58 protein-coding genes are annotated in these 54,063 nt (G+C 70.6%); 36 read left to right on the forward strand and 22 right to left on the reverse strand.

Annotation, left to right across the window (positions count from 1 at the left end; genetic code table 11):
• Together ACFWYW_RS10070 and ACFWYW_RS10075 are read right to left on the reverse strand one after the other, a co-directional pair.
• A partial coding sequence (locus ACFWYW_RS10070; protein ID WP_379640955.1) for an SLC13 family permease occupies nt 1–815 on the reverse strand: 815 nt, incomplete at its 3' end.
• Nucleotides 816–1,041: 226 nt separating this feature from the next.
• Nucleotides 1,042–1,584 carry a hypothetical protein gene (locus tag ACFWYW_RS10075; protein ID WP_379610817.1) on the reverse strand — a complete coding sequence of 181 codons (543 nt, stop codon included), beginning with the start codon at nt 1,582–1,584 and terminating at the stop codon, nt 1,042–1,044.
• A 174-nt stretch (nt 1,585–1,758) separates the two neighbouring features.
• On the opposite strand from ACFWYW_RS10075, the gene ACFWYW_RS10080 reads away from it, so the two are divergent.
• The 12 genes from ACFWYW_RS10080 (at nt 1,759) to ACFWYW_RS10135 (ending at nt 12,104) form a co-directional block, all read left to right on the forward strand.
• Complete coding sequence (locus tag ACFWYW_RS10080; RefSeq protein WP_379610816.1) at nt 1,759–3,276, forward strand: phage tail sheath family protein; 1,518 nt, start codon at nt 1,759–1,761, stop codon at nt 3,274–3,276.
• 15 nt (nt 3,277–3,291) lie between these two features.
• A complete protein-coding gene (locus ACFWYW_RS10085) occupies nt 3,292–3,735 on the forward strand; it encodes a phage tail protein (RefSeq protein ID WP_379610815.1) in 444 nt (147 codons plus the stop codon).
• Nucleotides 3,732–4,160 carry a hypothetical protein gene (locus ACFWYW_RS10090; RefSeq protein ID WP_379610814.1) on the forward strand — a complete coding sequence of 143 codons (429 nt, stop codon included), beginning with the start codon at nt 3,732–3,734 and terminating at the stop codon, nt 4,158–4,160. The genes ACFWYW_RS10085 and ACFWYW_RS10090 overlap by 4 nt, the downstream gene beginning before the upstream one ends.
• The gene (locus ACFWYW_RS10095; protein ID WP_379610812.1) at nt 4,157–4,303 is read left to right on the forward strand and encodes a DUF6760 family protein; all 147 of its coding nucleotides are present in this window, start codon (nt 4,157–4,159) and stop codon (nt 4,301–4,303) included. Before ACFWYW_RS10090 ends, ACFWYW_RS10095 begins: the two co-directional genes overlap by 4 nt.
• A gap of 1,436 nt (nt 4,304–5,739) precedes the next feature.
• On the forward strand, nt 5,740–6,105 hold the full coding sequence (locus ACFWYW_RS10100) for a hypothetical protein (RefSeq protein ID WP_379610811.1): 366 nt from the start codon (nt 5,740–5,742) through the stop codon (nt 6,103–6,105).
• A gap of 10 nt (nt 6,106–6,115) precedes the next feature.
• Nucleotides 6,116–6,553 (forward strand): phage tail protein, encoded by a 438-nt coding sequence (locus ACFWYW_RS10105; protein WP_379610810.1) that lies wholly within the window; start codon nt 6,116–6,118, stop codon nt 6,551–6,553.
• Nucleotides 6,554–6,555: 2 nt separating this feature from the next.
• On the forward strand, nt 6,556–7,311 hold the full coding sequence (locus ACFWYW_RS10110; RefSeq protein ID WP_379610809.1) for a hypothetical protein: 756 nt from the start codon (nt 6,556–6,558) through the stop codon (nt 7,309–7,311).
• Entirely contained in the window at nt 7,301–8,941 is a 1,641-nt protein-coding gene (locus ACFWYW_RS10115) for a VgrG-related protein (RefSeq protein ID WP_379610808.1), read from the forward strand. Before ACFWYW_RS10110 ends, ACFWYW_RS10115 begins: the two co-directional genes overlap by 11 nt.
• On the forward strand, nt 8,941–9,225 hold the full coding sequence (locus ACFWYW_RS10120) for a PAAR domain-containing protein (protein ID WP_379610807.1): 285 nt from the start codon (nt 8,941–8,943) through the stop codon (nt 9,223–9,225). The genes ACFWYW_RS10115 and ACFWYW_RS10120 overlap by 1 nt, the downstream gene beginning before the upstream one ends.
• Nucleotides 9,222–9,635, forward strand: a complete 414-nt coding sequence (locus ACFWYW_RS10125) for a GPW/gp25 family protein (RefSeq protein WP_379610806.1) — start codon at nt 9,222–9,224, stop codon at nt 9,633–9,635. Before ACFWYW_RS10120 ends, ACFWYW_RS10125 begins: the two co-directional genes overlap by 4 nt.
• The gene (locus ACFWYW_RS10130) at nt 9,632–11,578 is read left to right on the forward strand and encodes a putative baseplate assembly protein (RefSeq protein ID WP_379610805.1); all 1,947 of its coding nucleotides are present in this window, start codon (nt 9,632–9,634) and stop codon (nt 11,576–11,578) included. Before ACFWYW_RS10125 ends, ACFWYW_RS10130 begins: the two co-directional genes overlap by 4 nt.
• Nucleotides 11,571–12,104, forward strand: a complete 534-nt coding sequence (locus ACFWYW_RS10135; protein ID WP_379610804.1) for a phage tail protein I — start codon at nt 11,571–11,573, stop codon at nt 12,102–12,104. The genes ACFWYW_RS10130 and ACFWYW_RS10135 overlap by 8 nt, the downstream gene beginning before the upstream one ends.
• 9 nt (nt 12,105–12,113) lie before the next feature.
• On the opposite strand, the gene ACFWYW_RS10140 is transcribed toward ACFWYW_RS10135, so the two are convergent.
• Together ACFWYW_RS10140 and ACFWYW_RS10145 are read right to left on the reverse strand one after the other, a co-directional pair.
• A complete protein-coding gene (locus ACFWYW_RS10140; RefSeq protein WP_379610803.1) occupies nt 12,114–12,380 on the reverse strand; it encodes a hypothetical protein in 267 nt (88 codons plus the stop codon).
• Nucleotides 12,381–12,396: 16 nt separating this feature from the next.
• A complete protein-coding gene (locus tag ACFWYW_RS10145; RefSeq protein ID WP_379610802.1) occupies nt 12,397–12,786 on the reverse strand; it encodes a hypothetical protein in 390 nt (129 codons plus the stop codon).
• Between the two features lie 238 nt (nt 12,787–13,024).
• Here ACFWYW_RS10145 and ACFWYW_RS10150 point away from each other — a divergent pair, with 238 nt between their 5' ends.
• The 16 genes from ACFWYW_RS10150 (at nt 13,025) to ACFWYW_RS10225 (ending at nt 28,710) form a co-directional block, all read left to right on the forward strand.
• Nucleotides 13,025–13,648, forward strand: coding sequence for a LuxR C-terminal-related transcriptional regulator (locus ACFWYW_RS10150; RefSeq protein ID WP_379610801.1), 624 nt, complete (start codon nt 13,025–13,027; stop codon nt 13,646–13,648).
• Nucleotides 13,645–14,247 (forward strand): DUF4255 domain-containing protein, encoded by a 603-nt coding sequence (locus ACFWYW_RS10155; protein ID WP_379610800.1) that lies wholly within the window; start codon nt 13,645–13,647, stop codon nt 14,245–14,247. Before ACFWYW_RS10150 ends, ACFWYW_RS10155 begins: the two co-directional genes overlap by 4 nt.
• Complete coding sequence (locus ACFWYW_RS10160) at nt 14,244–15,965, forward strand: hypothetical protein (RefSeq protein WP_379610799.1); 1,722 nt, start codon at nt 14,244–14,246, stop codon at nt 15,963–15,965. The genes ACFWYW_RS10155 and ACFWYW_RS10160 overlap by 4 nt, the downstream gene beginning before the upstream one ends.
• Nucleotides 15,966–16,443: 478 nt before the next feature.
• On the forward strand, nt 16,444–16,857 hold the full coding sequence (locus ACFWYW_RS10165) for a fasciclin domain-containing protein (protein WP_379610798.1): 414 nt from the start codon (nt 16,444–16,446) through the stop codon (nt 16,855–16,857).
• Between the two features lie 432 nt (nt 16,858–17,289).
• Nucleotides 17,290–18,831 carry an MFS transporter gene (locus ACFWYW_RS10170; RefSeq protein WP_379610796.1) on the forward strand — a complete coding sequence of 514 codons (1,542 nt, stop codon included), beginning with the start codon at nt 17,290–17,292 and terminating at the stop codon, nt 18,829–18,831.
• 166 nt (nt 18,832–18,997) lie between these two features.
• Entirely contained in the window at nt 18,998–19,906 is a 909-nt protein-coding gene (locus ACFWYW_RS10175; protein WP_379610795.1) for an alpha/beta hydrolase, read from the forward strand.
• Between the two features lie 81 nt (nt 19,907–19,987).
• Entirely contained in the window at nt 19,988–20,290 is a 303-nt protein-coding gene (locus ACFWYW_RS10180) for a putative quinol monooxygenase (protein ID WP_379610794.1), read from the forward strand.
• Between the two features lie 81 nt (nt 20,291–20,371).
• Nucleotides 20,372–20,734 (forward strand): nuclear transport factor 2 family protein, encoded by a 363-nt coding sequence (locus ACFWYW_RS10185; protein ID WP_379610793.1) that lies wholly within the window; start codon nt 20,372–20,374, stop codon nt 20,732–20,734.
• 355 nt (nt 20,735–21,089) lie between these two features.
• The gene (locus tag ACFWYW_RS10190; protein WP_379610792.1) at nt 21,090–22,166 is read left to right on the forward strand and encodes an N-acetylneuraminate synthase family protein; all 1,077 of its coding nucleotides are present in this window, start codon (nt 21,090–21,092) and stop codon (nt 22,164–22,166) included.
• A 9-nt stretch (nt 22,167–22,175) separates the two neighbouring features.
• Nucleotides 22,176–23,447 carry an MFS transporter gene (locus ACFWYW_RS10195; protein ID WP_379610791.1) on the forward strand — a complete coding sequence of 424 codons (1,272 nt, stop codon included), beginning with the start codon at nt 22,176–22,178 and terminating at the stop codon, nt 23,445–23,447.
• Nucleotides 23,440–24,783: a hypothetical protein gene (locus ACFWYW_RS10200; protein ID WP_379610790.1), complete on the forward strand. Its 1,344-nt coding sequence runs from the start codon at nt 23,440–23,442 to the stop codon at nt 24,781–24,783. Before ACFWYW_RS10195 ends, ACFWYW_RS10200 begins: the two co-directional genes overlap by 8 nt.
• Nucleotides 24,780–26,096: a hypothetical protein gene (locus ACFWYW_RS10205; protein WP_379610789.1), complete on the forward strand. Its 1,317-nt coding sequence runs from the start codon at nt 24,780–24,782 to the stop codon at nt 26,094–26,096. Before ACFWYW_RS10200 ends, ACFWYW_RS10205 begins: the two co-directional genes overlap by 4 nt.
• Before the next feature lie 67 nt (nt 26,097–26,163).
• Nucleotides 26,164–26,637: a carboxymuconolactone decarboxylase family protein gene (locus ACFWYW_RS10210; RefSeq protein WP_379632870.1), complete on the forward strand. Its 474-nt coding sequence runs from the start codon at nt 26,164–26,166 to the stop codon at nt 26,635–26,637.
• Between the two features lie 87 nt (nt 26,638–26,724).
• On the forward strand, nt 26,725–27,021 hold the full coding sequence (locus ACFWYW_RS10215; protein WP_379619405.1) for a hypothetical protein: 297 nt from the start codon (nt 26,725–26,727) through the stop codon (nt 27,019–27,021).
• A 47-nt stretch (nt 27,022–27,068) separates the two neighbouring features.
• A complete protein-coding gene (locus ACFWYW_RS10220; protein WP_379619407.1) occupies nt 27,069–27,506 on the forward strand; it encodes an iron chaperone in 438 nt (145 codons plus the stop codon).
• A gap of 37 nt (nt 27,507–27,543) precedes the next feature.
• Nucleotides 27,544–28,710 carry an MFS transporter gene (locus tag ACFWYW_RS10225; RefSeq protein ID WP_379619409.1) on the forward strand — a complete coding sequence of 389 codons (1,167 nt, stop codon included), beginning with the start codon at nt 27,544–27,546 and terminating at the stop codon, nt 28,708–28,710.
• On the opposite strand, the gene ACFWYW_RS10230 is transcribed toward ACFWYW_RS10225, so the two are convergent.
• A complete protein-coding gene (locus tag ACFWYW_RS10230) occupies nt 28,707–29,111 on the reverse strand; it encodes a winged helix-turn-helix transcriptional regulator (RefSeq protein ID WP_379619411.1) in 405 nt (134 codons plus the stop codon). The genes ACFWYW_RS10225 and ACFWYW_RS10230 overlap by 4 nt on opposite strands.
• A 99-nt stretch (nt 29,112–29,210) precedes the next feature.
• Between ACFWYW_RS10230 and ACFWYW_RS10235 the strand changes: the two genes are divergently transcribed.
• On the forward strand, nt 29,211–29,900 hold the full coding sequence (locus tag ACFWYW_RS10235; protein WP_379619413.1) for an SDR family NAD(P)-dependent oxidoreductase: 690 nt from the start codon (nt 29,211–29,213) through the stop codon (nt 29,898–29,900).
• Between the two features lie 83 nt (nt 29,901–29,983).
• Here ACFWYW_RS10235 and ACFWYW_RS10240 read toward each other — a convergent pair whose 3' ends face one another.
• From ACFWYW_RS10240 to ACFWYW_RS10255, 4 genes are all read right to left on the reverse strand, one after another.
• A complete protein-coding gene (locus ACFWYW_RS10240; protein WP_379619415.1) occupies nt 29,984–30,568 on the reverse strand; it encodes a GNAT family N-acetyltransferase in 585 nt (194 codons plus the stop codon).
• 25 nt (nt 30,569–30,593) lie between these two features.
• Entirely contained in the window at nt 30,594–32,063 is a 1,470-nt protein-coding gene (locus ACFWYW_RS10245) for an APC family permease (protein ID WP_379619417.1), read from the reverse strand.
• A 20-nt stretch (nt 32,064–32,083) separates the two neighbouring features.
• The gene (locus tag ACFWYW_RS10250) at nt 32,084–32,755 is read right to left on the reverse strand and encodes a GPP34 family phosphoprotein (protein WP_379619419.1); all 672 of its coding nucleotides are present in this window, start codon (nt 32,753–32,755) and stop codon (nt 32,084–32,086) included.
• A 347-nt stretch (nt 32,756–33,102) separates the two neighbouring features.
• Nucleotides 33,103–33,819: a TetR/AcrR family transcriptional regulator gene (locus ACFWYW_RS10255; protein ID WP_379619421.1), complete on the reverse strand. Its 717-nt coding sequence runs from the start codon at nt 33,817–33,819 to the stop codon at nt 33,103–33,105.
• A gap of 105 nt (nt 33,820–33,924) precedes the next feature.
• Here ACFWYW_RS10255 and ACFWYW_RS10260 point away from each other — a divergent pair, with 105 nt between their 5' ends.
• A complete protein-coding gene (locus tag ACFWYW_RS10260) occupies nt 33,925–35,316 on the forward strand; it encodes a serine hydrolase domain-containing protein (protein ID WP_379619423.1) in 1,392 nt (463 codons plus the stop codon).
• Here ACFWYW_RS10260 and ACFWYW_RS10265 read toward each other — a convergent pair.
• From ACFWYW_RS10265 to ACFWYW_RS10300, 8 genes are all read right to left on the reverse strand, one after another.
• On the reverse strand, nt 35,313–36,389 hold the full coding sequence (locus ACFWYW_RS10265; protein WP_379619425.1) for an agmatine deiminase family protein: 1,077 nt from the start codon (nt 36,387–36,389) through the stop codon (nt 35,313–35,315). The two genes, ACFWYW_RS10260 and ACFWYW_RS10265, sit on opposite strands and share 4 nt — an antisense overlap.
• An 85-nt stretch (nt 36,390–36,474) precedes the next feature.
• Complete coding sequence (locus ACFWYW_RS10270) at nt 36,475–37,224, reverse strand: ABC transporter ATP-binding protein (RefSeq protein ID WP_379619427.1); 750 nt, start codon at nt 37,222–37,224, stop codon at nt 36,475–36,477.
• Complete coding sequence (locus tag ACFWYW_RS10275; RefSeq protein WP_379619429.1) at nt 37,217–38,140, reverse strand: ABC transporter ATP-binding protein; 924 nt, start codon at nt 38,138–38,140, stop codon at nt 37,217–37,219. The genes ACFWYW_RS10270 and ACFWYW_RS10275 overlap by 8 nt, the downstream gene beginning before the upstream one ends.
• Nucleotides 38,137–38,898, reverse strand: a complete 762-nt coding sequence (locus ACFWYW_RS10280) for an ABC transporter permease (protein ID WP_379640957.1) — start codon at nt 38,896–38,898, stop codon at nt 38,137–38,139. The genes ACFWYW_RS10275 and ACFWYW_RS10280 overlap by 4 nt, the downstream gene beginning before the upstream one ends.
• A 96-nt stretch (nt 38,899–38,994) precedes the next feature.
• Nucleotides 38,995–39,978, reverse strand: a complete 984-nt coding sequence (locus tag ACFWYW_RS10285; protein ID WP_379619436.1) for an ABC transporter permease — start codon at nt 39,976–39,978, stop codon at nt 38,995–38,997.
• Nucleotides 39,948–41,531, reverse strand: a complete 1,584-nt coding sequence (locus ACFWYW_RS10290; RefSeq protein ID WP_379619438.1) for an ABC transporter substrate-binding protein — start codon at nt 41,529–41,531, stop codon at nt 39,948–39,950. The genes ACFWYW_RS10285 and ACFWYW_RS10290 overlap by 31 nt, the downstream gene beginning before the upstream one ends.
• 15 nt (nt 41,532–41,546) lie before the next feature.
• A complete protein-coding gene (locus tag ACFWYW_RS10295) occupies nt 41,547–42,473 on the reverse strand; it encodes a nitrilase-related carbon-nitrogen hydrolase (RefSeq protein ID WP_379619440.1) in 927 nt (308 codons plus the stop codon).
• Nucleotides 42,470–43,474, reverse strand: coding sequence for an agmatine/peptidylarginine deiminase (locus ACFWYW_RS10300; RefSeq protein ID WP_379619443.1), 1,005 nt, complete (start codon nt 43,472–43,474; stop codon nt 42,470–42,472). The genes ACFWYW_RS10295 and ACFWYW_RS10300 overlap by 4 nt, the downstream gene beginning before the upstream one ends.
• Nucleotides 43,475–43,576: 102 nt before the next feature.
• Between ACFWYW_RS10300 and ACFWYW_RS10305 the strand changes: the two genes are divergently transcribed.
• Together ACFWYW_RS10305 and ACFWYW_RS10310 are read left to right on the forward strand one after the other, a co-directional pair.
• The gene (locus tag ACFWYW_RS10305; RefSeq protein WP_379619445.1) at nt 43,577–44,194 is read left to right on the forward strand and encodes a TetR/AcrR family transcriptional regulator; all 618 of its coding nucleotides are present in this window, start codon (nt 43,577–43,579) and stop codon (nt 44,192–44,194) included.
• A 277-nt stretch (nt 44,195–44,471) separates the two neighbouring features.
• Nucleotides 44,472–45,278 carry an SAM-dependent methyltransferase gene (locus ACFWYW_RS10310; protein WP_379619447.1) on the forward strand — a complete coding sequence of 269 codons (807 nt, stop codon included), beginning with the start codon at nt 44,472–44,474 and terminating at the stop codon, nt 45,276–45,278.
• A gap of 9 nt (nt 45,279–45,287) precedes the next feature.
• On the opposite strand, the gene ACFWYW_RS10315 is transcribed toward ACFWYW_RS10310, so the two are convergent.
• From ACFWYW_RS10315 to ACFWYW_RS10325, 3 genes are all read right to left on the reverse strand, one after another.
• Nucleotides 45,288–45,683, reverse strand: coding sequence for a RidA family protein (locus ACFWYW_RS10315; RefSeq protein WP_379619449.1), 396 nt, complete (start codon nt 45,681–45,683; stop codon nt 45,288–45,290).
• Nucleotides 45,684–45,717: 34 nt separating this feature from the next.
• Nucleotides 45,718–45,897, reverse strand: coding sequence for a hypothetical protein (locus ACFWYW_RS10320; protein WP_379619452.1), 180 nt, complete (start codon nt 45,895–45,897; stop codon nt 45,718–45,720).
• A gap of 82 nt (nt 45,898–45,979) precedes the next feature.
• Nucleotides 45,980–46,504 (reverse strand): TetR/AcrR family transcriptional regulator, encoded by a 525-nt coding sequence (locus ACFWYW_RS10325; protein WP_379619454.1) that lies wholly within the window; start codon nt 46,502–46,504, stop codon nt 45,980–45,982.
• Between the two features lie 113 nt (nt 46,505–46,617).
• On the opposite strand from ACFWYW_RS10325, the gene ACFWYW_RS10330 reads away from it, so the two are divergent.
• Entirely contained in the window at nt 46,618–47,259 is a 642-nt protein-coding gene (locus ACFWYW_RS10330; protein WP_379619456.1) for a class I SAM-dependent methyltransferase, read from the forward strand.
• 94 nt (nt 47,260–47,353) lie between these two features.
• Here the strand turns inward: ACFWYW_RS10330 and ACFWYW_RS10335 are convergent, their stop codons facing one another.
• Nucleotides 47,354–48,022, reverse strand: a complete 669-nt coding sequence (locus tag ACFWYW_RS10335; protein WP_379619458.1) for an HAD family hydrolase — start codon at nt 48,020–48,022, stop codon at nt 47,354–47,356.
• A gap of 106 nt (nt 48,023–48,128) precedes the next feature.
• Between ACFWYW_RS10335 and ACFWYW_RS10340 the strand changes: the two genes are divergently transcribed.
• Complete coding sequence (locus ACFWYW_RS10340) at nt 48,129–48,299, forward strand: hypothetical protein (protein WP_379619460.1); 171 nt, start codon at nt 48,129–48,131, stop codon at nt 48,297–48,299.
• A 145-nt stretch (nt 48,300–48,444) separates the two neighbouring features.
• Entirely contained in the window at nt 48,445–50,316 is a 1,872-nt protein-coding gene (locus ACFWYW_RS10345) for a glycosyl hydrolase family 18 protein (RefSeq protein ID WP_379619462.1), read from the forward strand.
• Nucleotides 50,317–50,378: 62 nt separating this feature from the next.
• Here the strand turns inward: ACFWYW_RS10345 and ACFWYW_RS10350 are convergent, their stop codons facing one another.
• Nucleotides 50,379–51,509, reverse strand: coding sequence for a serine hydrolase domain-containing protein (locus ACFWYW_RS10350; protein WP_379619464.1), 1,131 nt, complete (start codon nt 51,507–51,509; stop codon nt 50,379–50,381).
• 154 nt (nt 51,510–51,663) lie between these two features.
• Here ACFWYW_RS10350 and ACFWYW_RS10355 point away from each other — a divergent pair, with 154 nt between their 5' ends.
• The gene (locus ACFWYW_RS10355; RefSeq protein WP_379619466.1) at nt 51,664–53,931 is read left to right on the forward strand and encodes a hypothetical protein; all 2,268 of its coding nucleotides are present in this window, start codon (nt 51,664–51,666) and stop codon (nt 53,929–53,931) included.
• Nucleotides 53,932–54,063: the final 132 nt, after the last annotated feature.

Raw genomic sequence — 54,063 nt, forward strand, 5'->3', positions numbered from 1 at the left:
ACCAGGGAGAGCACGACGGCGACGGTGATGGCGGTGAACCCGACGTCGAGGCCGAAGAACAGGGCTCCTCCGGCCAGGACGACCAGGCCGGTGAGCGTCAGCAGGCGCTCCTTGTTCAGCACGACCACGCCGGCGGCCGGAGGGGCCATGACGGCGGTGCCGCCCGAGCCGCCTTCCGGCTCGTTCTCGACGACCGGCTCCCCGTTGCGCCGCAGCAGCTCACGGCCGCCGAACAGGAGGAAGACGACGGCGGACAGGGCGAGGTTGAAGGTGAAGGAGCTGATGAACAACATCCCGGGATCGCCGGGCAGGTTGTTGCGGGTGACGACGCCGTTGACGATGCTGCCGAAGATGCTGATGGGCGAGAAGCCGCCCGCGCTGGCCCCGTTGATGACCAGCAGGCCCATGAGCATGGGGTTGATGCGATAGCGCAGGGCGAAGCCCATGGCGACCGGGGCGATGATGGCGACGGCCGCGGGCACGACCGCGCCCACGGCCGTGAGCAACGCCGTGACCAGGAACATCATCCAGGGAATGAGCGCGATCTTGCCACGTACGAGGCGGACGGCGGCCTGCACCAGCCAGTCGACCGTCCCGTTGGCCTTGGCCATCGCGAACAGGTAGGTGACCCCGACGAGGATGACGAACAGGTCGCCGGGGAAGCCCGCGACGATGTCGTCCTTGCCTTCGCCGAGCACGAAGGCCCCGACCATGAAGGCGGCGACGAAGGCCAGGGCGCCCATGTGAACGGGCAGGACGGTGGCGACGAGGAACACTGCGGCGAGCACGATGATCGTGATGACTTGCACCGACATGCGGGGACTCCGGTTTTCCATGATGTGGAAACTTGTTTCCGCTTTGCGAGAGTATGACCCGGCTCACCATCCACGTCAAGACTTTTGCGTTCCTGGAAACCCGCATAGATTCCGCACAGCGGTAGAAATTTTCCGTATTGCGGATTTCTGGAGAAAGACGACGGCGGCACCGGTGAGCCAGACACCGATGCCGCCGTCGTCCCTGAGGCGTGGGAACTTCGCAGGCTCAGGAGATGCGCGTCGCCTTCTCCGCCGTTCTGCGGAACTTCGTGCCGTCCCATCTGTAGGTCTGGCTGACGACCAGATCGGGACAGCACCTGGGGGCCCGGTCGCTGATCACCTTGCCGCGCAGGTGTACGAGCCCGCCGCGGATCGAGACCTTCATGGACTTGAAGTAGCGGTTCTTGCCGAGCTGCCCGAGCAGGTGGGGCTTGGAGACTCCGTCGTACACGAAGGCGACCAAGGGGTTGCTCGACGTCGGGCTCGGGCACGACGAGACGACGACGGTCTCACGGCGTCGGTCACGGGTGAGGTCGCCCACGGCCGCGACGCGGGCGCGCACGACGTACCAGGCGGGTTTCGGCTTCGGCTTGGGACAGTTCAGCATCGGCTCCACCACGGACGCCCAGTCGACCCGGGTGGCGGCCGGTGCCGTCACGCCATCCGTGGTGGCCGCGTTGGCGACGCCTCCGCCCAGGACCATCGTCAGGGCGGCGGCGCCCGCCCATGCTCCGAAGCGACGGCCGATGTGCTCGGTAGATGAGGTCATAGTCACTCAGACGCGCGGAATCTTGAAGAGGTTGTTGATTTGCGCCGTCCATGAGGCCCGCGCACGCATGCCCGAAAGGCCGGTGCTCTCCGCCTCCATGGACGCCCGATGATGCTGCCACCGCGGCGGCGCAGTGGGGAGAACTCGACGTAGCCCTATCGCCGAGGAGGAGCGATGCCTGACTACAGGACGCCTGGCGTCTACATCGAAGCAGTCGACTCCGGTTCCAGGCCGATCGAGGGCGTGGGTACGGCTGTCGCCGCGTTCGTCGGCTTCGCGAGCGATGGACCGAGCGAGCCGACCCTGGTGACGAGCTGGACCCAGTACACGGGCCTGTTCGGTGAGTCCTTCGCGGGCGGCCTGCTCGCGCACGCCGTCTACGGGTTCTTCCTCAACGGCGGCAGCGCCTGCTATGTGGTCCGCATCGGCGGAGACGGCGCCGCCCCGACCCCCGCGCCACAGGCGATGCTCGGCTCCTTCCGCATCGTGGCCAAGGAACTGCCCGAGGGGGAGAGCGGGGACATCAGCGTCGAGGTGTCCGAGCTGCCCCAGGCCGAGGGTGAACAGTCGACGGAGGAAAGGTTCGCGATCAGGGTCAAGCGTGACGGCAAGGTCGAGGAGACCTTCGAGTTCCCGGCGAAGTCCGGTAAGGGCACGCTGGCGACGGCCGTCCGGCAGTCGAAGCTGATCAAGGTCGAGGAGGCCGACGCGGAGCTGGTCAAGCTGGAGCCGCAGGCGATCACGTTGAGGACGCCGCCCGCGCCTCCGGTGCTGCCCGCCGAGGTGGGCCCGGACATGTACATCGGGAACGAGGAGCAGCGCAGCGGCCTCAGCGGTCTCGCGGCGGTCGACGCGGTGACGATGATCGCGATACCCGACCTGATGGGCGCGTTCGAGCGGGGTGCCATCGATGCCGACGGCGTGAAGGTCGTGCAGGGCCAGCTCCACTCCCACTGCGACGCGATGAAGGACAGGATGGCGATCCTCGACGCGCCGCCGGGGCTGTCCGCGCAAAAGCTGCAGGAATGGCAGCTCGACCTCGGCCTGGACAGCATGTGGGCCACCCTCTATCACCCGTGGATCAAGGTCTTCGATCCGGAGACCAAGGGGGTGAGACTCATCCCGCCCAGTGGCCACATCGCGGGGGTCTGGGCGCGTAGCGACGCGACCCGCGGGGTGCACAAGGCGCCGGCCAACGAGGTGATCCATGGTGCCATCGCGCTGGAGTCGCAGCTCACCCTGGCGGAGCAGAACCAGATCGACCCGCCCCGCGTCAATTGCATCCGGGTCATGCCCGGCCGGGGGATCCGGGTGTGGGGAGCACGCACCCTCGCCCCCGCCGACTCGCCATGGAGGTACCTGAACGTCCGGCGCCTGTTCAACTACCTGCAGGAGTCGATTCTGGAAGGCACCCAGTGGGTGGTCTTCGAACCCAACGACGACGCCCTGTGGGCCAGGATCCGGCGTACCATCGCCGCCTTCCTCGTCATGGAGTGGCGCAGGGGCGCGCTGTTCGGGCTCACCCCGGACGAGGCCTTCTACGTCAAGTGCGATCGTGAGACCAACCCGGCGGAGAGCATCGACAAGGGCCTGGTCGTCTGCGAGATCGGTGTCGCACCGGTGAAACCGGCCGAGTTCGTCGTCTTCAGGCTGGCCCAGATGGCGAGCGGCACCAGCCTCGTCAGCGAATAACACAGGAGATCGCAGATGGCACTTCCCGACCTCGACACCGCGGTCGCCCACTCCTTCGGCCTGGAGGTGGACGGCATCGTCATCAAACAGATCAGCGAGGTGGCCGGGCTCAAGATGGAGCAGGACGTCATCGAGCTGCGCCAGAACACCGCCGACGGCAAGTACGTCGTCAAGAAGCTGCCCGGCCGCGTCAGAGCGGGCGAGGTGACGCTGGTACGCGGCCTGACCGCCGACAACAGCTTCGAGAAGTGGGCCAAAGAGGCGCAGTTCGGCCGGATGTCCAACGCCAGAAAAGGCGGCGCGATCATCGTCTACGACTACGAGAACAACCCCATCAAGCGCTACAAGCTGGTCAACGCCTGGCCGAAGAGCCTGGAGATCAGCGCCATGAAGGCGGGCGACACCAACGTGCTCACCGAGACCCTGGTCGTCACGTACGAGCAGATGGAGGTCGAGTGAGCATGTGGCGATCGACGGCCGTCGCCGACCCCGCGCCGCCCGCCGGAGAGGCGCCCCTGCGCACCGAGTTCCCCTTCCGGCTGCCCCGCGGATACCTCGACGCCTCCGGCACCCTCCACCGCGACGGGGTCATGCGCCTGGCCACCGCCCGCGACGAGCTCATCCCCCTGCGCGACGACCGGGTACGGGAGAACGCCGCCTACCTCACGGTCGTGCTCCTCGGGCGGGTGGTCACCCGCCTGGGCGGCATCGCCGACGTACACCCCGGGATCATCGAGAACCTCTTCGCCGCCGACCTCGCCTTCCTGCAGGACCTCTACCGCAGGGTCAACAGCGAGGGGCACGCGCGCGCGGACGTGGGCTGCCCGGCCTGCGGGCACGGGTTCACCGTCGACCTCTCGGGCAGCCGCCTGGGGGAATCGTGACCCACGCGCCGGACCGTCTCTACGGGGAGATCGCCTACGTCGCGTACCACTTCCACTGGCCGCTCGACGACATCCTGGACCTGGAGCACGCCGACCGCGAACGATTCGTCGCCCAGATCGCCGCCCTGGGCGCCCCCCGATGAGATGGCCCTGGCGCCGCACCCGCCGCCCGCAGCCATCAGCGCCCCCTTCCTGCGCCGACTGGCAGACCCTGCCCCCCATCCCCCTCTCCATCCCCCGGCACCCCGTGTTGCTCGACCCCGCACGCTTCGCGGCGGCGCTGGCATCCTGGCGCAACCCGTCCTTCCTGACCTTCCTCACCCACGAGCAGTCCACCGAAGCCCCCTCCGGCCTCGTCCACAACCTGGCCACCCCGATCCCGTTCCAAGGCCCCCGCACCACGCTGCCCACCGTGCCCGCCCCCAGCACACACCCCACCCCAACACCGACCACCCCCACCCCCACGCCCAGTTCACACCCCACCCCGACACCCACCACCCCCACGCCCAGCCCACACCCCACCCCGACACCCACCGAGCCCACGCCAGGCTCACACTCCACCCCGCCGCCCGACGAGCCCGCGCGCACCTCCATGCCTGGCACCCACTCCCCCGTGACAGGGCCCGCTCCATCGCCCGAGCTCGATCCGCGGCCCGCCGCACTCCCCGGCAGTCCGGCGCCCGTCGCCGAATCGCCCGCGAATGTGCCGCCTGCGCCGACCTCCCCGCTGACACCTTCCGTGGAGCCGACGCCCACGGCCTCGCACACGGCACCGGCCGTGAGCCCGCGTCCCGAACCCACGCCGCTCGCGCCACACCCACCGCTCGCACCACACCCACCGCTCGCACCACAGCCGCCGCTCGCACCGCAGCCCGAGCGGGCCACGTCACAACCCGCTGATCCCGTACGGCCGACGCCGCCTGTCACCCCCGAAGGTGAGCCACCTCCCCCGGGCCACATCCCCAAGCCCACCACCCACGAGCCCAGCACCGCCGAGCCCACCACCCACGAGGCCACCACCCACGAGGCCACACCCAGCGCGCCCGCGGTACCCACCGCATGGGCTGACCCCGCCGTGAGCACGCCCGATGGCGGCCTCCGCCCCCCGGTCATGCCGCGACCAGCGGGCCATGCCCCTCCGTCTCGCCCGCTGGGTCTGGGCGAACCACTCCCAGCCCATCCCCTCCCACCTGCCCCGGAGCAGGCCACGACGACCAGCGAGCCACGAACACCGGACCAAGGGACCACCCCCGAGCCCCCCGGCGAGCACGCCCCCGCGCGCCAAGACTTCGCCATGCACCAGCGTTCCGCCACACCCCGGGACTCGGCCACGCTCGGCTCTCCATCGGCGCCGCACGCACGGGGTTCCTTCCCGCCGGGCCTCTCCGCCGATCCCAGGATCTTGCGTGGCGGCGGCACAGAGAGGGACAGCGACGTGCGGCGGGCACCAGGAGACCTCCCGCCCCCTCCGGCCAGAGCCCAGCTCCCCGCGCACGAGCCGACACACAGGGAACCGGCCGCCACGACACCGCCCGGCGTATCAACGGGAGTGCGGCCACCGGGCCCGGAGGGTGCACGGGTGCGGGGGAACGAGGCGCCTGCCGGGCACGCGCACGGCGCGGAGGCGCGGGCCGTTCAAACGTCGCGGGCCGTTCAAACGGCGCGAGCCGAGTGGGAGCCCTGGGGCGGGGCGCGGGCCGTACCGGAAGAAGTCCAGACGCGGGCCGTACCAGAAGAAGTGCAGGGGACGCGGGACGGGGAGGAGCGGTCGGCGGTGCGGGAAGCGGGGAAGGCGGGCGCGCGGCGGGCGGAGAGCGGCGAGGAGGGGCCGATGAAGGTGGAAGAGCTGGTGGAGACGGTCTATGAGCTGCTGGTACGCAGGTTGAGGGCCGACTCGCGGCTGGATCGGGAGCGGCGGGGGCTGTCCATGGGCTCGCGGTTCTGAGGGGGCGGAGATGGCGGAGGAGGAGATCGCGGTCGCGGTGTGCTACGTGCTCAAGATCGACGGCCATGATCTGGGAACGTTCGACAGCTGCGACGGGCTCGGCTGCGAGGTGGAGATGGAGGAGCGCGAGGAGGGCGGCAACAACGGATATGTCTGGCAGCTACCGACCCGGGTGCGGTTCTCCAATGTGCGGCTGTCCAGGCCGGTCACCGCGGCCAGCAAGGACGTCACCCGATGGTTCGCGGGGACGGTGCACGGCGTGGCGCGCAGGACGGCGACGATCGAGGCGCGCACGCTCGCGGGCGAGCTGATCACGAGCTGGGGGCTGCGGGACGTCGTTCCGGTCAGGTGGACGGGGCCGCGGTTCGACGCCGGGACGCCCAGGGCCGCCATGGAGACGGTCGAGCTGGCCCATCACGGGTTTTTCGGACCGGGCTGGGGAGGCTGACGGTGTCCACGCCTGTCGCGTTCGAGGCTTCCGCGCCGTCCGGGATCGCCGCCCAGGGCCCGCCGCCCAGCCTGGAACGGGCCTATCTGGAGCTCCTTCATCCGCCGAGCGGCGGCTTCGGCAAGCCGGGCACCCGCTACGACACCATCGGCTTCCAGTTCAATCCGAACGAGCTGTCGTTCACCAAGGCCGCGCGGTGGCGGCGCAGCCCCCAGCGCAACACCAGGAAGAGCGGCGTGCCGCAGTTCCAGGGCCCGGAGCCGTGCAAGCTGACGCTGGAGATGTTCTTCGACGCGAGCGACACCATGGACGACAAGGTCGTCAAGGCGGTGGAGAAGCTGTTCACCTGCGTGGTTCCCACGGACAGGACGCTGGCCAACGCCCAGTCGTGCCCGCCGTGGGTGGTGCTGCGGTGGGGGTTGCTGAACGGTTTCACCGCGTTCGTGAGCGACGTGGCGGCGAGGTTCACCCTGTTCACCCCAGGTGGCCTGCCGATCAGGGCGGTCTGCTCGGTGACGATGGAGGAGGTCGCCGGGGTCCCGTCGAAGCAGAATCCGACCTCGGGCGCGCTGGGCGCGGTCGAGGTGCACGTGGTGGTGGCCGGGGAGACCCTGGCGGCGGTGGCCTACCGCGCGTACGGCGACCCCGCCCTCTGGCGGGCCGTCGCCGAGGCCAACGACGTCGACGACCCGTTGCGGCTGCGGCCCGGCACGCGGCTGCTGCTCCCGACGATCGAGGAGCTGACCAGTGGCCGCTGAGCTGTTCACCGGCGGCCTCGTGGTGGACGTCGAGGGCGCTCCCCTGCCGGAGGACGTCGCGGAGCGCCTCGTGTCGGGATATGTCGAGGACAGCGGGCATCTTCCCGACGTGTTCGTGCTGCGCTTCCGTGACGACGCCAACGTGGTGCTGAGCAAGGGCGGCTTCGCCATCGGCGCCAAGGTACGGCTGCGCGTCCAGACCTCCGATCCCGGCGGCCCCCGCCTCCTGATGAGCGGTGAGATCACCTCGGTGGCCCTCGACCTGGCCGCGGACGGGGCCTTCGCCGAGGTCCGGGGGATGGACGAGGCGCACCGGCTCATGCGCGGACGGCGAGTCGCCGTATATCCGGACATGACGGTGGCGGACATCGTGCGCAAGGTGGCCCGGCGAGCGGGCCTGCGGCCGGGCGAGATCGACCCGCTGCCGGGTGTCGGCGGCCGCCCCGACACGCAGATCAACCAGGACGGGATCAGCGACTGGGAGTTCCTGTGCCGGTTGGCCCGCCGTACCGGGGCCAGAGTGCGCGTCACCGACGGGAAGCTGTCGTTCCTGCGGCCCAGACCGCCCGCCGGGGCGGCGGCGGTCACCGTGGCGGCGGGCGGCGCCCTGCTGTCGCTCCGCGCCACCGTCACGGCGGGCGGGCAGGTGCCGGAGGTCGAAGTGCGGGGCTGGGACGCCGAGAACAAGCAGGAGGTCGCCGCCGTGGCCGCCCCCCGCGCGACCGAGGCGGAGGTGCCCGGCGCCGACCCGGTCGCGCTGGGCAGGCGGTTCGGGGCGCCGTCGTTGATGGCCGGCGACAGCACGTACCGCACGCAGGCCGAAGTGAGCGCGGCGGCCGACGCGCTGGCCGCGGAGCTGGGCGGCGGCGCGGCCGAGCTGGAGGGCGTGGTCAGGGGGGATCCGGCGCTGCGGGCTGGCGCCCTGGTGGCGCTGGCCAACGTCGGCGCGCCCTTCGAGGGAAAGTACACGCTGTCGACGACCCGGCACACGTTCTCCGAGGTCACCGGCTACACCACCGCCTTCGCCGTGTCGGCCGGACCCTCTCCGGGCCCCGCGCCGTCCGGCGGCACGGGACTGGTGCCCGCGATCGTGAGCGACGTACACGACCCGGCGGGCCGGGGCAGGCTGCGGCTGAGCATGCCGTGGCTGGCCGACGGATACACCAGTGGCTGGGCCAGGGTGATCACGGCCGGTGCGGGGAGCGAGCGCGGAGCGGTGCTGCCCGCGGAGGTCGGCGACGAGGTGCTGGTCGGCTTCGAGAACGGCGACTTCGACCACCCGTACGTGCTCGGCGGGCTCTACAACGGCCAGGACGCGCCCCCCGGCCTGTCCACCTCGGTGATCGACGGCGTCAGCGGGGAGGTGAACGTCCGCGCCCTGGTCTCCCGGGCCGGCCACCGGCTGGAGCTCGTCGACTCGGTCACCGACGGCAGCGGAGTCCTGCTCGCCTCCGGTGACGAGCGGCTGACCGTACGGCTGGACGCGCTCACCGGCATGGTCGCGATCAAGGGGGCCAACGGCGTCGCCATCGACGCGGGCAACGGGCCGCTGGAGCTCAAGGGCGCCCGCGTCACCATGAGCGGCCTGGCCGACGTGGAGATCAGAGGCACCCAGGTGAGGATCAACTGATGGGGTTCGCGGCACGGGTGGGCGACCCGACGGATCATCCCGGCGTCATCACCGGGCCCGGTGTGCCGACCGTGCTCATCGGCGGGATGCCGGCGGCGACGGTCACCGCGATGCACGCCTGCTCCTTCCCCTCCCCCACCACGCCGCACCCGCCGACGCCCATCGTGGGGCCCGGCAGCGTGAGCGTGCTCATCGGCGGGCTGCCCGCCGTACGCGTGGGCGACCGTGCCGGATGCGGCGCCATGATCCTCGTCGGCTGCCCGACGGTGACGATCGGCGGATGACCATGAGCAGAGACTTCATCGGGTCGGGCTGGGCCTTCCCCATCGCGGTGGACCGCACCGGATCGATCGCGCTCGTCGCGGCGGAGCGGGAGGTCGCGGAGAGCATCCGCCTCATCCTCGGCACCTCTCCCGGCGAGCGGCCGATGCGCCCAGAATTCGGCTGCGCGATCCACGACCTGGTGTTCGCGCCCGCCAACGCGGGCACGGCGGGACTCATCTCCTATGAGGTACGGCGGGCGATCGAACGCTGGGAACCCCGAGTCGCCCTCCACGACGTCCAGGTGGGCTTCGGCCGCGTGGACGAAGGGATCCTGCTCATCGACATCCGCTACACGATTCGCGGCGACAACGACCCGCGCAACCTCGTCTTTCCCTTTTACGTCATCCCGCCGCACGAAGGAGCACGATGACGCTGCCCGCTCCCAACCTCGACGACCGGAGCTTCCAGGACCTCGTGGACGAGGCCAAACGCCTCGTCCAGGAGCGCTGCCCGGACTGGACGGACCACAACGTCTCCGATCCGGGCATCACGCTCATCGAGGCGTTCGCGTTCATGGTCGACCAGCTGCTCTACCGCCTGAATCGGGTCACCGACCTGCACTACCTCCGTTATCTGGACCTCATCGGCGTACAGCGGTTTCCACCGGCACCGGCGCGGTGCGACCTCACGTTCACGCTGTCGGCGTCCAGGGAGCACACAGTCACGGTTCCCAAGAGCACGCAGGTGGCGAGCAAGACCCATGGGGCGCAGGCGGAGGAGCCCATCGTCTTCACGACGGCGGACGACCTGCTGATCCTCCCGTGCTCGCTCACCCGCCTCTCCACCGGAACCGTCGGATCGGCTCCGGTGAACCAGAGCGACACGCTCGCTGAGGGGACGGGTGTGGACTGCTTCTCCCGCTCACCCCGCCAGGGCGACGCGGTGTACTTCGGGCTCTCGAACGCCGTGCCCGGATGCGTGGTCGGCCTCACGTTCTCCTGCGCGCTCGCGGGGCCGGGAATCGATCCCCGCGATCCGCCTCTCGAATGGCAGTACTGGGACGGGGAGGCCAAGGACTGGGTGTCCTGCGAAGTGGGCCGGGACACCACGGGCGGGCTCACCCAGGACGGCGAGGTGGAGGTGCACGTGCCGGGCGGCCACGCGGCTTCGGTGGTGGGCGAGCAGCGGGCGGGCTGGCTCCGGTGCCGCGTGGTCGAGGCGAGGGACGGCCGGCCGTCGTACACCGCCTCGCCGCGCATCACGGCGGTGCGCGCGCGGACCGTCGGCGGGACGGTCGCGGCGTTTCACGCCGACATCGTGGCGGACGAGATCGTCGGCGTGGCGGAGGGAGTTCCCGGGCAGCGGCTCACCGTGCAGCGCCCGCCCATCCTCGCCGACGAGCCGATGGTGGTGCGGGTGCACGCGCGTGACGGCACTCAGGAGTGGAACGAGGTGAGTTCCTTCGCCCCGTCGGGACCCGCCGACCGGCACATCATGGTGGACCGGGCGGCGGGCCAGATCGTCTTCGGGCCCGCGGTGCGGCAGAAGGACGGCTCGCTGCTCCGGTACGGCGACGTGCCGGAGAAGGGCGCCTTCATCCAGGTGCCGTACTACCTGACCGGCGGCGGCTCTCGCGGCAACGTGGCGCGCGGCATGCTGGACGTCCAGCGCGAGCCGGTGCCGTTCGTGACGTCGGTCGTCAACCGCAAGCCCGCCATCGGCGGTGTGGACGGCGAGTCGGTGGCCAACGCCGCCGCTCGAGGCCCGCTGCAACTGCGCATCAGGGACCGCGCCGTCACCGCCGAGGACTACGAGGAACTCGCGCGGGAGGCGGCACCGGAAGCGGCGCGGATCAGGTGCGTGCCCGGGCAGGATCAAGGGGTCCGGGTGCTGGTGGTACCCCGGGTGGAGCCGACGAACATGAGCTTCGAGCACCTCCAGCCCTCCAAGGAACTGGTCGGGAAGATCGGGCGGCATCTGGACCGACGGCGCTGCCTGGGTGCCCGCGTGCTCGTCGAGCCGCCCTTCTACCAGGGCGTCACCGTCGTGGCCAGGCTGAAGGGCAGGTCGGGCTCGAACATCGAGGCGGTGCGCGCCCAGGCCGTGTCCGCCCTCGACGCCTACCTCAATCCGATCATCGGCGGTCAGTTCGGCGCCGGCTGGCCGTTCGGCCGTATGGTGCAGTCGGGGGACGTGCACGCCGTCCTCCAGCGGGTCTCGGGCGTCGAACTCGTCGAGGACATCCAGCTGTTCGAGGCCGACCCGGTCACCGGGGACCGCGGCGAGCCCACCCAGCGCATCGTCCTGGAACCGGACGCCCTCGTCTTCTCCTACCGCCACCAGATCAGAGTGAGGAAACCGAGCGATGCGTAAAGCGGTCGGCCACCTGGCGAGTGCCCACCCCATGGGCGAGCAGCTACCGGCCATCTTCGCCGAAGGCATGGCCCAGGACCTGACGCAGGCGCTGGACGAGGTGCTCGCCCCCATCCTCACGACGCTCGACTGCCTGGACAGCTACCTCGACCCCGCCCTCACGCCCACGGACATGCTCCCGTGGCTGGCGGGCTGGGTCGCGATCGGCTTCGGCGAGCAGATGACCGAGGAACAGCGGCGCGCGCTCGTGGCCGACGCCGTGTCACTGCACCGGGGCCGCGGCACCCTGGACGCGCTGACCAGGCTGGTGAAGACCCTCACCGGCATCGACGCGCGGGTCACCGACTCGGGCGGCGTCGGCTGGTCCACCCGGCCGGGCGGCTACCTGCCCGGCACGGACGAGGCGGTGGTCACCATCCACCTGCCCGACGAGACGGTGGTCGACCGTCAATGGCTCCAGGACGTGCTCGAACTGGGCGTACCCGCGCACATCAGCGTCCGCATCACCATACTCAACCCGCCATGACGGGAAACTTCACGGGCAGGCGTTATGCGTCCAGGTGCACATCCCCGGTGGATAGCGCCGCTGAACCAATATGGCGTTGATGTTGGCCACGAAGTTGTCCATGATCGTCGCGACGTCTTCCGGCGAAGGCGCGGCGACCTTGAGAGAGCGCCAGGAACGCCCGTTGAACCGCACGCAGACGTCGAATACCGGAAGTTCGGTGACGTCCGCCCCCGCTTCCGGGAGTTGCTGAGGAAGTTCCAGATCGGGGAGGGTCTCCAGGTCCGGTTCTGTCATGTTCTTTTCCTTACCGTCAGAGGGTGAAGACGCGGATGCCGACTCGCGTGCCGCTCGAGTCGGTGTTGTGAACCAGGGAAATGGCGTAGTCGCAGTCACCCGTGGGTGAGACTCCGTCGGCCCGCACCGGGAAGCCGCTGAACTCCACCCAGCCGACGCTGCTGTCGCCTTCCTGCCAGGTCAGGGAGGCCTCCCCGAGGAAGCGTCCGCTGCCCTCCGGATCGGAGACCACGAACGTGCAGGTGTTGCCGTCGCCCCTGTCGTTCTCGGCGGAGATCTGAACCGTCAGCGGAACACCGGGCGTGGCCAGTGCCTTCCCCGACACGGGAAATCCGTTGCTGACGTTGAACGAGCTGCCCAGCCCCGAGGATGTGGTGTCGTTGATGGAGCGCACCGACACATTCATGGTGGTTCCGACGCTCAGTGTCGCCATTTTCGGCCCCCGTCGAATTCGTGTGAGTCAGATTGGACGATAGGTTCCGCTCCCGCGAAGAACCAAAGACACCCAGACGATCATGCGGTAAAGGTTTGTTGGCCGAACTCTGGTGACGCCCAGGGCGCTGCGGACACCTTCGGAATGCTGGATATGCGATTTTCGTAGGTATCCGCCTTGCCCGATCGAGCGGGCGCCGAATGGAGATCGGATGGAGCGTATCCAGGTGGTCGTGCGCGCCCACGACCCAATCTCCCGTGCCGGGGTGCTGAGCCAGCTCAGGCAGCGGCCCGAGGTTGAGATCTTGGAGACGGAACGCCCGGAGAACGCACACGTCGCGCTGGTCGTCGCCGACTCCGTGTGCCAGGAGACGCTGGGCGTCCTGCGCACCCTGCGCTGCCACGGCGACCTCCGGCTGGTGGTCGTCGCCGGGACCGTGGACGACTCCGGGCTGCTCGCCATCGTGGAGATCGGGGTGTCCGGCGTCGTACGGCGGGCCGAGGCGAGCCCGGAACGACTCGTCTCCGTGATCCGCTCGGCCACCACCGGCGGGGGCGCCATGCCGCCCGATCTCCTCGGCAGGCTGCTCGCCCAGGTCAGCCGGGTTCAGGGCGACCTGCTCACCCCACGTGGACTGAACTTCTCCGGCCTGGCCGAGCGCGAGGTTCAGGTGCTGCGCCTCATCGCCGAGGGGTACGACACCGCGGAGGTCGCCGCCGAGCTGGCGTACTCGCAACGGACGGTGAAGACCGTCCTGCACGACATCACCACCAGGCTCCACCTCCGCAACCGCGCGCACGCGGTCGCCTACGCCCTGCGCAACGGGCTGCTGTGAGCGGGCAGGACGGTGTGATCGGCGAAGCCGACGAGGCGCTGCGCGAGCTGATCCGCCGGGGAGCGCCGTCCCGCTCCAAGACCGAGGTTCTCCTCAGCGCGCCCGGCCCGGAACCGTCGGCCGAGGGCGAGGCCCCCGCGGTGCACCTGCGCCTCTATGACATCCGCGAGGATCTGGGCAAGCGGCGGCAGGGCATGATCAACGAAACGAACGCCGACGGCGCGGTCACCGCGAGGCACCGCCCTCCCCGGTACGTCAGCCTCTCGTACGCGGTGACGGCCCGCGCGCCGGAGCCGGAGGAGGAGCACCGGCTCCTGGGCACGATCCTGCGCGTGCTCCTCACCCACGACACCATCCCGGCCGACCACCTGACGGGCTCGCTGGCGGAGCTCGGGCTCCCGGTCACGCTGGTGGCCGCCCATCCGCCGCAGGAGGACCGTGCTTTCGTGGCCGCCTCGGCCGCGGGGGCGCGGCCGTTCGTCAACGTCGTGATCAGCGCTCCGATCAAGCCGGAGACACCCGGGCCCGTCGCGCCGCCGGTACGCGGGCCGCTCGGGGTACGCGCGGAAGAACGCCACGGCACCGAAGGACTGGGATGAGCATCACCTGCACGAACTGTGGCGACGTCAACCCGGACCGCACCAGGTTCTGCGTCCAGTGCGGCGAGTACCTGGCCTGGGACAAGCACGGCGGCGAGCCGGAGGACAACCGGTTGCCTCAGCCCGCCGAGCCGCGCCCGCCCGAGCAGCACGCGGAACTCGTCGCCGCGTTGTCCGAACGATCGGTACCCGTCACGCCCGGCGAGCAGGCGTCCACGACCGTGACCGTGCGCAACAGGGGCACCAGGGTCGAGCGGGTCAGCGTCGGCGTCAAGGGGGACGCGGCCGCGTTCGCGACCGTCGAGCCCGACGAGCTCGTGGTCCCGCCCGCGGGCGCGGCCACCTCCACGATCGTCTTCGGCCCGCCGCGGTCCTCGTCCGTCGCCGCGGGTACGACGGAGTTCACCGTGCTGGCCCGCTCCCTGGTCACCAGGGGCGTCTACGCGATCGCGGAAGGCACGTGCGAGGTCGGCGGCTTCGACGATCTGAGAGTCGACCTGACTCCCGGGATCTCACGGGGCCGGTGGGCGACCCGCCACTCGATCACCTTCGACAGCCGCGGCAACCTGCCCCACCGGGCCCGGCTGCGCGCCGCCGACGAGGAGGAGGCGCTGGGCTTCCGGATGCCGGTGACCAACCTGCTGATCGACGCCGGCCGTACCGTGGTGCCACTGCGTGTGTCCGCGCGCCCGCCCTTCACCGGGAAGCCGGCGGAGATCCCCTTCTCCGTGACGGCGAGCCTGGACGACGGCGAGAAGTCGTTCCGGGTCGACGGCACCCGGGTGGTGCTGCCGCTGATCCCGCCATGGGCGCTGAAGACCCTGGTCGTGGTCCTCGGCCTGGTCCTCATCGCCGTCGCCGCGGTCGTCGTGATCAACGCGTGGCGGCCGGAGCCGGAATCGAGGCCGGCGCTCACCGCCCAGGGGCCGTACGCCGCCGGAGTCGGCACGCTCACCGACGGGTACGCGTCGGTCGCGGTGAACGGGCTGTCCGACCAGGCGAAGATCTTCGTCACCTCCGACCTGTCCAGGCTCGGCGAGAAGGCGGCCAATCTCGGCCAGCCGCGCACCCGCGCGGAACTGCCCACCGGATCCCTCGGCGTGACCGGCCGCGATGGCGGCTCCTTCTCGGTTCAGCCGATCGACGGGGAGAGCGTGGAGGGCATGGCCTTCGACTACCTCGTCGTGAAGCAGCCCAGCGGAAACCTCGGCGGCATGCCGTTCGAGGCTGGTTCCGGGTCGCTCCCTGAGGGGGAGACCAGCGTGGACGTGCCTGCGGGCGCGGCCACGAGCGACTCGGTGATCCTGCTGACCGTGGAGCTGGACGGGCCGGCGGACCAAGCGATCACGGGACTCAAGGTGGACGCCAAGAACGACGGCGCCTTCACGGTCGCCACCCTCGACCTGTCGCCGGCGCCCGTGGACGTCGGGTTCAACTGGGTCGTCATCGACTCCGGCGACCCCGCGCTGGCCGGGGTGAGCTCGACGGACGCCGTGAGCGGCAGCGGGGACCCGGTGCGCATCAGTTCGCCTCTCGCGGACGGTTCCGGGGTCATCCTGCTCACCACGGACGCCGCGCACCGGGGGCTGGCCGGTGTCGCCATGTCGGGAGTATGCGTGGGTGGCCAGGGTGACGGCGCGTTCACGGTGGAGTGGTTCTCCGATCGGATCACCGTCCTGCCCACGGACTTCGACTACCTGATCGTCCAGAAGAAGTGACCACGCGCGTCCGTGCGTCCTGAAGGGCGGTGAACTCCGCCCTCGGGGCCGCCTGATGTGCGCTGTCCACGTCCGCTGCCCGGGTGACAGCCTCCTGTTGACGACTGTTTTCGGGGGGTATGAGGCCATGAATCCGAGAATGCGACTAGCGTCCGTTTTTGCAGCCGTTTGTGCGATCCTGGCCGGCGCGCCACCGGCCGCCTCGACGGTGCTCTCCTCTCCGGCCCCGGCACCCGACGCGACCCCGGACGCCGAGCCCGAGGCGCCGGAGGTCGAGCCCCACCCGGAACCGGACACGACTCCCAGCCCGGAACCGGACACGACCCCCAGCCCGGAGCCAGATGACTCGCCCTCGCCCGGAGAAGTGTCCCCGCCCCCGGAATGGAGCCCCAAGCCGCGTCCCCGCACCAGCCGGCCCCGCGTGGCGCCCGCGGGCTGCGACATCCTCCCGGCCACCGGGCCCGGCAGCCGTAAATGGATGGCCGAACAGCAAGTGGTCGCCGCCATGTCCGGCATTCCGGAACTGTCGACGTTCGTCTCGGCCATCAACCAGGCGTCCTACGCCGCCACCTTCGACACCTCTCGCGACATCACCGTCTTCGCACCGGTGAACGACGCCTTCGACAAACTGCCCGAGGGGCGGCTCGACAAGTGGCTGGGCGACCGCGAGACGCTCATCAGCCTCCTCGGCTACCACGTGATCCAGGGCCGCATGACCCCGGCGGACCTGGCCGACGCCAAGCTCACCACGAGGCAGACCGGCACCATCACCGCCAAGACCACCGACGGCACGATCACGCTGAACGGCGAGGCCACGGTGACGTGCCCGGACATCCAGACGGCCAACGCGACCGTCTACCTCATCGACACCGTCCTGGACCCGCCCAACTAGGTGGCGATCACCCCTGGGGCCTTCGCTTCCAGCGGGACTGCTCTGTTGCAAGGCGCCATGGCTCTTGCTAACTTTCCAGGCGAGACTTCTCACCGCGGGCTCACGCCTCGCCAACCAGCTTCTTCGGGCCCCGATGGCCACGGAAAAGGTGGAAGTCGTTCCACACCTGGAAGAGAGTATCTCTGCGATGGTGCTGGCAGTCTGGCGAGCCGTTAACGAGCCGACGTCCTTGCCTCGGAGCGCACGGGAACCCGTGTCCCGCCCTTAGCGCGACCGGTTTCACGTTCTCCCCTTCGCGGCGTTCCCTGCCGCCGCCGAGCAGAGATCCACGACCGGTCGCGAGCCCCGGGCCCGCCACCGTGACGAACCGTCCCGCCCGCGCGAGCGCCGTGGCCATGACCGGTACTTCCGTGTTCATGGAGGTCGAACAGCATGACGGAAGTCCCCTCGGCCACGCGGCGACCGTGGCTGGTCCTCGGCGTCTTCTGCGCCGGATTCTTCATGGCGTTGCTGGACGGAACCATCGTCAACATCGCCGTTCCCACGCTCATCAGCGGCATCGACGCCTCGTACAACCAGGTGCTGTGGGTGCTCGACGCCTACCTGCTGGTCTTCACGGTGCTGCTGATCACCACCGGACGGCTCGGGGACATCTTCGGCTACCGGCGGCTGTTCCTGATCGGCACCACCCTGTTCACCGTGGCCTCGGCCCTGTGCGGCCTGGCCGGCTCCGGAGGCTGGCTGCTGGCCGCGCGGGTACTGCAGGCAGTGGGTACGGCGCTGCTGTTCCCCCAGGTCATCTCGGCGATCCTGACGATCTTCCCCCCGGAGCTGCGCGGCCGCGCGTTCGGCGTCTTCGGGGCGATCGCGGGCCTGGCCCCGGTCGCCGGGCCGATCGTCGGCGGCTTCATCCTCGCCCACCTCGGCTGGCCCTGGATCTTCTTCATCAACATACCGATCGGCGTGATCACGATCATCCTGACCCTGATCTACGCCCCGCCGATGCGCTCAGGCGGCAGCCACGAGCTCGACCCGATCGGCGTGGCCCTGGCCACCGGCGGGCTGACCGGCATCGTCTTCGGCCTGGTCGAGGGCGAGCGCTACGGCTGGGGCCCCATGGCCCCCGTCATCGTCGCCGGCCTCGTGCTGCTGGTCCTGTTCGTGCTCTGGGAGGGCCGCGGAAAGAGCGAGCCGTTCATCCCCATGGCCCTGTTCGCCGCCCGAGGCTTCTCGGTCGGCAACGGGATCGGCTTCCTCTTCTACGCCGGCATGATGGCCATCCCGCTCGTCATGGTCCTCTACCTGCAGACGGCCCGCGGCCACAGCCCGCTGGAGACCGGCCTGATCCTGCTCCCCGGCGCAGTCCTGACCGCTCTCGCCTCCGCCCGCAGCGGGCGCCTGGCCGACAGGTTCGGCGGCAGACGCATCCTGCCGGCCGGGCTGGCCACGCTCGCTCTCGGACTGCTCGTCCTGGCCGTCACCACCGGCCCGCACAGCAGCGCGTGGAGCCTGCTCCCCGGCCTGATGATCATCGGCCTCGGCAACGGCGCCACCTACGCCCCTCTGCAACAGATCACGATGGACGGCGTGAGCTCCCGGCTGGCCGGTGCCGCCTCCGGCGTCGCCAACACCATCCGCCAGATCGGCAGCGTCGTCGGCCTGGCCGTCCTGGGCGCCCTGCTCTCCGCCCGCCTCAACACCACACTCCAGAACGACGCCGTACGGCAGGCCGCCCAGTTGCCCGCGCACCTGCGCGACGACTTCATGACCGCCATCGGCGACGGCGCCCGGCACTTCACCCCGCCCAGCCCACCGGCCGGCCTCAGCCCCGCAGAAGCCGCCCTGTTCCGGCGCCTGGGCGAGGAGGCCTTCACCGCGAGCTTCACCAGCGCCATGCACACCACCCTGCTGGCCACCGCCGCCACCCTCCTCACCGCCACGGCCTTCTGCGCACTCCTGGCGAAGCAACGATAGGACCGCCGTTTCGAAATCAAAGTCTCACAATTAGTTTTCGAGACAGCAGTAGATCGTCGCTCTGCAGACTTTGAACCGCGTCCTTCACGAAGCGACACTTACCTTGGGTCAAATTTTTGGCTACTCTACTAACCGTAAGTCAGTTCGCTGAAGGGATCAGCTCACCATGTACGAACGCACGAAAGTGTCCTTCCAGTCGTCCGGCACCCCCTGCGCGGGATATCTCTACCTGCCGACCGGCTCTACCGGGCGCCTGCCCTGCGTCGTGCTCTGCCACGGCTTCAGCGGCACCATGGACCGCCTGTACGGCTACGCCGAGCGCTTCGCCGCCGAGGGCATCGCGGCGCTGGTCTTCGACTACCGCAGCTTCGGCGAGAGCGGCGGCGAACCACGGCAACTCGCCGCCATCAAGGGCCAGCACGACGACCTGCGCGCCGCCGTCGCCTTCGCCCGCGGCCACGAACGCGTCGACGCCCGCCAGATCGTGTTGTGGGGCAACTCGCTCGGCGGCGCGCACGTCGTGTCCGTCGCGGCCGACGACCCGGCGATCGTCGCCGTGGTCTCGCAGATCCCCTACAACGGCTTTCCGAAGCGGGTCGAAGGGCGTAGCACCGGCCAAACCCTCCGCCTCCTCGCCGCCATCTTCTGGGACACCGTCCGCGGCAAACTGGGCCTCAAGCCGTACTACATCCCCATGGTGGGCCGTCCCGGCGAGCTCGCCGTCACCGCCACCGTTGAGGCCGACCAGCACATCCGCACCCTCACCGGCGACGGCAAGACCCTGTGGCGCAACAGCGTCGCACCCAGGGCCTTCATCCCCATGATGCGCTACCGCCCGGCCGAGGACGCCGCCCGCCTCACCCAGCCGCTCCTCGTCTGCATCGCCGCCAACGACCAGGAGACCCCCGGCGAGTCGACCCGCGCGCTGGCGAACAGTGCTCCCAAGGGCGAGCTGCGTGAGTACGCGGGCACCCACTTCAGCTTCTACACCGACCCCGCCATCCGCGACCAGGTCGCCGCCGACCAGATCACCTTCCTCCGCCGCCACCTGCCGTCAACGGCTCCGGCGACATGAACAGGCGCGGCCGATGAGTTTTCCGTCCTCACGGTGTCTACATGGGTGACAGGAATGAAGACGTAAGAACTGGAGCACCCCGTGGTCATCGTCGCAGGGCACATCACCGTCGAACCCCGGCAGCGCGATTCCTACCTCGCCGGTTGCGTGGACGTCGTCCGGCAGGCTCGCGGGGCAGCGGGATGCCTCGACTTCGCCATCACCGCGGACCTGCTGGACTCCGGCCGCGTCAACGTCTTCGAACGCTGGGAGTCGCAGGCGGCCGTTGACGCCTTTCGCGGCAGCGGCCCCGGCGACGACCAGAGCGCGGCGATGCTCGCGGCATCGGTGGCCGAGTACGACATAGCCGGCGTACGTTCCCTGACCGGCGACGACCCCACCTGAGGCCGCCTTCACCTCGACCGCCGCGAAAAGCAGCCGCACGACAACGGCTTGGCGACCTCCGTACCAGGGGAGGAGATCGGCATGTCCCATGATGCGGCACGACGTGTCTTCCAGGCGGTCGACACCTTTGACCCCGGCGAGTTCGTACGGTTACTGTCCGACGACGTCAGGATGGTGTTCGGCAACTCCGCGCCCATGGTCGGCCACGAGGCCGTCACCGACGGGCTGCGGGGGTTCTACGCCACCATCGCCGGCCTCGCACACACGATCATCAGAACGTGGCAGGCCGGCGCCGACACCGTCGCCGAGACCGAGGTGACCTACCGGCGGCTCGACGGCACGCACGTCAGCGTCGCGGCCGTGTCGATCTGGCACACCCGCGACGACGGCCTGATCTCCGACTACCGCATCTTCGTCGACCTGGCGCCGGTCTATTCGGGCTAGGGCCGTATAACCCCGTCGCAGAATTGTGAAAGATTCTGTCCCCCTGGTTGAAGCGCCGCTTTAAAGCCGCGAAACCCCAGGGTCCCGCAATAGCTCTTACCGATCGGGCACGGCGGGCAACGCCGGTGGTCGCCGTGCCACAAGGGCAGATGCCGGCCCTCCGCAGGTCACCGCCGCCCGCTTAAAGGGTCATCCCTATCCGGCTTTTAAGGCCGAGCGCGCGAAAATGGCCTCTGTTGACAGTGCGATGAGCCGTCATGTATCTCTTGACCCGGGTGCCCGCATTCCGCCGCATGTTCATTATGAAAGTCGCGGGACAAAGTAATTAAGAATGCATTCCCTTAAAAGGGGTAAGATGAGTTCGCGGGAACTGGCAATAGCCGACAGAGTGATCTCGGACCGCTCCGGCGCATACGTCATCGCGGAGATCGGGCACAACCACGAAGGCGACCTCGAAAAGGCGGAGCGACTCGTGCTGAGCGCCGCCGTCAAGGGCGCGAGCGCCGCCAAACTGCAGAAGCGCGACAACAAGACATTGTTCACCAAGGCGATGTACGCGCAGCCCTACGAAGGGCGGAACAGTTTCGGCCCCACGTACGGAGAACACCGAGAGGCCCTGGAATTCGGCCGGACCGAGTACACGCACCTCGCGCAGGTGGCCAAGGAAGCGGGGATCGACTTCTTCTCCACCGCCTTCGACTTCCCGAGCGTCGACTTCCTGATGGAGTTCGACCCTCCCGCCATCAAAATCGCCTCCGCCGACCTCACCAACACCCCGCTGCTCGGCTACGCGGCCAAGACCGGCAAACCCCTGATCGTCAGCACGGGCGGCGGCACCAAAGACGAGGTACGGCGGGCCGTCGACACCATCCTTCCGGTCAACCCGAACCTGGCCCTGCTGCAGTGCACGGCCGTCTACCCCGCCGGTCCCGCGGACCTGAACCTGTCGGTGATCACCCGCTACCGCGAGGACTATCCGGACGTCGTGGTCGGCTTCTCCGGCCACGACCTGGGCGTCGAGGCAAGCCTGGTCGCGTTCACGCTGGGCGCGCGGGTCATCGAGAAGCACTTCACGCTCGACCAGAGCCGCCCCGGCAGCGACCACCACTTCTCCCTGACCCCGCCACAGCTCGGCACGCTGACCGCCGCGCTGGACACGACGCGGCGGATGCTGGGCTCCCCGGAGGAGTCCTGCTCCGCGCAGGAGCTGGCGGCGGTGCGCAAGCTGGGCAAGAAGCTGGTCGCCGCCCACGACCTGCCGGAGGGGCACCTGCTGACCGAGTGCGACGTCGCCTGCAAATCTCCCGGCGACGGGCTCAAGCCGTACCAGATGGACCGGCTTCTGGGCAGGCGCCTGGCGGTCGCGGTGCGCGAGGACGAGGCATTCGCGATGGAGCAGTTCGCCGCCGGCCCACCCACCGCCAACGGATAGGTCCACGGAATGGCCACGACAGAGAAAGTCCCTTCCCTCTTCTCGCACCAGGCCTTCCGGCGGGTGTTCATGGCCGCGGCGGCCAGTCTGGTCGGCGTCGAGATCGCCTTCGTCGCGCTCCCGCTGGTCGCCATCTCGGCGCTGAACGCCTCCCCCGGCCAGGTCGCGGTGATCGGCGTGCTCGACACGATGGCGTTCCTGCTGATCGGGCTTCCGGCGGGCGCGTGGCTGGACCGTACGCGGCGGCGCTGGGTGATGGTCGTCGCCGACCTGGGCCGCGCCCTGCTCATGGCCTCGATCCCGGTCGCCTGGCTGATGGGCGTCCTGACGATCTGGCAGTTGTTCGCGGTGGCGCTGCTCACCGGGGTGGGGCGGGTCTTCTTCGACGTGGCCAGCCTGAGCTACCTGCCGACGGCCGTCGGCAGGGAACGCCTGGTCCAGGCCAACTCCTACCTGCAGTCCTGGGACGCCGGCGCCACCGTGGCAGGGCCGAGCCTGGGCGGCTTCCTGGTCCAGCTGGCCGCCGCGCCCATCGCGATCGCGGTCACCGCGACGACGTATCTGTGGTCGGCGCTGTGCCTGTTCGGCATCCGGGTCAAGGAGCCGGAGCCGGAGCGCCGGGCGGATCGGCACCTGGCGCGCGAGGTCGGCGAGGGCGTCTCGTTCGTGCTGCGCCATCGGCTCCTGCGGCCGATCGCGCTGCAGGGCGCGGTCACCAACCTGTTCCTCATGGTGGGCATCATCTCGATCCCGCTGGTGTTCACCCGCCTGCTCCACCTGAACGCCGGCGACATCGGCATCTTCTTCACCTTCGGCGGCGTGGGCATCCTGATCGGCTCGTCGATGGCCAGGCGGGTGGCCGACCGCATCGGCTACGGTCCGTCGTTGTGGCTGGCCGGGCTGGCCGGCGCGCCCCTGTGCCTGCTGGTGCCGCTGGTCCAGCCGGGGGTCTGGCAGTGGGTCACGTACGTGTGCTGGCTCGCGGTCACCTTGAGAATCGGCATGAACAACGTGGTCCTGGTCAGTTTCCGCCAGCGCATCACCCCGGACCGGCTGCTGGGCCGGATGAACGCCACCATGCGCTTCCTCATGACCGGCTCCCTGGCACTCGGCGCGGGTGTCGCCGGCCTGGTCGGCCAGTTCGCCGGAGTGCGCGCCGCGCTGTGGGTGTCGGTCATCGGCCTGACGGTGGCCTGGCTGCCGGTCTACTTCTCGCCGCTGCGGTGGATGCGCGAGCTTCCGTCGGAACAGGAAGGTTCAGATGTTCGCTCCGATGACTGAGCGCTACCTGGGTGAGGTGTCCGCGGGCAACCGGGCACTGCTGGAGGCGAAGGAGGCCGCGCCGTTCGGCCCGGCCTTCCTCGCCGCCCACGGCGGCGACCTCACTCTGCCGCGCCCGCTGTTCGTAGACGGCGAGCCTGCCCGCGCGCTCGCCGCCGACCTGCACGCCCTCTACGAGCTGGTCTTCCAGCTACCCGCGCGGCTGTTCGACGGCGACTTCGACGCCTACCTGAAGGAGCTGGGCCTGGAGCCGGCCAAGCACGCCGTCCTGCGCCGCTACCGCGCCACCCCTCTGCTGTACGGCAGGGCCGACGTCTACCACGACGGCGACTCCTACAAGGCACTGGAGTTCAACGTCGGCAGCTCCCTGGGCGGCATCGACCGATCGGCGGTCGAGGCGGGCTTCATGCGCGTACCGGCGTTCCGCGAGTTCGCCGAGCGCCACGGCCTGTCCTACGTGAACGCGGCCGCGCGGCTGGCCGAGGAGTGGCGGAAGGCGGCGGCCCCGATCACCGGCGGCGCCGACCCCGTGGTGGCGTTCCTGGAGTGCGACGGCGGGCTGGAGGTGTACCTGCCGATGGTGGAGTCGCTGCGCGAGGCGATGGCGGGCCAGGGCATCGAGATGCTGCTCGGCGAGATCGGCCAGGTCACCGAGCGCGACGGCCGCCTGCGGCTGCACGGCCGTCAGATCGACCTCGTGCTCCGGTACTACACCGAGAACGAGATCGTCTCCGGCGAGGCGCCGATGGAGGCGGTCGAACGCGTCGAGCGCCTCCACGAGGAGGGCCGGGTGGTGCTGTGGGCGACGCTGGACAGCGCGCTCTACCACAGCAAGGGCTGCCTGGCGATGCTCTCCGACGAACGGTGGCGCGCGGCGTTCACCACCGAGGAGATCGCGCTGGTCGACCGGGTGCTGCCGCTGACCCGCACGCTCAGCACGTCCCACTCGGTGATCGAGGGCGAGCGGGTCGACCTCGTGGACTACTGCCGCGAGCACCGCGACGAGCTGATACTCAAGCCGCGCGCGAACTTCAGCAGCACCGGCATCGTGGTCGGCTGGGAGAGCGGCGAACGCGACTGGCACGAGGCGCTCGACGACGGCAGGACCACTGGCGCCATCGTCCAGCGCCGGGTACGCCCGAAGCCGTTCGAGGTCATGGACCCGGAGACGAACCAGGTGTCGCGCTGGGTGGGCGTGCTGGGGCCGTTCGTCATGCCCGGCGGGCGCTACTCCGGCTGCTACGCGAGGGCGATGCCCGAGGGCGCCAGCATCGTCAGGGGGCTGGGAGCAGGACCGTCCACGGGGGTCTTCCTGGTCGAAGGAGTACCGTTATGACCGACCACGTGACCGAGGTCTACATCGAGCGCTGCGAGGCGGGCCGCAGCGAACTGGCCAAGGCGATGAGCGACATCCGGCTGACGGAGAAGTTCGCCGCCTCCTGCGCGCACCGGCTGCTGCCGCGTCCGTTCTTCATGGCGCGCGAGCGCATCCTGGGCTTCGCCGACGAGCTGACGCGGCTGTTCGACGTGCTGGTCTCGCTGCCCGAGCGGCTGCACGGCGGCGACGTGGCCGCCTTCTGCGCCGCGCTCGGCTTCGACGCGCGCAGTTCGGCGCTGCTGGCCAAGTTCCCGGAACGCCCCACCCTGTATGGCAGAGCCGACCTCTACCACGACGGAGACTCCTTTCGCCTGCTGGAGTTCAACTTCGGCAGCGCGCTCGGCGGCGCCGACCGGGCCCAGATCTCCGAGGCGCTCCTGGAGGTGCCGGCGTTCCGTTCGTTCGCCATCGAGCACGGGCTGGACTTCGTGCACACCGGCGAGCGCGTGGCCGCGGCCCTGCGCGCGGCGGCGGCCCCGGTCACCGGCCCGCGCGATCCGGTCGTCGGCTTCGTGGAGGCGGACGGGGAGTTGGGGACGTACCTGAAGCTGGTCGAGTCGTTCACCGAGGCGCTGACCGGGCTCGGCATCGAGGTGGTGCTGGGCGAGCTGAGCCAGACCGCCTACGACGGCACCGCCCTGACCGTGGGCGGGCGGCGGGTGGACCTGGTGCTGCGCTACTTCAACATCGGCGAGATCATGGCCGCGCCCGGCGGCGAGCAGGCGGTGGAGCCGGTGCTGCGGGCGCACGCCGACGGCGCGGCGGTCCTGTTCACGACGCTGGCCAGCGAGATCTACAACAACAAGGGCTGCCTGGCGCTGCTGTCCGATCCCCGCTGCCGTGCGACCCTGTCCGCCGAGGAGCTGGAGCTGGTGGACCGGGTGCTCCCCTGGACCAGGCGCCTGGTCCCCGGCGAGCTGCCGGAGCAGTGCCTGGACCAGCAGGACGACCTGATCATCAAGCCGTGGGCCGACTTCGGCGGCAGCGGCATCGTGGCGGGCTGGGACGTGCCCGCCGGCGCCTGGCGGGCGGCCGTCGAGCAGGGGGTCGCCACCGGCGCGGTGGTCCAGCGCCGGGTACGGCCCCGCCCGGAACCGGTGGTCAACCCCGACTCCGGCGAGCTGGAGCTGTGGGCGGCGGCCTGGGACGCCTTCCTCACCCCGGACGGCTACGCGGGCTCGCACATCAGGGCGCTGCCGCACGCGGAGGCGCCGATCATCGGCATGGGCGTCACCCCGGCGACCAGGACCACCGGCATTTTCCTCTACTGAAGAGTGTCCCCTTTCCGCCGGGCCGTTCGTGGTGTGGGCGTATCAGCCAATACCGCGAGGAGAGCTCATGGAAGCCCGGTTCGACTACGCCGCCAACCCGATCGGCGCGAAGGCCGCGAAGTACTTCGTCTCAGTGAGCAGGGCGGTGGCCGGCTCGTCGCTGCCGGCCACGACGCTGGAGCTGGTGCAGCTGCGCGTCAGCCAGATCAACGGCTGCGCCGTCTGCATCGACCAGCACACCAAGGACGCCGCGCACGCGGGGGAATCCTCGGTGCGCCTCAACCTGGTCGCGGCCTGGCGGGAGGCGACGGTCTTCACCGACGCCGAGCGGGCCGCCCTGGAACTGGCCGAGCAGGGCACCCGCGTGGCCGACGCGGCCGGCGGCGTCACCGACGAGGCGTGGGCGAACGCCGCCAAGCACCACGACGAGGACCAGCTCGCCGCCCTGCTGTCGGCCATCGCCGTCATGAACGCCTGGAACCGCATGAACGTCATCACCCAGCAGCCCGCTGGCGGCTACCAGCCCGGCCAGTGGGGGTAGACGGCCCATACATCGCCGGCGCACAGCGGATGTATTAACCCGGGCGCGCACTCTGTTCTCACACGGACAACAACCCGAGGAGCACAGATGAACCGTTCCGTCGTACGCGCGCACCGCTACTCCGTCGCCGAGCCCGACCTTGAGGAGTTCCTGGCCCGGCGTGGCTCGCTGATCGCGACCATCCGCGAGAGTCACCCGGGCCTCACCCACGCGGTGCTGGTCAGGCTGGAGGACGGCTCCTACACCGACACCTGGCACTGGGAGAGCGCCGGGCAGATGGGCGCCGCCTTCGCCGACCTGCCCAGCTTCCCCGAGGCCCCGCTGACCATGGCGCTGACCAAGGACGCGACCGCCCAGAACGGCCAGGTCATCGACGAGTCCTGACCGGCGGGCGATACGTTTCGAGTCCAGTTTCACGAAGGAGATCTGCCATGAGCACGTACGAGGGATTCTCGGCCGAGGAGCGGGCCGCGATGAAGGACCACGCCCAGGAGATGAAGAAGGCGGCGCGCCGCAGCACGAAGGCCGACAAGGCCGCCGAGGCCCTGCGGGACGTGCTGGAGAAGATCGCCGAGATGCCGGAGGACGACCGGATCCTGGGCGAGCGGGTTCACGCCGTCGTCACGGCCGCCGCCCCGTCTCTGGCGCCCAAGCTCTGGTACGGCCAGCCCGCGTACGCCCTGGACGGCAAGCTCATCTGCTTCTTCCAGGGCAGGGCGAAGTTCAAGACCCGCTACGCGACGCTCGGGTTCGCCGAGGACGCGAAGCTGGACGACGGCCCGATGTGGGCGACCTCCTTCGGCCTGCTCGAGATGACGCCCGAGGTCGAGGCCAGGATCACCGCGCTGGTGAAGCGGGCCGTCGGCTGAGGCCGCTATCCTCGGGAGCTCCCCCGCTCCCGGATTGGTGATCTTGCTGCGTACCTCCCCGCCCGCCGAGGCGCCGGTCGTCTCGGGCCGTCGCGTGATCGCGGCCGTGGTGTGCGTGCAACTGGCCGCCTCGCTGGGCTACTACGCGGTGATGGCCCACCTGGTCACGCACCTGCGCGACGACGTCGGCCTGCTCGCGGGCACGATCGCGCTGGTGCTGGGCCTGCGGGTGGCGATGCAGTACGCGCTGTTCCTGCCCTTCGGCTGGCTGGTTGACCGGATCGGTCCCGGCCTGGCCGGGGCGGCGGCGTGCGTGCTCAGGGTCGCCGCGTTCGGGCTGCTGGGGCTGGCCGACACGTTGAGCGGGTTCGTGGCCGGCGCCTTACTGCTCGCGATCGGCGGGGCGCTGTTCCATCCCGCGGCGCAGACGCTGCTGGCCAGGCTGCCCGACGGGGTGCGGCCCAAGGGCTTCGGCACCTACGTGGTGACGGGCCAGATCGCCGCGGTCGCCGGACCGCCGGTCGGGCTGGTGCTGCTGGCGGGCGGGTTCGTGCTCGTGGCGAGCGTGTCGGCCGCCGCGTGGGCGGTGGCGGCGGTGTTGTTCTGGATGCTGCGCGGGGTGGGCGGCCCCGACGGGCGGGCCGAGGGCCTCATGCTCGCGCGGGGGGTGGCCGAGGTCGTGCGCGACCGGCCGTTCCTGCGCTTCGCCGTCGTCACCTCGCCGGGCACGCTGCTGGTCAGCCAGGCCGTGTCCGTGGTGCCGCTGAGCGTCGGCCACTCCGGCCTGATCACCCTCTTCTTCTGTACGGTCGCCGTCGCGACGGCAGGCGTCCAGCCGTTCGTGGCCAGGCGGGCGGAACGGCCCTGGGTGATGCGCGGCGGGCTGCTCTGCCTGGGCGGCGGCTACCTGGTCCTGGCCGCCTACCCGGTGCTGCCGGGGTGGGAGGTGGCGGTGCTGGTGGCGGCGGCCGTACTGAGTGGGCTGGGCAACGGCCTGACCACGCCGGCCGCCTTCCAGACGATCGTCGGCCGCGCGCCAGAGGGGCGGGTCGGGGTCTACAACGGCATGTACGCGTTCGTGTCCGGGCTGGCGGCGTTCGCGGGCGGGCTGGTCATCGGGCCGTTGTTCGACGCGGGGGCCGTGGCGGCGGCGCTGATCGGGCTGGCCGTGCTGGCGGCGGTGTCGGCCGCCGCCCATCGCTAGGGGGCCGTGCGGGCGGCCGCCTCGGCGTCGTAGCGGCGGCGGTTGCCGTTGATCTCGTGCCGGTTCGTCCTGGCCCAGTCGCCGAGGCCGACGACGGAGTCCAGCAGCGTCGTGCCGAGTTCGGTGAGCGTGTAGTCCACGCGGGGCGGGACGCTGGGGTGAACGTGGCGCGACAGCAGGCCGTCGCGTTCGAGCTGCCGCAGGGTCCGGGTGAGCATGCGCTGGGAGATGCCGGTGACGGCGCGGTGCAGTTCGCCGAAGCGCAGGGTGCCGTCCCGGAGGTGCCCGATGACCATGATGCTCCACTTGTCGCCGATCAGCGCGAGGATCTGGAGCACGTCCCGGCACGCCTCCAGATCCGGCTCGTCGAGGGGCGGGGAGAGTACGCCGCGGGTCGCCAAAACTTACCTCCGTGTGCCTCACCGACACAGATGTGCCGTCTTGTCCCCCACTTTAGTAACAAGCCATGCTGCTACGAACAAAGAGTAAGGGAGCAGGTCATGGCAAAAACACTGGTGGTCGTGGGTGCGGGTCCGGGGCTGGGCATGGGGGTCGCCCGTGCGTTCGGGCGCGCGGGTTTCCAGGTCGGGCTGATCGCGCGTACCCCGGAGAAACTGGACGCGCTGGTCGCGGAACTCACCGGCCTGGGCATCGGCGCGGCCGCCTTCCCCGCCGACGTCCGCGACCGTGACGCCCTCGCCGCCGCGCTGGCCGCGGCGAAGGAGCGGCTGGGGACGATCGACGTCCTCGAGTACGGCCCCAGCCCTACCGGGCCGATCACCAACGCGGTTCAGACCACGGTGGAGTCGGCGACGGCGCAGCTGGAGCTGAACCTGCTCGGCGCGGTGCACGCGGTGGGCCAGGTGCTGCCGGACATGCGCGCCCGCGGCGACGGCGCGGTCCTGCTGACCACCGGCGTCTCCTCGACCGTCCCCGCGCCGTTCCTGGCCAACGTGGGGGCGGCGATGGCCGACCTGCGCAACTGGGCGCACTCCCTGCACACCGAGCTCAGGCCCGAGGGCGTCTACGTGGGGACGGTGACGATCGCCACCGGGATCGCCCCCGGCGGCGGCGAGGGCGACCCCGACGCCATCGGCGCCCGCTACCTGCGCATGTACCGGCAGCGTGAGGAGGTGGAAGAGGTCGTCGGCGACGTGGAGGCCTTCCGCGCCCTCGTCGCCCAGCACTAACGATCGGCTTGAACCACGGGCAGGCCGCGCCCCCTCACCGACGCCATGCTCACCTTCTCGGCTCGGGTGATGAGGTGAGCGCGTCAGGGCCGCCACATGGGCCAGAATCTGGCTCCGTCCGGCAGGACGATCGGGCGGCGCTCGACGTAGCCGTGCCTGGCGTACAGGCGGCTGCTTTCCGGGCTGGCGGACTCCAGGTAGGCGGGCAGGCCGTTCAGGGTGGCGTGGTGGTGGTCCATCAGGGCGCTGCCCAGGCCACGGTTCTGGTGGTCCGGGCGCACGGCCAGGAACAGCAGGTGGTGGTGGGGCGCGTGGGGGTGGTGTTCCTCCAGGAGCTCGTCGACGATCTGGAAGCGCTCCTGGTACTCGCCCACCGCCTCCGCCAGGCGCCGGTCGTAGTCGTCCGGCGCGGGCAGGGGCTCCTCGCGGTGGAACCAGACGGCGGCGCCCAGCAGGCCGGACTCATCGGCGATGAGGTCGATGTGACCGTGTTTGAGGGCGTCCTCGACGAGGATGGCCGCCCAGGCGGACATGACCGGAGCCCGCCGCTCGGGCTCGGAGATCATGTACGCCACGACCCCCAGGCCGGCGAAGGCGGTGCCGACCAGGCCGGCCACCTGGTCGACGTCGGTGTAGGCGGCCCGGTGGACGACGCGGGACTCGGACACGGGTGTGCTCCTTCGGGGTGGCGGATCAGGACGCGACGGCCTTGGCGCCCTGGCCGATCTGCTGGTAGATGCCGGGGCGGTGGCGTTGCAGGACGAAGGCCCAGATCAGGCCGAGTACGGCGGCGATGCCGTACAGGCTGGGCAGGATGACCGCGAGCGGGTCGCCCTCGGGCACGCCGAGCAGAGTGGAGAAGTTGGTGACGGCCAGCCCGAGCATGACCACCAGGATGATCGCGGCGGCCACCGGGGCGATGAGGGCGTGGGTGCGGGGTTCGGTGTGGGGGTTGCGGGCGAAGTAGATCGGCACGGAGATCGCGGTCACGGTGAGCAGGACCAGGATGCCGAAGCCGCCCAGGGTGCCGCCGAAGTAGAACAGCTGGACCATCGGGTTGAGTCCGAGGATGGCGTAGACGACGATGACCAGCAGGCCGAGGCAGCTCTGGGCGATGGATCCGGTCTTGGGGGCGCCGGTGCGGGCGGTGGTGCGGCCGAACACCTCGGGCAGCACGCGTTCGCGGCCGAGCGCGAACAGGTAGCGGGCGCTGGTGTTGTGGAAGGACAGCATGGCGGCGAAGGTGCTGGTGATGAAGAGGACCCGGCCGATGGTGGCGATCACGTCGCCCATCTGGTCGGCGGCGAGGATGAAGATGGTCTCCGCGCTGTCGCGGCGGGCGACGGCGGAGATGTTGGCGGGCCCGATGGCCACCTGCATGACCCAGGACGACAGCGCGTACACGCCGGCGATCACGCCGACGGACAGGTAGGTGGCGGCGGGGATGGTACGGCGCGGGTCGCGCGACTCCTCGGAGAACACGACGGCGGCCTCGAACCCGACGAACCCCAGGATGGCGATGACCAGCAGCGCCCCGATCCCGGGCGAGAACAACGCGGCCGGTGACAGCGCCTCCCAGGCCAGCGACGCCCCGGCGGGGTTGAGCAGGTCGGCCAGGTCGAACAGGAGGATGATCGCGATCTCGGCGGTCAGCAGGACGGCCAGCACGCGGCCGTTGAGGTCGACGCGGGACAGGCCGAGCACCGCGACCAGTGCCCAGGCCATCAGGGCGATGAGCCACCAGGGCAGGGTGATGCCGAGCCAGGCGGCCAACAGCGGGACGGAGGCGGCGCCGAACACGCCGTACAGGGCGACCTGGATGGAGTTGTAGGCCAGCAGCGCTCCCCAGGCGGCGGCCACTCCGGCGGGACGGCCCAGACCGTGGGTGACATAGGTGTAGAAGGCTCCGGCGTTGGCCATGTAGCGGGCCATCGCCACGTACCCGACGGAGAACAGCGCGAGGACCGCGCCGACCACGAGGAACGCGATCGGCAGGCCGGTGATCCCGGTGACGGCGTAGCCGGTGGTCACCACTCCGGCGATGACGCTGAGCGGCCCGGCCGCCGACAGGACGAAGAACGCGACGGCGGGTACGCCGAGGCGGTTGGCGGCCAGCGCGGCGGTGATCCGGTCGCCCGGGGGGTGGCGATGCTGCGTCGTCACGGGGGGTCCTTTCCAGGGGGTCAGAGGCGGCGGGTGCGGTAGGTGAGGACGGCGTTGCCGACGGCGGCGCGTACCTGGCGGGCCAGGGCGGTCAGCGGCGCGGGCAGGGCGCGCAGGACGGTCGCCAGGTAGGCCTCGCCGGTCCGGCGCATGGCGGGGTCGTTCAGCAGCACGGGGGTCAGGCCGCACGCGTCGACCAGCGCGAGGAGCATCATGTCCTGGTCGGGGACGGGGCGGTGCGCGACCAGGCAGCCCCGCAGCCGCTCCGGGGGCCAGGCGGCCCGGCCGAAGACGGCGCGGGAGGCGTAGCGGTAGCGGCACTGGCGGTTCTTGAGCAGGCGGGGCTTTTCGCGCACGAGCAGCCCGTCGCCGATGAGCCGGTCGGCGACCATGGTCGTGGCCTGGCTCTCCATGTAGGCCAGCCAGGTGGAGATCGAGGTGTGCTGCGGGTGCGCGACCAGCTCGGCCAGGACGCTGGCGGTCAGGAGGTCCTGGACGGCGCCCCGGCCGACGACGACGAGCTGTTCTTCGCGTACGGCCAGCCGCCCGGCGAACACCAGCTCGGTCAGCAGGGCTCCGGCCAGCGCCAGGGCGATGCCGTGCGGGTGCAGGCGGGGTTGCCCGGAAATGGTGACGTCCCAGGCGACGAGGAACAGATCGTCAGCCAGGGGAAGGACGGGGCGGGATGTCATGAGGATCGGAGGGGGACGAATCGGTCAGGCTGCTCCCTCGGGCGCGCGGGTGCGGGCTGTGGGGTGACGAGGGGTGCCAACGACGGTGCGATCCATTTCCGGGCCTCCTGTCGGGATTTGCCGGCGCGCAAATCCGCACTTTTCCAACCCGGCTGATCATGGTGAATACCCCCACGGGGCGTCAAGCATCACTTGACTCTTCACAAGTATCGGCATGAACATAAATCACGATATGTCTCTCCGTTAGCGCGGATGGCGCTTAACGTGGGGTTCTATGCCGGGCTCGCAGCTTATGAGGCTGATATGAGGGCAATGGGCAATTTCGCCATGTCAAATGTGACTTGCCCTCATTTCAGGCGGGTGGCCAGGCCGTCCAGGACACATTCGAGCCCGTCCTCGAACTCCCGCTCCCTGGCCTCCCGCTGGTCCTGGCCGCGCTGGTCCGCGTACAGGGCGGCGAGCCGGGGGTAGGCCCTGACGGCCTCCTCGGCCGCGGGCCACAGGCGTTCGGCCCATTCCTGCTCGTTCTGGCCGCGGCGGGCCAGCCTCGTCAGCCACGCGGCCTCGCTGGTCGCCCGGCCGATGATGTAGGCCATGACCGTGTTCAGCGCCCGGTCGGCGGCCTTCAGGGAGAAGCCACCCGCCTCGAACACGGCCAGCGTGCCCTCCGACATGCGCAGCACGTTCGGCCCCAGGTAGGCCACCCCGGCCTCGCCGAGCACGGACCCGATCCAGGGATGGCGCAGCAGCCCCGCCCGGACGTTCCGGGCGAACAGCATGATGTCCGCCCGCCAGTCCTCCCCCGGCGCCGGCGGCGCGATCTCGCCGTAGACCTCGTCCACGACCAGTTCGAGCAGTTCCTCCTTGCTGGCCACGTGCGTGTACATGGAGGTGGCGCCGGCGTTGAGCCGGGTGCCGAGCTTGCGCATGCTCAGAGCGTCGATGCCCTCGGCGTCCAGCAGGTCCAGCGCGGCGGCGACGATCTGCTCGCGGCTCAGCGCCGGCCGCTCCCTGCGCTGGGACCGCGGACGGGTCCACACCGACAGTTCCTTCTCGCCGGACATGCCTTCTCCTCGTCTCGCGCACTCCCTCCCGCACAGTGTACGGCTTGCGCACACCGAACGCTCTCCGTACAGTGTGCGGAGTCCGAACACTGTACGGAGGTAGCCATGACATCCCCATTCGCCATCGACCGGTGGCAGGCCAGGCTCGACGAGCTGCGCGCCGCCCACCACGTGCCCGGAGCCACGCTGGCGGTGCTGACCGGCGGCACCGTCCACGAACTGGCCAGCGGGCTGCTGCACCGCGGCACCGGCGTGCGCGCCACACCCGACTCGGTGTTCCTGGCCGGCTCGCTGGCCAAGGTGTACACCGCCACCCTCGTGATGCAGCTGGCCGCCTCGGGCGAGCTGGACCTGGACGCGCCCGTGGCCGGCGTGCTGCCCGAGTTCGGCACCCCCGACCCGGACGCCACCGCGACGATCACGATCAGGCAGCTGCTCTCGCACACCGGGGGCATGACCAACGACTTCATGTACGACTCGGGGCGCGGCGACGACTGCCTGGCCAAGTACGTCCGGGCGTTGCGCGAGGTGCCGCTCGACTGCCCGCCCGGCATGGTGCTGTCCTACGGCAGCTCCGGCTACGTGGTGCTGGGCCGGTTGATCGAGGTGCTGACCGGCCGGACCTGGGATCAGGCGCTGCGGGAGCGGGTGTTCGAGCCGCTGGGGCTGGAGCGCTCGATGACGCTGCCGGAGGAGGCGCTGCGCTTCCGCGCCGCCATGGGCCACATGGGCGAGCCCGGCCGGGCACCCGAACCGGCGCCGAGCTGGGACATGATGCCGCGCTCCGCCGGGCCGTACGGGAGGGTGATCGTCTCGGCGGGGGACGTCGTGCGCTTCGCCAAGATGCACCTGGACGGCGGGCTCGCCCCCGGCGGCGCCCGCGTGCTGCCCGCCGGCGCGGTCGCCGCGATGCGGCGGCGCGAGGCGGACAGCCTGGACAAGTGGACCGTCGCGGCCGACGGCTGGGGCCTGGGCTGGACCCTGCACGACTGGAACGGGGTCCCCGGCTTCGGCCATGACGGCAGCGCCGTCTCGCAGTTCTCCTTCCTGCGCGTGGTGCCAGAAGCGGGCGTGGCCATCGCGCTGCTGGCCAACGGCGGTGCGGTCGGCCGCCTGTACTCCGACCTGTTCCGGGAGCTGCTCGGCGAGCTGGCCGGGGTACGCATGCCGCCGCCCTTCGCCCCGCCGGCGAACCCGCCGGAGGTGGACCTGACGCCTCTGGCCGGAACGTACCCGCGGGCCGGGGTCGTCACGACCATCAGCCGGGGCGCGGACGGCGGCGGGCGCCTGCGCTACGAGTTCGTCGATGAGATGCGGCACTTCTCCCCGCCGCTGGAGGCCGATCTGGTGCCGGTGTCGCGGTCGGCGGCGGCCACGGTGTTCGCCGCCGTGGGCATGCCGGCCGGGGACGAGTTCTGGCCGGTGGTCTGTGCCACGCTGCCGGACGGCAGGCCGTACGTGCAGGTCGGCATGCGCGTCGCCGTCAAGAGTCCCTAGTTCGGCTTGGGCATCTGCTGGGTCGCGCAGTGGATGCCGCCGCCGCCCTCGCCGAGGGTGTCGACGGGCACCTGAACGACCTCGCGCCCAGGGTAGAGGTCACGGACGATGGCGGCGGCGTCCTTGTCGGCCTTCTTGTCGCCGAAGCGGGGCAGGATGACGCCGTCGTTGACCACGTAGTAGTTGACGTACGTGGCGAGGAAACCCTCGCCGCGGCTGCCGATGTCGACCGGCTCGGGCAGTTCGACGAGCTCCAGCCGCTTGCCGCGCGCGTCGACGGCCTTGTCGAGCACCTTGCGGGCCTGGTCGTAGGCGCCGGTCCAGACGTCCTGGGGAGCGTCCTCCGGCGGGGTGCTGATCACCACGACGCCGGGCTCGGAGAACCGGGCCAGGGCGTCGATGTGGTAGTCGGTGATGTCCTTGCCCTTGACGCCCTTCACCCAGATGAAGGTGGTCGCGCCGACGGTCTGCGTCAGCGCGCGTTCGATGTCGGCGCGGCTCTTGCCGGGGTTGCGGTTGTCGTTGATCAGCGAGCTCTCGGTGGCCATCAGCGTGCCCGCGCCGTCGACCTCGATCGAGCCGCCCTCGCCGACGATCGGCGCCTGGATCCTGGTGACGCGCTCCCTGGCCAGGATCTGCCGGGCGACGTCCTTGTCGCGTGAGTGCTTCTGCTTGCGGCCCCAGCCGTTGAAGTTGAAGTCGACGCCGGCGATGTCCTTGCCGCGCAGGACGAAGGTGGGGCCGGTGTCGCGCATCCACAGGTCGTCGACCGGGATCGGCACGACCTCGACCTGCGAACCGCAGGCGCGCTGCGCGGCCTTGACGTCGCCGGGGTTGGCCAGGAGCACCACCGGCTCGAAGCCGGCGATCGCGCGGGCGATGCCGGCGATGTCCTCGCGCACCCCCGCGGTGTCGGACTTCCAGATGAGCTCGGTCGGCCACGACATGAACGTCTTCTGGTGCGGATGCGTCTCCTCCGGCATCAGCCACCCGGCGGCCTTCGGCGCGGGCCCCTGCTTCGCCGCCCCGGACCCCGTCACGGACGAGCCGCAGGCGCTCAGCGCGCCCCCCATAGCCGCAAGAATCGCCGTTTGTAGTGTCTGACGTCGAGAAATACGCATCGCAATCCCCCTGACTGAAATTTTGGTTAGGAACAGACTAGCCGGGTGGCCTGGGTACCGAAGCCAGCAGGAGCCGGGTGTAGGCGTGTCGTGGATCGGCCAGCACGGACGCCGTCGTACCGCGTTCGACGACCTCCCCCCGCCGCATGACCACCAGGTGGTCGGTGACCTGGCTCACCACGCCGAGATCATGGGTGATGAACAGGAACGCGGTGCCGGTCCGCTCGCGCAGGTCGGCCAGGAGGTTCAGGATCTGCGCCTGGACGCAGACGTCGAGGGCGGCGACCGCCTCGTCCAGGACGAGGACGGCCGGTTCGACGGCGAGCGCGCGGGCGATGGCGACCCGCTGGCGCTGGCCGCCCGACAGGTGGCGCGGCAGCGCGTCCGCCTCCCGCTCGCCCAGGCCCACCTGGTCGAGAAGCTCGGCGATCCGCCGCGCGTGGCCGAGGCCGGGGAAGTGCAGCTTCAGGGTCTCCCGCAGCACCGTCCTGGCGCTCAGCCGCGGGTCCAGCGACAGGAACGGGTCCTGGAAGACGATCTGCACCTCACGGGCCAGGCGCAGCCGTCCGGCACGGCCGCGGCGCCGAACGGAGCGGTCGTGCCCGCCCACGGTGACGCGTCCGGCGTCGGGGCGCTCCAGACCGAGGACGATGCGGGCGGTGGTGGTCTTGCCCGACCCCGACTCGCCGACGACGACGAGCGAGCCGCCTTCGGCCAGCGTGAAGCTGACGTCGCGGACCGCCTGGACGCTTCCGTAGGACTTGGACAGCCCGTCGACTTCAAGCATGCTCCGCTCCGGTGAGGCTGTGATGGCAGGCGACCTGGGCGACAAGTTCGGGTGGATCGGTGCGGCACACGGCCGTCACCAGCGGGCACCGTGCCGCGAATGCGCAGCCGAGAAGCTCGGTCCGCAGATCAGGGGGTTGCCCGGGAAGGGTGGACAACCTTCGTGGAGACCTCAGCACCCTGGGCGTGGCCGCGAGCAGGGCCGCGGTGTAGGGGTGGCGCGGGCGGGAGAACAGCGTGGCCGCCGATCCGGTCTCCGCGATCCGGCCCGCGTACATGACGTACACGCGGTCGGCGATGGCCGCGGCCAGCTCCAGGTCATGCGTGACGAACAGTAGCCCGGTCCCGTATCTCTCACGCAGCGCCGCGAGCAGCGCCACGATCTCGGCCTGGGTGGTGACGTCCAGGGCGGTCGTCGGCTCGTCGCACAGCAGCAGCTTCGGATCGCCCATCAGCGCCCCGGCGATCATGACCCGCTGCAGCATCCCGCCCGACAGCTCGTGCGGGTACTGCCTCAGGACCCGCTGCTCCAGGCCGACCGCGTCGAGGAGTTCGCGGGCGCGATCCCGCGACCCGGGCCGCCCCTCGACCAGGAAGTCGCCGATCCTGCGCAGCGGGTTGATGCCCGCCCGCGGGTCCTGAAAGATCATCGCGACGGTACGGCGGCGCAGCCCCCGAAGCCGGGCGGGGGTCAGCGCGAGCACGTCCTGCCCCGCGACCTCCACGCCGCCCTCGACCTCGGCGCCCTCGGGAAGGAGCCCGAGCACGGCCCGCGAGGTGAGGCTCTTGCCCGAGCCGGACTCCCCGACCAGCGCCACGGTCTCCCCCTCGCCCACGCTCAGGTCGACGCCGTCGAGGACGGGCCGCAGGGTGCCGGGCAGCCACATCCGCAGGCCGGTGACGCGCAGCACGCTCATGCCCGCCTCCGTGACACGCGGTCGGCCCAGTGCTCGGAGACGACGTTGAACGCCACCACGGTGAGCACGATCGCCGCGCACGGCAGGATGGCCGACAATGGATGGCCCTGGAGCAGGGCGGACCGGCCGTCGTTGATCATCGATCCCCAGGTGGGTGTCAGGGGCGGTACGCCCAGGCCCAGGTAGGACAGGGCGGACAGGTCGAGCAGGGCGTAGCCGAAGTTGACCGACGACTGGGCGAGCACCACGGGCGCGATGTTGGGGATGAGGTGGCGCACGCAGATGGACAGGCCGGAGAAGCCCTGCACCCGGTAGGCGGCCAGGTAGGGCCGCCGACGTTCGGAGAGGGTGAGATTGCGGGCCAGGCGGCTGACGTACGGCAGGTAGGCCAGGGAGAGGGCGATGACCGGGGCGGCCAGGCCGGTGCCGTACAGGGAGACGAAGACGATCGCCACGAGCAGGGCGGGGAAGGCGAGCAGGAGTTCGGCGGCGCGCGACAGCAGCGTGTCGGGCCAGCCGCCGAACCAGCCGGCGGTGACGCCGGCCAGGACTCCCGCGACGGTGGAGAACAGGACGACGGCGATCGGGCCCAGCAGCGTGGTGCTCGCGCCGGCGATGAGCCTGGAGAGGGTGTCGCGGCCGGCGGCGTCGGCGCCGAGCGGGTGAGCCGGGGACGGGCCGGTCAGGGCGGCGCCGAGGTCGCCGGCGTTGGGGTCGGCGGGGGCGAGCCAGGGCCCGGCCAGCGCGACGGCGACCATCAGGCGCGGCGAAGGCGAGGCAGGTCAGGTAGAGCCGGTTCCGGCCGGTGCGCAGCCGGCCGAGGACCGGGCGGTGGATGATCGGGCCGGCGGCGCTCATCCGGCATCACCCCGTACGCCGAGCCGGACCCGTGGGTCGACCAGCGGGTAGCACAGGTCGACGATCAGGTTCGTCACCGTGAACAGCGCGACCACCAGCAGCGTGATGGCCTGGACGACGGGGAAGTCCTTGACCTGCACGGAGCTTTCCAGCAGCGCGCCGAGCCCGCCGATGCCGAAGGCGGCTTCGACCAGCACGGTGCTGATGACGAGACCGGACAGGGTCAGGCCGCTGACGGTGGCGACCGGGCCGAGCGCGTTGCGCAGGACGTGCCGGCGGATCACCTGGCGTTCGGGCAGGCCGCGGCTGCGTGCGACGGTGACGTGTTCGAGGGCGAGCTGGTCCTTCATGGCGCCGCGGGTGACCCGGGCGAGCCAGCCTGTCCAGTACAGGGCCAGCGCCAGGGACGGCAGCGCCAGGTGGTAGATCATGTCGGGCAGCCCGTCGCCGCTGCCGATCGTCGGGAACCAGCCGAGCTGTACGGAGAACACCCACAGCAGGCCGATGGCGGCGACGAACGACGGGGTGCCGAGCGCGAGCGAGGTGCCGACGAGCACCGCCGAGTCGGTGGCGGGCCCGCCCACCGCGGCCAGCCGGCCCAGGCCGATGCCGAAGACCACCACCAGCAGGGCGGCCATCGTGATGAGCAGCAGCGTGCTCGGCAGCCGGGCCTCGATCAGCCCGAGCACCGGGCTGCGGTACTGCGTCGACCGGCCCAGGTCGCCGGTGAGCACGCCGCCCGCCCACTTGAGGTACTGCAGGAAGAACGGGTCGTCCAGGTGGTACTGGGCCCGGATCGCCGCGATCGCCTCCGGGCTCGCCGCCCGGCCGCCGAGCAGGAAGGTCTCCGGGCGGCCGGGGGCCAGGTGGACCGCGCCGAACACCAGGAACGACGCGGTCACCAGCGTCAGCGCCAGCTCCAGCAGGCGCCGCAGCAGGAAGCGGGCGATCATCCGGCCGCGCCCACGTCGGCCGCCCATGGGTAGTACATGTAGGCGATGGAGGTCGGGGCCCCGGTGATGCGCCTGCTGAGGTACAGCGACGTGGGCCATTCGGCGACGGGGATCCAGAGCACCTGCTCGGCCTCCTTCCGCCCCAGCCCGGCGGTCAGCGCCGCCCGCTTGACCGGGTCGTACTCGGCGACGGCCTGGTCGACGAGCGCGTCGTAGGCGGGGTCGGCGTAGCCCATGTAGTTCTCGAAACCGTCGCTGCGGAAGATCGAGTAGCTGGCCAGCGGGTCGGTGATCGACAGGTAGTAGGTGCAGGGGAACAGGTCGACGGCCGCGCGGGCCTTCGGGTCGGAGAACAGCGCGGTGTAGGTGTCGGGCGCGATGGTCTTGAGCTCGACGTCGAGGCCGATCTCGGTGCCCGCCGCCTGTACGGCCGTGGCCAGCAGCGACACGTCGGTGCCGATCGGGCTGGTCGCCACGGTGATCTTCTTGCCGGTGGCGCCGGCCTGCCGGATGAGCTCCTTGGCCGCGGCCACGTCGCGCTTGGCGCCCGCCGGGGCCGCCGTCTGCCGGGGCCAGGCGTCCCGGGGCGCGGGAGCCGCGGCGACCGAGCCGACGCCCTGCAGGCCCGTCTTGACGAAGCCGTCGCGGTCCAGGGCCAGCGACAGCGCCCGCCGTACGCGGACGTCGCTCAGTGTGCCCTTGAGGTTGGTGAAGGCGAGGTTGACCGTGGTCAGGCTCTTGCCGAAGTAGAGCGTGCCCTTGCCGCCCGCGCGCAGACCGGCGTAGCTGTCGGGGGCGATGAGGTAGCCGCCGTCGACCTCGCCGGTCAGCATCGCGTTGGTCCTGGCGGCCGGGTCGGTGATGAAGCGGAAGGTGACCTGCCGGGCTTTCGCCCCCTTGCCCCAGTAGCCGGGGAATCGGTCGAGCGCGATCGACTCGCCCTTGCGCCACGGGCCGAGCCGGTAGGGGCCGGTGCAGTCGGCGCCGCCGTCCGGGTTGCCGTAGTCGCGGCCCTTGGCCTGGACGGCGCGCGGGTTGACGACCGTTCCAGCCGAGGTGGCCATCCACTGGTTGAACTGGGAGTCCGGCCGCTTCAGCCGTACGGTCACCTCCATCGGGCCGCTCTTGCCGATCGAGGCGACCCGGTCGAAGGATTTGGCCCAGTAGGAGCCCAAAGCGGTGTCCAGGTGGCGGCGCAGGCTGAAGACGACGTCGTCGGCGGTGACCTCGCCGCCGCCGTGGTACTTCACCCCGGGCCGGATGCGGTAGACGAACGTCTTCGCGTCCGGCTGCTTCACCTCCTGGGCCAGGCCGGGCTCCAGGCCGAGCTGCGGGGTCCAGCGCATCAGGCTCTCGCAGACGTTGGAAAGGATCATGTTCTGCGGGTAGTCGAAGGCGTAGATGTAGTCGAGCGTCGGCGGCTCGGCGTAGACGGACCAGGTGAAGCCGTCGATCTCGCCCTTGGCGGGCGGCGTCGTGGGCGACAGCGTGAAGCTCGTGCCGGCGGTGGAGTGGGGGGTGGCGGCCCCGCCGCAGGCCACCGCCATGAAGGCGAGGGCCGTGAGTGCTGCGATCCGCATGGGCTCTCCCTGGGGTCAGATCGGGCGGGTCAGCGCGCCGTAGAGCTCCGGCCGCCGGGTGTTGATCAGGCCGAACTCCAGCCAGTCGCGCCGCTGGTCCAGGTCGAGGTCGGCGACGAGGACGGCGGGCCGGTCCCGCGGGGCGCGCAGCATCACGCGGCCGTAGGGGTCGGAGATGAACGACGAGCCGTAGAAGGTGATGAGCCCCTCCGCGCCGACCCGGTTGGGCACCACCATGAACAGGGCGTTGGCCAGCCCGTTGGCGGAGATGGCGTGCTCCCACATGGGCCGGGTGTCGAAGTGCGGCAGTTCCGGCTCCGAGCCGATCGCGGTCGGGTGGACCAGCACCTGCGCGCCCTCCAGCGCGTAGGTCCTGGCCAGCTCGGGGAACCACTCGTCCCAGCAGGTGGGGAAGCCGAACCTGGCGCCGCGGAGTTCCACCACGGGGAAGCCGGTGTCGCCGGGGCGGAAGCACAGGTCCTCGTGGTAGCCGGGGAAGCGCGGTATGTGCAGCTTGCGGGTACGCGCCAGCAGCGTGCCGTCCGGGTCCACGCAGATCGCGGTGTTGTAGCCGAGGCCGCCGTCGGTGGCCCGCTCGTACAGGGAGGCGTGCACCACGACGCCCAGGTCCGCGGCCAGTTCGGTGGCGAGCGCGGTGGTGGGGCCGCCGGGCAGGTCCTCCATGTGGCGGGCGGCGTCCTGCGCCCGCGTCTTGTCGGCGGCGAAGTAGGGGCTGCGGGTGAGCTCGGGCAGGCAGACCACCTCGGCGCCGAGGCCCGCGGCCAGGCGTACCCCGGTGCGCAGGGCCTCGTCGTGGGCCCGTTCGTCGGGCTGCCAGCGCATCTGGACCAGGCCCACCCGCAGGAGCGTGCCGGGTTCCGTGCCGGGCCGGGCCGGTGAACCGAGCGGCGAGCCGTAGGAGGTCAGTTCGGCGTAGTTCACGAGGCCTGCCCCGCGGCCGGAATCTGCTGGGTGACGCAGTGCACGCCGCCGCCGCCGTAGGCGATGACCGGGGTACGCACGCCGACCACGGTGCGGCCGGGGAAGGCGCCGGCGATGACGGCCAGGGCCTTCTCGTCGGCCTCCACTCCGGCGACGGGGACGACCACGCCGCCGTTGGCCACGTAGAAGTTCAGGTAGCCGACCTCGATCGTCTCCCCGGCCACCTCGGTGAACGCGCTCTGGGGCAGTTCGACGAGCTCGAACGGTCTGCCGGCGGCGTCGGTCGAGGCCTCCAGGATCGCCTTGTTGGCGCGCATGCGGGCGTAGTCGGGGTGTCCCGGGTCGTCGGGGAGCTGGATGAGCACCGTGCCGGGGGCGGTGAACGCGGCGACGCCGTCCACGTGGCCGTCGGTCTCCCGGTCCTCCAGCCCGCCGTACGGCAGCCAGATCACCTTGGTGACGCCCAGCCTGGCCTTGAGCTCGTCATCGATCTCGGCGCGGGTCAGGCCGGGGTTCCTGTTGGGGTGGAGCAGGCACTGCTCGGTGGTGATCAGCGTGCCCTCGCCGTCGACGGTGATCGCGCCGCCCTCAAGGATCATGCCGGACTCGACGCGGGCGACGCCGAGGCGGTCCAGGAGCAGGGCGGAGATCCTGTCGTCCCGGTCCCAGGGGTGGTGCTTGCCGCCCCAGGAGTTGAAGCGGAAGTCCACGCCGGCGCGGGAGCCGTCCGGGCCGAGTACGAAGATCGGGCCGGAGTCGCGCAGCCACGAGTCGTCGATCGGCAGCTCGACCACCTCGACCGTGTCGCCGCACTCCGCACGCGCCTGTTCGCCCTGGCCGGGCAGCGCCACCATCGTCACCGGCTCGAACCGCGCGATGGCGCGGGCCACCGCCGCGTACTCCTGCCGGGCGGAGGTGAGCAGGTCGCCCCACAGTTCCTCCCGGGTCGGCCAGGCCATGAGGCAGCCGTCATGGACGGCCCATTCGGCGGGCATGCGCATGATCACTCCTGTCTGAAAATTCAGTCAGCCTTAGGGAGTTGCTATAGTGCCCACCGACTGAAGATTCAGTCAAGGTGTCCCGACCCTGCGACGTGAGGTGAAATGTCGTCCGATCGCCAGCGGCAGATCCTGGAAGCGGCCGTCCGCGTCATCGCCCACAGCGGCGTGCGCGGGCTACGGGTGGAAAAGTTGTCCGCCGAGGCCGGAGTGTCGACCGCGCTGATCTACTACCACTTCGGCGACCGGGCCGGGCTCATGCGCAAGACGCTGGAGTTCGTCAACGAGCGCGCCGGCCGCTACACGCACGAGGCCATGGAGATCGGCAAGGACCCGCGCGAGCAGCTCGAACTGCTCCTGCTCCTCGAACTGCAGGACACCCCCGCGGTCCGGGAGAACAGCGCGGCCTGGGGCGAGCTGCGGGCCAGCGCGGTCTTCAACCCCGACCTGCGCGAGCCGCTCAGCACCTCCACGCGCGGCTGGGTCGACGACCTCGCCGCCATGATCAGGCAGGCTCAGGCGGCCGGGCTGGCCGCCGCGCGGGCCGATCCGCCGGCCGTGGCGGAACGGCTGACCGCCCTGGTCGAAGGCGTGAGCGAACGCTGGCTCAGCGGATCGATGACGCTGGAGCGCGCCCGCGAACTGGTGGAGGGCGCCGTCATCGCGGAGCTCGGGGAAGCGTCGAGTCCCGTTCCACCAGACGGGTCGGCAGGGCCCGCGTGACGGGGGCCGCGGCCCCGCCCTCCAGCAGGTCGGCGGAGCGCGATCGCCGCGGCCTTCGGCAAGCCGGTGGTCATGCTCAACCTGGACAACCTCTACGGAAACGGCGGTGGCGGCGCGCACTGCGTCACCATGCAGGAACCCACCCCCTGACCTGACTCGCGGGCGGGCGCCCACGCGGGGCCGCCCGCCCCGACCGGTGTGCGCCGTCCGCTCCGTGCCCTATGGTGGATCTTGAGTGCGGGGCCAGAAGACCACGACCGGAAGGCGGAATCCGGATATGGAAGACGTTCCACAGCACCGGCCCACACCGATGGATCTGCAGACCCACCGGCCGCACTCGGCGCGGGTCTACGACTACATCATGGGCGGCAAGGACAACTTCGCCGCCGACCGGGAGACCGCGTCCAAGGTGCTGACCAACTGGCCGGGACTGCGCACCTCGATGCTCGCCAACCGCGCCTGCATGCACCGGATGGCCCGTTACCTGGCCGACGCGGGCATACAGCAGTTCGTCGACATCGGCACCGGCATCCCCTCCTCCCCGAACCTGCACGAGGTCGTCCAGGAGAGCGCCCCCGAGGCCCGGATCGTCTACGTCGACAACGACCTCATCGTGCTGACTCATGCGAGGGCCCTGCTGGCCGGTACGCCCGAGGGCCGCATCGCCTACATCCAGGCCGACATGCGTACCCCCGAGGCGCTCCTCGGCGACCCCACCCTGCACGAGGTGATCGACCTCACACGCCCGGTGGCCCTGACGGTGATCGCCATGCTCCAGTTCGTGGAGGACGCCCAGGGCCTGGTGGAGGCCCTGATCGCCCCTCTTCCGGCCGGCAGCCACCTAGCCGTCACCATCCCGACCGCCGACCTGGCCCCCGAGTCCGAGCAACTGGCCCGCGAGTACACCAGCAGCGGCATCCCCATGTACCTGCGCACCCGCGCCGAGGTGGAACGCCTGTTCACCGGCCTGGACCTCCTCGACCCGGGCGTCGTCCCGATGCCCCGCTGGCGCCCCGCCCCCGGCGACCGGCCCCTCCCGGACACCGCCACCAACATGTACGCCGCGGTGGGCCGCAAGCCGTAGCGGCCGGAGCTACGTCGTGACCGCGACGGCGTCGACCTCCAGCAGGTACTCCGGCCTGGACAGCGTGGCGACCCCCACCAGCGTGTCCGCCGGCTTGTGATCGCCGAACAACGCGACCCTGCCCTCCTCGATCTGCGCGAGATGCTCACGCCGGTACCCGGCGACGAAGATCGTCAGCTTCGTCACCTGGTCGGGACGGGCACCCGCGGCGGCGAGCGCATGTCCGATATTGGCGAACACCTGGCGCGCCTGGGCCGTCATGTCCCCCGGTCCGACGAGGTTGCCCGCCCGGTCCTCGGCCACCTGACCGGCTATGAAGACCATCCGCGTGCCGGTGGCGACGACGACGTGGCTGTAGGTCGCCGGTGGGTCGAGTTCACCGGGATTGATGGATTCCAATGCCATGGGAGCACCCTCTCCAGAGGAGGCGACGACCGGGTCACGGCCGGCGCCCGGTGTAGTGGTGGATGATCAGGGCCGCGATGAAGCCGAGGCAGACGATTCCGGCGATCAGGCCGGCGACCTGGGCCGTACCGCCGATGGTGCCGCCGATGGTGTTGATGGCCGCGAACACGAGGAAGCCGATCCACAGGAGCACACGGCGGCGGGGGTCGTTCATGGCGGCCAGTCTAGAAAGGCGCCTGCGGCCGGGAGAATGCCGTAGCCTGCCGGGCCGGTGGTAGTGCAGGTGGGAAGGAACGTCACAGAGCCTCCACCCCCGGCAGGACCGTGGCGCGGAAGGCGGCGTCGAGCTCGGCGGGCGTCGCGGTGATCTCCTCGTCCACCCACCTGCGCAGCAACGTCATGAACGCCCCCGCCACACAGCTCACCACCAGCTCGGACACCTCCCCCTTCCTGGCCTCCAGCTCCGCGCGGATCATCCGGCCCAGCATCCGTTCGCCCCGCGCCATCACCACCCCGCCGCCGCGCCTGCCGAGCAGCGCCTTCACCAGCCGCCGCTGCTCGTGCACGTGCTCGAACATCGGCAGGCTGAAGGCGAACAACCGCCCGTCCACGCCCGGCTCCGCATGCAGGAAGGTCAGCGCCTCCAGATTGCTGAACAGCACGTCCTGCTTGTCGGTGAAGTGCGCGTAGAACGTGGATCGGCCCACGTCGGCCCGGTCGATGATGTCGGTGACCGTCACCGCGTCGTAGCCCTTCTCCAGCGTCAGCTCCACCAGCGCCCCCTGGATGGCCTGCCGCGTGCGCCGTACCCGCCGGTCCAATGTCCCTCCTTGTGTTCAGTACGGCACAGCCGGGCAGAACTGTTTGTTGCCCCGGCAACACCGACAGACAGACTATTCATTACAGAACACTCTGTTCGATATCGGAGGCGATCATGGGTTTGGGCAGGCTTCTGCACCGGCACGAGGAACACGCCGACCACGGCGGCACGATCGACCATCCCCGCGCCTACGGCATGGGCGCCACCCTCGGATTCCTGGGCCGGCGCCGCGAGGTCTTCACCCGCCTGGCCACCAGGTCCGGGGTGCGGACCGGCGACCGGGTCCTCGACGTGGGCTGCGGCACCGGCTACCTGACCAGGATCGTCGCCCCGATCGCCGCCGAGGTCACCGGCGTGGACCCCTCGCCGCCCATGGTGGAGCACGCCCGCTCGCGGGCCCCGCGCAACTGCGCCTACCTGGTCGGCGAGGCTCAGGCGCTGGCCCTGCCGGACGCGTCGTTCGACGTGGTGATGTCCACGCTCGCGGTCCACCACGTTCCGGCCGATCTGCGCGGCGCCGCCGTACGGGAGATGTTCCGGGTGCTGCGTCCCGGCGGACGGCTGCTCATCGCCGAGTTCCGCCCGCCGACCGGACGGCTGACCGGGCGGCTCGTACGGCTGCTCACCGGACCCGCCATGCGCCACAGCCCGCGCGAACTCCTCGGCGACCTGATCCCCGACGCGGGCTTCCTGGTCGAGGGGGAAGGCGAGCTCAGCCCGATGATCTACTACGTCACCGCCGTACGCCCGAGATAGGTCACGGTGACTGTGGCAACCGGGGGCATGGCCTGCCGCCTCGCGGCCGGCGGTCGGGAGCGTGGTGTCCGCGCCGGCGGCGTGGGCCCGCCGTTCATGACCGGGCGGTCTCCAGGTGGGCCACGGCCTCGACCATCTGGGGGAAGGTGTCGATGAACGCGTCGACACGATGGGCGGCGAAGTCGGCACGCCGCCGGACGCCGCTCTGCATGCAGGCGATGAAGCGCAGGCCGGCGCCGTTGGCGGCGTGGGCGTCGCCGGGTGAGTCGCCGACATACAGGCAGTGATGGGGGTCGAGCCCGGTGGCGGCGAGGAGTTCGTCGAAGGCGCGGGCGTCGGGCTTGCTGTAGCGCATGTTGCCCGCGTGGTAGACGGCGGCGAGGCGGCCGGTCAGCGCGTGGTCCGGGGCCAGCAGGTGCTCGACCTCGGCTTCCGTACGTGAGGTCAGCAGCATGAGGCTGCGGCCCGCGGCGGCGAGCGCGTCGAGCGCCTGGAGGTTCTCCTGCGCGACGACGTCCAGCCGCCCGTCCGCCACATACCGCCGCAGCACGGCCGGGTACGCGGCGGCGAAGGCCTCGACGTCGATGCCCGGCGAGCGCGACGGCATCGCCTCCAGCAGCGGCTGCCCCCACGTGGACAGGTGCACGTCCCGGGACATCGGCTCACGGCCGATACACGCCAGGACCTCGTTCTCGAGCTCGAAGCACGCCGCCTCGGTGAGGCAGAGCGTGTCGTCCACATCAATCACCACGGCGCGGATCACCCGGTAAGGATACGGAAGCCGTGCCTTGGCCTTGCGCCGCACAAACCCGGGCCGCTCGCGTGGAAGAACCGTCGTGCCAGGCCAAGGCACCGCAGGACGCGGCGGGGTGAGCGTCCACCTGGTCCTGGTGCCTCGCCCGCCGCTTCTTCGCCATCCGGGCCGGGACGCTCGCTGGGGGCGCCTCGTGCTGATCGGCATCGGCCTGCTGATCCTCGTCGACCTTTTGATCCAGATATTGACGACCTGGCGGGCAGGGGTTAACGTCGCAGGTAATTAAAAGGAAACTTTCCTAAGAGTTTCTGCGCTTCTCTTCATCCCACCCCCCAAGCACCGGATGTCGGAGCACTATGAAGCATCGCAAAACACTCGCAGTCCTGGCGGCCTTACTCTTGCCACTCGGCGCAGCGGTGGTCGCCCCGCCCATGGCCTTCAGTGCCAGCAGCACCCAGGTCGCCTTCGCCGACTGGGCCCCGTGGACCGCGTACACCGCGGGCACCCGGGTCACCTACAACGGCGTCGAGTACGAATGCCGGCAGAGCCACACCTCCCAGCCAGGCTGGGAGCCGCCCAACGTCGCGGCCCTGTGGAAGACCACCGGCGGCGGAGGCACCGACACGCAGGCGCCCAGCGTTCCCGGCAACGCCCGCTCGACCGGCGTCACCGCCAGCAGCGTCTCCCTCGCCTGGAACGCCTCGACCGACAACGTCGGCGTCACCGGCTACGAGATCTACCGCGGCGGCACCCTGGTCACCACCGTGACCGGAACCACCCACACCGACAGCGGGCTCACCGCCAGCACCAGCTACACCTACACGATCCGGGCCCGCGACGCGGCGGGCAACCGCTCGGCCGACAGCGCGGCGGTCACGGCGACCACCTCGGGCGGCGGCGGTGACAACCAGGCGCCCACCGTGCCGGGCAACCTCCGCTCCACCGGCGTCACCTCCAACAGCGTCTCCCTCGCCTGGAACGCCTCAACCGACAACGTCGGCGTCACCGGCTACGAGATCTACCGCGGCGGCACCCTGGTCACCACCGTGACCGGAACCACCCACACCGACACCGGGCTCAGCTCGAACACCGCCTACACCTACACCGTCCGCGCCCGCGACGCCGCAGGAAACCGCTCGGCCGCGAGCAACTCGGCCTCCGCCACCACCTCGGACGGCCCCGGCGGCGGCGGCAACAAGGTCCTCGGCTACTTCGTCCAGTGGGGCGTCTACCAGCGCGGCTACCACGTCAAGAACATCGACACCAGCGGCTCGGCCGCCAAGATGACCCACATCAACTACGCCTTCGCCAACACCACGGGCGGCCGCTGCACCATCGGCGACTCCTTCGCCGACTACGAGAAGTCCTACTCGGCGGCCGAGAGCGTCGACGGCGTCGCCGACACCTGGGACCAGCCGCTGCGCGGTAACTTCAACCAGCTGCGCAAGCTGAAGAAGAAGTACCCGAACCTCAAGATCCTCTTCTCCATCGGCGGCTGGACCTGGTCCGGCGGCTTCACCCAGGCCGCGGCCAACCCCACCGCGTTCGCCGAGTCCTGCTACCAGATGGTCGAGGACCCCCGCTGGGCCGACGTCTTCGACGGCATCGACATCGACTGGGAGTACCCCAACGCCTGCGGCCTGACCTGTGACAGCAGCGGCTTCGCGTCCTTCAAGAACGTGATGCAGGCCGTACGCGCCCGCTTCGGCCCGAACAACCTGGTCACCGCGGCCATCACCGCGGACGGCACCAACGGCGGCAAGATCGACGCGGCCGACTACGGCGGCGCCGCGCAGTACGTCGACTGGTACAACGTCATGACCTACGACTTCTTCGGCGCCTGGGCCGCGCAGGGCCCGACCGCCCCGCACTCGCCTCTCACCTCCTACACCGGCATCCCGATCGCGGGCTTCTACTCCGACAACGCCATCCAGAAGCTCAAGAGCAAGAACATCCCGGCGAGCAAGCTGCTCCTCGGCATCGGCTTCTACGGCCGAGGCTGGACCGGCGTCACCCAGGCCACACCTGGCGGAACCGCAACCGGCCCGGCGCCAGGCACCTACGAACCGGGCAACGAGGACTACAAGGTGCTCAAGACCCGCTGTCCCTCCACCGGCACCGTCGCGGGCACGGCCTACGCCTTCTGCGGCAACCAGTGGTGGAGCTACGACACACCGGCCACCATCGGCGGCAAGATGACGTACTCGAAGAACCAGGGCCTCGGCGGCGCGTTCTTCTGGGAGCTCAGCGGCGACACCTCCAACGGTGAACTGATCACCGCGCTCAAGAACGGTCTCGGCTGACCGTCTGACCGTTGAAGGCCGGTCCCGTAAGGGGCCGGCCCTCTCGTCTTGTCCCGGGCTGCTCAGCCGCCCAGCTGGTAGACGTGGTCAGGGGTGACGACGCCGGTGACCGCCCGGCCGAGGACCGTGCTGGGTTCCTGGCCCTCGTACGAGATGTCGGTGTTGAGCAGCATGACCAGCGTCGCCTGATACGCGGGCAGGTAGATCGTCAGCGTCTGGTAGCCGGGCAGCGAGCCGTTGTGCCCGATCCAGCCCTCCACGTTGAAGATGCCGAGCCCGTAGCCCGTGCCGGAGATCTGCGTCGTTCCCGTCTTGAGGCGCTCGGCCTGTGTACGCGGGCTCAGCAGCGAGCCGGTGGCCAGGATTCTCGCCCACTTCCGCTGGTCCTCCAGGTCCGAGATCATCGCGCCGGCGGCCCAGCCCCAGGAGGGGTTCCAGCCGGTGGCGTCCTCGACCGCGCCCGTTGCGGTCTGGTTGGTGTAGCCGTGGGGGTGCGGGCTCGGGAAGGCGGCGCCGGTCGGGAAGATCGTCCGGTTCAGGCCCTCGGGCTTCAGGATGTTGGCGCCGACGAACTCGTGCAGCGGCTGACCGCCGAGCTTCTCCACGACCAGCCCCAGGAGGATGAGGTTGGTGTTGCAGTAGGAGAACTCGGCGCCCGGCTCGAACAGCACGGGATGCTTGAAGGAGAAGGCCAGGAGCTCCCGCGGCGTGAAGGAGCGCGTGGGGTCGCCGGTGAGCGCCTTGAAGAACCCCTCGTCCTCGCTGTAGTTGAACAGCCCGCTGCGCATGCCGGCGAGCTGGCGCAGCGTGATGCGCTCGCCGTTCGGGACGCCCTCGACGTAGTCGGCGATCGGGTCGTCCAGGCCGGCCTTGCCCCGGTCGACGAGCTGGAGCAGCGCGGTCACGGTGAACGTCTTGGTGACGCTGCCGATCCGCGAGTACACGCCGGGCGTCATCGCGGCGCCGGTCGCCTTGTCGGCGACGCCGAAGGCCCGCACGTACGAGCCCTTGCCGGGAGCCGACAGGCCGACGACGACGCCGGGCACGCCCGCTTCACGCATGGTCTTCTGTACGACGGAGTCCAGGCGGGCGGTCACCGCCGGTGTCAATTCGGGAAACTCCCGCGCCGCGACCGCAGCCCCGGCAGGCGTCTGCAGGGCCAGCAGCCCGGCCAGGACCACCAGCACGCGCATTCGTGAGCACCTCATGGATGAGCCTCCCCCCGAACCCTCCTACCAGCGTAAACGTCCGCCGATCCGGAACTGTGACGACCTGGCCACTAGCCGCGACCACGCCTTCCGCGGGAAAAGGGGGAGTTCATATCACTGCCAACCGGGACGGAGCGCAATGAAGCGTGCCAAGAAGAACCAGGATCCGACCGCGGGCGACACCGACACCACGCCGGTGGAAGGACCGATTCCCCTGGTTGCCCAGTCCCACTCCGACCTGCCCAAAGGCGCGACCGTCTACCTGCGCCCCGCCATCCTGCCGCAACCGGGCAGCGACCTCATCCGGCGCGTGGTCATCAGCCCCCGTCCCCGCACCCCCTCCCCCTTCGGCGCGCGCATGGGCGACCACACCATCGCCTGGCAGGTCCACCTCGACGCGCTCAAGGCGGTCCTGCACAACCTGACCCTGACCGAGGCCATCGGCAAGGTCCAGGCCCTGCACGACGAGGCGACCGCCTGGATGTCCAACCTCGACTCCACCCAGATGAAGCTCTTCCTGTGGCTGGAGGACCACGAGGAACGCGCGCCCAGGCTGGAGGACGCCGCCCACCGCACGGTGACCGGCCTGGATCTGGCCCGCAGGGTGCTGCGCGACGGCCCGCGGAAGAAGCAGGACGGCTCGATGGAGACCCAGGACGAGGTGCGCGCCCGCGCCGCCGACACGCTGGGCGTGGCCGTCGCCCACCACCTGGCCTACGTGAACTACCTGCCGTACGCCACCGTCTTCAACCCCTCGGCCCGCGGCTCGATCGGGTCGGGTGAGGGCCGCTACCGGAACGTCCTCATCGCCCACGAGCGCCACTCCCTGTCCATGGACCGTCTGGCGCTCCAGCGTGAGGAGGAGGCGAAGCTGGCCGCCGAGCAGATGGAGACGGAGCAACCCGGGCAGCCCGCGCAACCCAAGCCGCAGCCGCCGAAGGACCCGGACCCGCCCTACACCGCCGTCCAGGTCAAGGATGCGCTGTGGCGGATGTTCTCCTACGACGCCGCCCTGCGCGAGTCGGGGATCATCTTCCTGCTCGACCCCGAGGCGGCCAAGGTCCCGCGTACCAGCTACGACGAGCTCGCGACCCTGGCCGAGAACCTGGAGAAGCTGGTCAGCGGCATCGGTTCGTTCGCCATGACCGCCGCCGACATCGAGACCAAGGCCGAGACGATCGCGCAGAGGTACGCCAGGCCCACCGACGACCAGGAACTCTTCCACGCCGCCAAGTCCATCAAGACCGCGGCCCGCAGCGTCATCGGCCTGTCCCCGGGCAGCGGCAAGGAGCGGCTGCGCGAGCTGCGAAAGGGCGAGGGCCGGCACGTCGGCACCGCCCTCAGCCGCGCCCTGCTCTCGGTCCAGGCCATCGAGAGCCTGGCCAAGGACGCCGCCGCCCGGGTCGAGGCCATCGTGCCGACGCTGGTCCACGAGCATCAGAGCCTGGTCGCCGCCGCGTACCCGCGCAGTGTGACCTACTCCGGCTTCTTCGGCGCCTCCGCCGCCACGGAGGCCAGGGCCAAGCTCACCGCCGAGCTGCGCCGTCTCTTCCCCGGGGCCGACCTCGGCAAGGAGGAGGTCACGAACCTGCTGACCCGGATCGCCGCGGCGTGGAAGACGATGCCCGTCCTGCCGGACGCCACCGGCTCCAACGCCTGGGTGGACGACGCGGCAAACGACCCGCTCGTGGTGACCTTCACCGCCGGTCAGCCCCTGGTCGTCAACGGCCGCGCGCCCGCGCCTCCCGGGGTCACCGGGATGGGCTGCCACACGACCGCCTGGGTGGTCCAGTGCGGCGCCCTGTCGCGCCAGCTCGCCACGGCGGCGAACGAGGACCTCGCCATGGCGAAGGTGCGCCAGCTCGTCACCGACGACCTGAAGTCGGAGGTGATGAAGCTGGACCGGCTGCTGCCGATCATCCAGCTGGAGGGCGGCCAGCTCGACGAGCTGTTCGACGCGGCGCTGGAGGCGCTGACCGCGACCACGGCCGGTGAGGCCGCCACCGCCTACCTCAGCTTCCGCAACCTGCTCCCCTTCGCCACCGTGGACACCGGCGACCGTGGCGGCCACGGCGAGAAGGCCGACGCCGGGCGGAAGGAGACCTACGACGCGAAGGCGCTGGCGGACACGGTGTCGCTGGTGCAGGAGGACCTGGCCAGACTGCGCGCCCACTCGTACGGCAAGCGCCTGTCCACCATCGCCTCCGGTCTGCGCAAGAGCCTGAAGGAGGACGAGACCCACTGGGGCAGCCCGACCGCCCTGCGCGAGGCCGTCACCGCCTCCGCCAAGCGCCTCAACGCGCTGGCCAGGCAACTGCGCCTGGGAACCGTGCCGGACGCGACCAAGGTCATCAGCACCGCCCGCTGGGACGAGCACGACCGGCTCTACACCCTGGCCCACTCCTAGCCCCCTCGCGGGGGCGCGGCCGGGGGGAAGTCGCGGGGGGCCCCCGCCCCCCGCCCCCCCCACCGTGGGCCGCGCCCCCGCCCGGCCCCCGCGGCGGGGGGCGGGGGGGCCCGGGGGGGGCCACCCCAAGGG

Origin of the sequence: Nonomuraea sp. NPDC059023 (genome assembly GCF_042740095.1) — a bacterium.
Lineage (GTDB): Bacteria > Actinomycetota > Actinomycetes > Streptosporangiales > Streptosporangiaceae > Nonomuraea.

Excerpts from the sequence above, each read along its gene's own strand:
- ACFWYW_RS10330 (WP_379619456.1), top strand. The coding sequence starts at position 46,618 with ATGGGTTTGGGCAGGCTTCTGCACCGGCACGAGGAACACGCCGACCAC.
- ACFWYW_RS10140 (WP_379610803.1), bottom strand. The coding sequence starts at position 12,380 with ATGACAGAACCGGACCTGGAGACCCTCCCCGATCTGGAACTTCCTCAG.
- ACFWYW_RS10145 (WP_379610802.1), bottom strand. The coding sequence starts at position 12,786 with ATGAATGTGTCGGTGCGCTCCATCAACGACACCACATCCTCGGGGCTG.
- ACFWYW_RS10200 (WP_379610790.1), top strand. The coding sequence starts at position 23,440 with ATGACTGAGCGCTACCTGGGTGAGGTGTCCGCGGGCAACCGGGCACTG.
- ACFWYW_RS10250 (WP_379619419.1), bottom strand. The coding sequence starts at position 32,755 with ATGACATCCCGCCCCGTCCTTCCCCTGGCTGACGATCTGTTCCTCGTC.
- ACFWYW_RS10085 (WP_379610815.1), top strand. The coding sequence starts at position 3,292 with ATGGCACTTCCCGACCTCGACACCGCGGTCGCCCACTCCTTCGGCCTG.
- ACFWYW_RS10265 (WP_379619425.1), bottom strand. The coding sequence starts at position 36,389 with ATGGGGGGCGCGCTGAGCGCCTGCGGCTCGTCCGTGACGGGGTCCGGG.
- ACFWYW_RS10195 (WP_379610791.1), top strand. The coding sequence starts at position 22,176 with ATGGCCACGACAGAGAAAGTCCCTTCCCTCTTCTCGCACCAGGCCTTC.
- ACFWYW_RS10315 (WP_379619449.1), bottom strand. The coding sequence starts at position 45,683 with ATGGCATTGGAATCCATCAATCCCGGTGAACTCGACCCACCGGCGACC.
- ACFWYW_RS10305 (WP_379619445.1), top strand. The coding sequence starts at position 43,577 with ATGTCGTCCGATCGCCAGCGGCAGATCCTGGAAGCGGCCGTCCGCGTC.
- ACFWYW_RS10280 (WP_379640957.1), bottom strand. The coding sequence starts at position 38,898 with ATGGTCGCCGTCGCGCTGGCCGGGCCCTGGCTCGCCCCCGCCGACCCC.
- ACFWYW_RS10130 (WP_379610805.1), top strand. The coding sequence starts at position 9,632 with ATGACGCTGCCCGCTCCCAACCTCGACGACCGGAGCTTCCAGGACCTC.
- ACFWYW_RS10235 (WP_379619413.1), top strand. The coding sequence starts at position 29,211 with ATGGCAAAAACACTGGTGGTCGTGGGTGCGGGTCCGGGGCTGGGCATG.
- ACFWYW_RS10350 (WP_379619464.1), bottom strand. The coding sequence starts at position 51,509 with ATGCGCGTGCTGGTGGTCCTGGCCGGGCTGCTGGCCCTGCAGACGCCT.
- ACFWYW_RS10255 (WP_379619421.1), bottom strand. The coding sequence starts at position 33,819 with ATGTCCGGCGAGAAGGAACTGTCGGTGTGGACCCGTCCGCGGTCCCAG.
- ACFWYW_RS10275 (WP_379619429.1), bottom strand. The coding sequence starts at position 38,140 with ATGAGCGTGCTGCGCGTCACCGGCCTGCGGATGTGGCTGCCCGGCACC.
- ACFWYW_RS10175 (WP_379610795.1), top strand. The coding sequence starts at position 18,998 with ATGTACGAACGCACGAAAGTGTCCTTCCAGTCGTCCGGCACCCCCTGC.
- ACFWYW_RS10170 (WP_379610796.1), top strand. The coding sequence starts at position 17,290 with ATGACGGAAGTCCCCTCGGCCACGCGGCGACCGTGGCTGGTCCTCGGC.
- ACFWYW_RS10300 (WP_379619443.1), bottom strand. The coding sequence starts at position 43,474 with ATGCGCATGCCCGCCGAATGGGCCGTCCATGACGGCTGCCTCATGGCC.
- ACFWYW_RS10080 (WP_379610816.1), top strand. The coding sequence starts at position 1,759 with ATGCCTGACTACAGGACGCCTGGCGTCTACATCGAAGCAGTCGACTCC.
- ACFWYW_RS10165 (WP_379610798.1), top strand. The coding sequence starts at position 16,444 with ATGGCCGAACAGCAAGTGGTCGCCGCCATGTCCGGCATTCCGGAACTG.
- ACFWYW_RS10185 (WP_379610793.1), top strand. The coding sequence starts at position 20,372 with ATGTCCCATGATGCGGCACGACGTGTCTTCCAGGCGGTCGACACCTTT.
- ACFWYW_RS10150 (WP_379610801.1), top strand. The coding sequence starts at position 13,025 with ATGGAGCGTATCCAGGTGGTCGTGCGCGCCCACGACCCAATCTCCCGT.
- ACFWYW_RS10220 (WP_379619407.1), top strand. The coding sequence starts at position 27,069 with ATGAGCACGTACGAGGGATTCTCGGCCGAGGAGCGGGCCGCGATGAAG.
- ACFWYW_RS10320 (WP_379619452.1), bottom strand. The coding sequence starts at position 45,897 with ATGAACGACCCCCGCCGCCGTGTGCTCCTGTGGATCGGCTTCCTCGTG.
- ACFWYW_RS10075 (WP_379610817.1), bottom strand. The coding sequence starts at position 1,584 with ATGACCTCATCTACCGAGCACATCGGCCGTCGCTTCGGAGCATGGGCG.
- ACFWYW_RS10260 (WP_379619423.1), top strand. The coding sequence starts at position 33,925 with ATGACATCCCCATTCGCCATCGACCGGTGGCAGGCCAGGCTCGACGAG.
- ACFWYW_RS10160 (WP_379610799.1), top strand. The coding sequence starts at position 14,244 with ATGAGCATCACCTGCACGAACTGTGGCGACGTCAACCCGGACCGCACC.
- ACFWYW_RS10135 (WP_379610804.1), top strand. The coding sequence starts at position 11,571 with ATGCGTAAAGCGGTCGGCCACCTGGCGAGTGCCCACCCCATGGGCGAG.
- ACFWYW_RS10355 (WP_379619466.1), top strand. The coding sequence starts at position 51,664 with ATGAAGCGTGCCAAGAAGAACCAGGATCCGACCGCGGGCGACACCGAC.
- ACFWYW_RS10210 (WP_379632870.1), top strand. The coding sequence starts at position 26,164 with ATGGAAGCCCGGTTCGACTACGCCGCCAACCCGATCGGCGCGAAGGCC.
- ACFWYW_RS10285 (WP_379619436.1), bottom strand. The coding sequence starts at position 39,978 with ATGGGCGGCCGACGTGGGCGCGGCCGGATGATCGCCCGCTTCCTGCTG.
- ACFWYW_RS10270 (WP_379619427.1), bottom strand. The coding sequence starts at position 37,224 with ATGCTTGAAGTCGACGGGCTGTCCAAGTCCTACGGAAGCGTCCAGGCG.
- ACFWYW_RS10290 (WP_379619438.1), bottom strand. The coding sequence starts at position 41,531 with ATGCGGATCGCAGCACTCACGGCCCTCGCCTTCATGGCGGTGGCCTGC.
- ACFWYW_RS10345 (WP_379619462.1), top strand. The coding sequence starts at position 48,445 with ATGGCCTTCAGTGCCAGCAGCACCCAGGTCGCCTTCGCCGACTGGGCC.
- ACFWYW_RS10215 (WP_379619405.1), top strand. The coding sequence starts at position 26,725 with ATGAACCGTTCCGTCGTACGCGCGCACCGCTACTCCGTCGCCGAGCCC.
- ACFWYW_RS10205 (WP_379610789.1), top strand. The coding sequence starts at position 24,780 with ATGACCGACCACGTGACCGAGGTCTACATCGAGCGCTGCGAGGCGGGC.
- ACFWYW_RS10125 (WP_379610806.1), top strand. The coding sequence starts at position 9,222 with ATGACCATGAGCAGAGACTTCATCGGGTCGGGCTGGGCCTTCCCCATC.
- ACFWYW_RS10190 (WP_379610792.1), top strand. The coding sequence starts at position 21,090 with ATGAGTTCGCGGGAACTGGCAATAGCCGACAGAGTGATCTCGGACCGC.
- ACFWYW_RS10105 (WP_379610810.1), top strand. The coding sequence starts at position 6,116 with ATGGCGGAGGAGGAGATCGCGGTCGCGGTGTGCTACGTGCTCAAGATC.
- ACFWYW_RS10120 (WP_379610807.1), top strand. The coding sequence starts at position 8,941 with ATGGGGTTCGCGGCACGGGTGGGCGACCCGACGGATCATCCCGGCGTC.
- ACFWYW_RS10310 (WP_379619447.1), top strand. The coding sequence starts at position 44,472 with ATGGAAGACGTTCCACAGCACCGGCCCACACCGATGGATCTGCAGACC.